General features: G+C 60.6%; 51 protein-coding genes and 2 pseudogenes (1 of these 53 only partly in view). 23 read left to right on the forward strand and 30 right to left on the reverse strand.

Annotated features, from left to right (window positions below; translation table 11 throughout):
• A partial coding sequence (ligD, locus tag AC1DYF_RS04325; RefSeq protein WP_477875451.1) for a non-homologous end-joining DNA ligase occupies positions 1–1,377 on the reverse strand: 1,377 nt, incomplete at its 3' end.
• Between the two features lie 237 nt (positions 1,378–1,614).
• On the opposite strand from ligD, the gene AC1DYF_RS04330 reads away from it, so the two are divergent.
• Both AC1DYF_RS04330 and AC1DYF_RS04335 read left to right on the forward strand, forming a co-directional pair.
• Positions 1,615–2,208: a hypothetical protein gene (locus AC1DYF_RS04330; RefSeq protein WP_477875452.1), complete on the forward strand. Its 594-nt coding sequence runs from the start codon at positions 1,615–1,617 to the stop codon at positions 2,206–2,208.
• 26 nt (positions 2,209–2,234) lie between these two features.
• A complete protein-coding gene (locus AC1DYF_RS04335) occupies positions 2,235–2,723 on the forward strand; it encodes a BON domain-containing protein (RefSeq protein ID WP_477875453.1) in 489 nt (162 codons plus the stop codon).
• 145 nt (positions 2,724–2,868) lie between these two features.
• Here the strand turns inward: AC1DYF_RS04335 and AC1DYF_RS04340 are convergent, their stop codons facing one another.
• Positions 2,869–3,885 carry a PRC-barrel domain-containing protein gene (locus tag AC1DYF_RS04340; protein ID WP_477875454.1) on the reverse strand — a complete coding sequence of 339 codons (1,017 nt, stop codon included), beginning with the start codon at positions 3,883–3,885 and terminating at the stop codon, positions 2,869–2,871.
• 347 nt (positions 3,886–4,232) lie between these two features.
• Between AC1DYF_RS04340 and AC1DYF_RS04345 the strand changes: the two genes are divergently transcribed.
• Complete coding sequence (locus AC1DYF_RS04345) at positions 4,233–4,733, forward strand: YciE/YciF ferroxidase family protein (protein WP_477875455.1); 501 nt, start codon at positions 4,233–4,235, stop codon at positions 4,731–4,733.
• A gap of 62 nt (positions 4,734–4,795) precedes the next feature.
• Here the strand turns inward: AC1DYF_RS04345 and AC1DYF_RS04350 are convergent, their stop codons facing one another.
• Both AC1DYF_RS04350 and AC1DYF_RS04355 read right to left on the reverse strand, forming a co-directional pair.
• Positions 4,796–5,344, reverse strand: a complete 549-nt coding sequence (locus AC1DYF_RS04350; RefSeq protein WP_477875456.1) for a gluconokinase — start codon at positions 5,342–5,344, stop codon at positions 4,796–4,798.
• A pseudogene (locus AC1DYF_RS04355) lies at positions 5,313–5,446 on the reverse strand (gluconate 5-dehydrogenase); the annotation flags it as partial. The gene AC1DYF_RS04350 and the pseudogene AC1DYF_RS04355, both read right to left, overlap by 32 nt.
• A 266-nt stretch (positions 5,447–5,712) precedes the next feature.
• Here AC1DYF_RS04355 and AC1DYF_RS04360 point away from each other — a divergent pair.
• Both AC1DYF_RS04360 and AC1DYF_RS04365 read left to right on the forward strand, forming a co-directional pair.
• Positions 5,713–8,019: an NADP-dependent malic enzyme gene (locus tag AC1DYF_RS04360; RefSeq protein ID WP_477875457.1), complete on the forward strand. Its 2,307-nt coding sequence runs from the start codon at positions 5,713–5,715 to the stop codon at positions 8,017–8,019.
• Positions 8,020–8,114: 95 nt separating this feature from the next.
• Positions 8,115–9,248, forward strand: coding sequence for a 2OG-Fe(II) oxygenase (locus tag AC1DYF_RS04365; RefSeq protein WP_477875458.1), 1,134 nt, complete (start codon positions 8,115–8,117; stop codon positions 9,246–9,248).
• A gap of 3 nt (positions 9,249–9,251) precedes the next feature.
• Here AC1DYF_RS04365 and AC1DYF_RS04370 read toward each other — a convergent pair whose 3' ends face one another.
• From AC1DYF_RS04370 to AC1DYF_RS04390, 5 genes are read right to left on the reverse strand one after another with little or no spacing between them, the layout of a single operon-like run.
• Complete coding sequence (locus tag AC1DYF_RS04370; RefSeq protein ID WP_477875459.1) at positions 9,252–9,668, reverse strand: hypothetical protein; 417 nt, start codon at positions 9,666–9,668, stop codon at positions 9,252–9,254.
• Between the two features lie 5 nt (positions 9,669–9,673).
• On the reverse strand, positions 9,674–9,925 hold the full coding sequence (locus AC1DYF_RS04375) for a type II toxin-antitoxin system prevent-host-death family antitoxin (RefSeq protein ID WP_477875460.1): 252 nt from the start codon (positions 9,923–9,925) through the stop codon (positions 9,674–9,676).
• 57 nt (positions 9,926–9,982) lie between these two features.
• Positions 9,983–10,780 (reverse strand): transglutaminase family protein, encoded by a 798-nt coding sequence (locus AC1DYF_RS04380; protein WP_477875461.1) that lies wholly within the window; start codon positions 10,778–10,780, stop codon positions 9,983–9,985.
• Between the two features lie 8 nt (positions 10,781–10,788).
• Positions 10,789–11,724, reverse strand: coding sequence for an alpha-E domain-containing protein (locus AC1DYF_RS04385; RefSeq protein WP_477875462.1), 936 nt, complete (start codon positions 11,722–11,724; stop codon positions 10,789–10,791).
• Position 11,725: 1 nt separating this feature from the next.
• Positions 11,726–13,135: a circularly permuted type 2 ATP-grasp protein gene (locus tag AC1DYF_RS04390; RefSeq protein WP_477875463.1), complete on the reverse strand. Its 1,410-nt coding sequence runs from the start codon at positions 13,133–13,135 to the stop codon at positions 11,726–11,728.
• Between the two features lie 299 nt (positions 13,136–13,434).
• On the opposite strand from AC1DYF_RS04390, the gene AC1DYF_RS04395 reads away from it, so the two are divergent.
• Positions 13,435–14,013, forward strand: coding sequence for a sigma-70 family RNA polymerase sigma factor (locus AC1DYF_RS04395; protein ID WP_477875464.1), 579 nt, complete (start codon positions 13,435–13,437; stop codon positions 14,011–14,013).
• A gap of 2 nt (positions 14,014–14,015) precedes the next feature.
• Entirely contained in the window at positions 14,016–14,669 is a 654-nt protein-coding gene (locus AC1DYF_RS04400; protein WP_477875465.1) for a ChrR family anti-sigma-E factor, read from the forward strand.
• Between the two features lie 120 nt (positions 14,670–14,789).
• Here AC1DYF_RS04400 and AC1DYF_RS04405 read toward each other — a convergent pair whose 3' ends face one another.
• Together AC1DYF_RS04405 and cls are read right to left on the reverse strand one after the other, a co-directional pair.
• Positions 14,790–15,548 (reverse strand): endonuclease/exonuclease/phosphatase family protein, encoded by a 759-nt coding sequence (locus AC1DYF_RS04405; RefSeq protein WP_477875466.1) that lies wholly within the window; start codon positions 15,546–15,548, stop codon positions 14,790–14,792.
• A gap of 65 nt (positions 15,549–15,613) precedes the next feature.
• Positions 15,614–17,065 carry a cardiolipin synthase gene (cls, locus tag AC1DYF_RS04410; protein WP_477875467.1) on the reverse strand — a complete coding sequence of 484 codons (1,452 nt, stop codon included), beginning with the start codon at positions 17,063–17,065 and terminating at the stop codon, positions 15,614–15,616.
• Between the two features lie 206 nt (positions 17,066–17,271).
• On the opposite strand from cls, the gene AC1DYF_RS04415 reads away from it, so the two are divergent.
• Positions 17,272–18,615, forward strand: coding sequence for an Nramp family divalent metal transporter (locus tag AC1DYF_RS04415; RefSeq protein ID WP_477875468.1), 1,344 nt, complete (start codon positions 17,272–17,274; stop codon positions 18,613–18,615).
• Positions 18,616–18,635: 20 nt separating this feature from the next.
• Here AC1DYF_RS04415 and AC1DYF_RS04420 read toward each other — a convergent pair whose 3' ends face one another.
• The 5 genes and pseudogenes from AC1DYF_RS04420 to AC1DYF_RS04440 form a co-directional block, all read right to left on the reverse strand.
• Entirely contained in the window at positions 18,636–19,100 is a 465-nt protein-coding gene (locus AC1DYF_RS04420) for a GNAT family N-acetyltransferase (RefSeq protein ID WP_477875469.1), read from the reverse strand.
• 467 nt (positions 19,101–19,567) lie between these two features.
• A pseudogene (locus AC1DYF_RS04425) lies at positions 19,568–21,142 on the reverse strand (DEAD/DEAH box helicase); the annotation flags it as partial.
• Positions 21,143–21,441: 299 nt separating this feature from the next.
• Entirely contained in the window at positions 21,442–21,810 is a 369-nt protein-coding gene (locus tag AC1DYF_RS04430) for a GFA family protein (RefSeq protein WP_477875661.1), read from the reverse strand.
• 72 nt (positions 21,811–21,882) lie between these two features.
• Positions 21,883–22,251 carry a GFA family protein gene (locus AC1DYF_RS04435; RefSeq protein WP_477875470.1) on the reverse strand — a complete coding sequence of 123 codons (369 nt, stop codon included), beginning with the start codon at positions 22,249–22,251 and terminating at the stop codon, positions 21,883–21,885.
• A gap of 65 nt (positions 22,252–22,316) precedes the next feature.
• Entirely contained in the window at positions 22,317–23,903 is a 1,587-nt protein-coding gene (locus AC1DYF_RS04440; RefSeq protein WP_477875471.1) for a trimethylamine methyltransferase family protein, read from the reverse strand.
• 252 nt (positions 23,904–24,155) lie between these two features.
• Between AC1DYF_RS04440 and AC1DYF_RS04445 the strand changes: the two genes are divergently transcribed.
• The 4 genes from AC1DYF_RS04445 to der all read left to right on the forward strand — a co-directional run bounded on the left by AC1DYF_RS04445 (position 24,156) and on the right by der (position 30,813).
• On the forward strand, positions 24,156–27,923 hold the full coding sequence (locus AC1DYF_RS04445; protein WP_477875472.1) for a PAS domain-containing hybrid sensor histidine kinase/response regulator: 3,768 nt from the start codon (positions 24,156–24,158) through the stop codon (positions 27,921–27,923).
• 72 nt (positions 27,924–27,995) lie between these two features.
• Entirely contained in the window at positions 27,996–28,580 is a 585-nt protein-coding gene (locus tag AC1DYF_RS04450; RefSeq protein ID WP_477875473.1) for an NnrU family protein, read from the forward strand.
• A 93-nt stretch (positions 28,581–28,673) separates the two neighbouring features.
• Complete coding sequence (locus AC1DYF_RS04455) at positions 28,674–29,351, forward strand: tetratricopeptide repeat protein (protein WP_477875662.1); 678 nt, start codon at positions 28,674–28,676, stop codon at positions 29,349–29,351.
• Between the two features lie 34 nt (positions 29,352–29,385).
• Entirely contained in the window at positions 29,386–30,813 is a 1,428-nt protein-coding gene (gene der / locus AC1DYF_RS04460; RefSeq protein WP_477875474.1) for a ribosome biogenesis GTPase Der, read from the forward strand.
• A 71-nt stretch (positions 30,814–30,884) separates the two neighbouring features.
• Here der and AC1DYF_RS04465 read toward each other — a convergent pair whose 3' ends face one another.
• Both AC1DYF_RS04465 and AC1DYF_RS04470 read right to left on the reverse strand, forming a co-directional pair.
• Complete coding sequence (locus AC1DYF_RS04465; protein ID WP_477875475.1) at positions 30,885–31,916, reverse strand: glycosyltransferase family 4 protein; 1,032 nt, start codon at positions 31,914–31,916, stop codon at positions 30,885–30,887.
• An 82-nt stretch (positions 31,917–31,998) separates the two neighbouring features.
• Complete coding sequence (locus tag AC1DYF_RS04470) at positions 31,999–32,907, reverse strand: sugar kinase (protein ID WP_477875476.1); 909 nt, start codon at positions 32,905–32,907, stop codon at positions 31,999–32,001.
• Positions 32,908–33,016: 109 nt separating this feature from the next.
• Here AC1DYF_RS04470 and bglA point away from each other — a divergent pair, with 109 nt between their 5' ends.
• Both bglA and AC1DYF_RS04480 read left to right on the forward strand, forming a co-directional pair.
• Entirely contained in the window at positions 33,017–34,663 is a 1,647-nt protein-coding gene (gene bglA, locus AC1DYF_RS04475; protein ID WP_477875477.1) for a beta-galactosidase BglA, read from the forward strand.
• A gap of 169 nt (positions 34,664–34,832) precedes the next feature.
• Positions 34,833–35,813, forward strand: coding sequence for a polysaccharide deacetylase family protein (locus tag AC1DYF_RS04480; protein ID WP_477875663.1), 981 nt, complete (start codon positions 34,833–34,835; stop codon positions 35,811–35,813).
• A gap of 19 nt (positions 35,814–35,832) precedes the next feature.
• Here AC1DYF_RS04480 and sbmA read toward each other — a convergent pair whose 3' ends face one another.
• The 5 genes from sbmA to AC1DYF_RS04505 all read right to left on the reverse strand — a co-directional run bounded on the left by sbmA (position 35,833) and on the right by AC1DYF_RS04505 (position 40,302).
• Positions 35,833–37,122: a peptide antibiotic transporter SbmA gene (gene sbmA, locus AC1DYF_RS04485; protein ID WP_477875478.1), complete on the reverse strand. Its 1,290-nt coding sequence runs from the start codon at positions 37,120–37,122 to the stop codon at positions 35,833–35,835.
• A 193-nt stretch (positions 37,123–37,315) separates the two neighbouring features.
• A complete protein-coding gene (locus AC1DYF_RS04490; protein WP_477875479.1) occupies positions 37,316–37,948 on the reverse strand; it encodes a general stress protein in 633 nt (210 codons plus the stop codon).
• A gap of 32 nt (positions 37,949–37,980) precedes the next feature.
• Positions 37,981–38,355: a PepSY domain-containing protein gene (locus AC1DYF_RS04495; RefSeq protein WP_477875480.1), complete on the reverse strand. Its 375-nt coding sequence runs from the start codon at positions 38,353–38,355 to the stop codon at positions 37,981–37,983.
• Between the two features lie 82 nt (positions 38,356–38,437).
• Positions 38,438–39,187, reverse strand: a complete 750-nt coding sequence (gene map, locus AC1DYF_RS04500) for a type I methionyl aminopeptidase (RefSeq protein ID WP_477875481.1) — start codon at positions 39,185–39,187, stop codon at positions 38,438–38,440.
• Positions 39,188–39,234: 47 nt separating this feature from the next.
• Entirely contained in the window at positions 39,235–40,302 is a 1,068-nt protein-coding gene (locus AC1DYF_RS04505; RefSeq protein WP_477875482.1) for an LLM class flavin-dependent oxidoreductase, read from the reverse strand.
• Between the two features lie 161 nt (positions 40,303–40,463).
• Between AC1DYF_RS04505 and AC1DYF_RS04510 the strand changes: the two genes are divergently transcribed.
• Positions 40,464–41,096 carry a LysE family translocator gene (locus AC1DYF_RS04510; protein WP_477875483.1) on the forward strand — a complete coding sequence of 211 codons (633 nt, stop codon included), beginning with the start codon at positions 40,464–40,466 and terminating at the stop codon, positions 41,094–41,096.
• Here AC1DYF_RS04510 and AC1DYF_RS04515 read toward each other — a convergent pair.
• The 5 genes from AC1DYF_RS04515 to AC1DYF_RS04535 all read right to left on the reverse strand — a co-directional run bounded on the left by AC1DYF_RS04515 (position 41,093) and on the right by AC1DYF_RS04535 (position 45,415).
• A complete protein-coding gene (locus AC1DYF_RS04515) occupies positions 41,093–41,515 on the reverse strand; it encodes a PIN domain-containing protein (protein ID WP_477875484.1) in 423 nt (140 codons plus the stop codon). The two genes, AC1DYF_RS04510 and AC1DYF_RS04515, sit on opposite strands and share 4 nt — an antisense overlap.
• On the reverse strand, positions 41,515–41,772 hold the full coding sequence (locus AC1DYF_RS04520) for a type II toxin-antitoxin system Phd/YefM family antitoxin (protein WP_477875485.1): 258 nt from the start codon (positions 41,770–41,772) through the stop codon (positions 41,515–41,517). The genes AC1DYF_RS04515 and AC1DYF_RS04520 overlap by 1 nt, the downstream gene beginning before the upstream one ends.
• Positions 41,773–41,862: 90 nt before the next feature.
• Entirely contained in the window at positions 41,863–43,599 is a 1,737-nt protein-coding gene (locus AC1DYF_RS04525) for a sensor domain-containing diguanylate cyclase (protein ID WP_477875486.1), read from the reverse strand.
• A gap of 134 nt (positions 43,600–43,733) precedes the next feature.
• Positions 43,734–45,041, reverse strand: coding sequence for an RNA polymerase sigma factor (locus AC1DYF_RS04530; RefSeq protein WP_477875487.1), 1,308 nt, complete (start codon positions 45,039–45,041; stop codon positions 43,734–43,736).
• Entirely contained in the window at positions 45,038–45,415 is a 378-nt protein-coding gene (locus AC1DYF_RS04535) for a YciI family protein (RefSeq protein ID WP_477875488.1), read from the reverse strand. The genes AC1DYF_RS04530 and AC1DYF_RS04535 overlap by 4 nt, the downstream gene beginning before the upstream one ends.
• A 142-nt stretch (positions 45,416–45,557) precedes the next feature.
• Between AC1DYF_RS04535 and AC1DYF_RS04540 the strand changes: the two genes are divergently transcribed.
• Both AC1DYF_RS04540 and AC1DYF_RS04545 read left to right on the forward strand, forming a co-directional pair.
• Complete coding sequence (locus tag AC1DYF_RS04540; protein WP_477875489.1) at positions 45,558–45,788, forward strand: AbrB/MazE/SpoVT family DNA-binding domain-containing protein; 231 nt, start codon at positions 45,558–45,560, stop codon at positions 45,786–45,788.
• Complete coding sequence (locus AC1DYF_RS04545; protein WP_477875490.1) at positions 45,778–46,176, forward strand: PIN domain-containing protein; 399 nt, start codon at positions 45,778–45,780, stop codon at positions 46,174–46,176. Before AC1DYF_RS04540 ends, AC1DYF_RS04545 begins: the two co-directional genes overlap by 11 nt.
• 5 nt (positions 46,177–46,181) lie before the next feature.
• Here AC1DYF_RS04545 and glpK read toward each other — a convergent pair whose 3' ends face one another.
• Complete coding sequence (gene glpK / locus AC1DYF_RS04550; RefSeq protein ID WP_477875491.1) at positions 46,182–47,675, reverse strand: glycerol kinase GlpK; 1,494 nt, start codon at positions 47,673–47,675, stop codon at positions 46,182–46,184.
• A gap of 194 nt (positions 47,676–47,869) precedes the next feature.
• Between glpK and xdhA the strand changes: the two genes are divergently transcribed.
• The 4 genes from xdhA (at position 47,870) to AC1DYF_RS04570 (ending at position 54,283) form a co-directional block, all read left to right on the forward strand.
• Positions 47,870–49,354, forward strand: a complete 1,485-nt coding sequence (gene xdhA / locus AC1DYF_RS04555; RefSeq protein WP_477875492.1) for a xanthine dehydrogenase small subunit — start codon at positions 47,870–47,872, stop codon at positions 49,352–49,354.
• Complete coding sequence (gene xdhB, locus AC1DYF_RS04560; protein WP_477875493.1) at positions 49,351–51,687, forward strand: xanthine dehydrogenase molybdopterin binding subunit; 2,337 nt, start codon at positions 49,351–49,353, stop codon at positions 51,685–51,687. Before xdhA ends, xdhB begins: the two co-directional genes overlap by 4 nt.
• Positions 51,688–51,730: 43 nt before the next feature.
• Positions 51,731–52,522 (forward strand): xanthine dehydrogenase accessory protein XdhC, encoded by a 792-nt coding sequence (gene xdhC, locus AC1DYF_RS04565; RefSeq protein ID WP_477875494.1) that lies wholly within the window; start codon positions 51,731–51,733, stop codon positions 52,520–52,522.
• A 75-nt stretch (positions 52,523–52,597) separates the two neighbouring features.
• Entirely contained in the window at positions 52,598–54,283 is a 1,686-nt protein-coding gene (locus tag AC1DYF_RS04570) for a tetratricopeptide repeat-containing sulfotransferase family protein (protein ID WP_477875495.1), read from the forward strand.
• A gap of 5 nt (positions 54,284–54,288) precedes the next feature.
• Here AC1DYF_RS04570 and AC1DYF_RS04575 read toward each other — a convergent pair whose 3' ends face one another.
• Positions 54,289–54,702: a GFA family protein gene (locus tag AC1DYF_RS04575; protein ID WP_477875496.1), complete on the reverse strand. Its 414-nt coding sequence runs from the start codon at positions 54,700–54,702 to the stop codon at positions 54,289–54,291.
• A 199-nt stretch (positions 54,703–54,901) separates the two neighbouring features.
• Here AC1DYF_RS04575 and AC1DYF_RS04580 point away from each other — a divergent pair, with 199 nt between their 5' ends.
• Both AC1DYF_RS04580 and guaD read left to right on the forward strand, forming a co-directional pair.
• Positions 54,902–56,140: a urate hydroxylase PuuD gene (locus tag AC1DYF_RS04580; RefSeq protein ID WP_477875497.1), complete on the forward strand. Its 1,239-nt coding sequence runs from the start codon at positions 54,902–54,904 to the stop codon at positions 56,138–56,140.
• Positions 56,137–56,952, forward strand: partial view of a guanine deaminase gene (gene guaD / locus AC1DYF_RS04585; RefSeq protein ID WP_477875498.1) — the 5' portion only. The gene runs 492 nt beyond the window's last position; only the first 816 of its 1,308 coding nucleotides appear in the window; the start codon lies at positions 56,137–56,139; the stop codon falls past the right edge of the window. Before AC1DYF_RS04580 ends, guaD begins: the two co-directional genes overlap by 4 nt.

Below are 56,952 nucleotides of genomic sequence, written 5' to 3' on the forward strand. Positions count from 1 at the left end.
GCACCAATGACCCGATGGCGTTGGCACCAATGACCCGATGGCGTTGCGGCTGGCGGTCGACGGCACATAGCCGGCGATGACGAATTCCTGCCGCAAGGAGCATTTCGATTTCAGCCAGTCGCGGCCGCGACCGGGGCGGTAGGGTGCGTCGCGCAGCTTGGAGACGATACCTTCCAGGCTGAGCCGGCAGGCATGCTGCAGCACGACATCGCCTTCCTCGCCGAAATGATCGCTGTAGCGGATGACATCCTGCCCGGCCAATAGCGTTTGCAGCGCGGCTTTTCGGTCGACCAACGGTGTTGCGGTCAAGTCGGCGCCGTCGAGATGCAGGAGGTCGAAGGCGTAGAATTTGAATTTGCCCGTTTTGTTTTCGCTCAGTGCCTGCTGCAGCGCGGAGAAATCCGAGCTGCCGGCGCTGTTTTCGACCACCAGTTCACCATCGATCAGCGCGGCGCTGAGCGGAAGTCCGGCAAAGCCGGCGATCAGGTCCTTGCCGAATTTCTTGGTCCAGTCCAACCCGCTGCGGGTGAAAAGTTTGACCCGGCCGGCCTCGATGCGGACCTGCAGCCGGTAGCCGTCGAATTTCACTTCGTGCAGCCAGCGTTTTCCCGTGGGCGGCTTCGGCACCAGCGTGGCGAGCTCCGGCTCGATGAAATCCGGCAGGTCGCCCTTCCTGGCCTTCCTGATCTTGGCGGGATCGTCGACAGGCCGCAGGTTATCCGTCGGTGCGGTTTGCTTGAGGGTGACAGCTCTCTTGCCGTCCGGTTTCGCTTGTTTGTCGATCCGGCCGGTCTTCGAAGACCAGCCCGGCGCCTCGCCTTCGAGTTCCTCAATGGCGCGGCCCGTCAGGGCCGAGTCTGGCTCCTCTTCCAGGATGTCAGGCTCATCCTCGGTACGGGCATAGTCGTCATCGCCCTTGATCAGCAGCCAGTTGTCATGTTTCTCGCCGGTGCGGTGCGCCATGCGGATCAGGTGCCAGCGGCCGTGCAGCTTCTCGCCGTCGAGCTCGAATTCCATATGGCCCTTCTTGTAGGCCTTGTGCGGATCCCCGACCGGCTGCCATCTGCCGCGATCCCAGACGATCACCGAGCCGCCGCCATATTCGCCCTTGGGAATATTGCCCTCGAAACCGCCGTAGTCGAGCGGATGGTCTTCGACATGCACGGCAAGCCGCTTCTCGCCAGGCACGAAGCTCGGGCCGCGCGTCACCGCCCAACTCTTCAGCACGCCGTCCATTTCAAGCCGGAAATCATAATGCAGCCGGGTGGCGGCATGTTTCTGGATGACGAAGCTGTGGCCCTCGGTCTCGGCGAGTGCGCCTTTCGGCTCGGCGGTGCGCTCGAAATTGCGCTTGGCGTTATAGGTCTCGAGCCCCATGGTCGACCTGCCTTTCACATCGAAGCTTCAAACTGGATTCTGTTTCAAAACGATGGTTGTCCCCCGGATGTTCCGCGCCCGCAGGAACTCTGCAATGCCGAGGGCGTTTCAATCTTGATCCGGATCAAGCGTGATTTTGCGCGATCCTATATCCAAGAGATAGCTGTGCCGAGGACGAGGGATGGCTATCGGGAAGTCTGGATGTCGCAGATGAGGCACGATGTACAGGAGATATCCATGAAAACCATAATCGGCCTGTTCGATGACCACGCTGAAGCCATCGCCGTTGTGCAGGAACTACGTGAGCGACGCATTCCGCCGCACGATATCAGTCTCGTCGCCAACAATACCGATGGATGGTATGCCGAAGGGTCCATGCCGGAAGCCGATGCCGAAAAGGGTGCGGGGTTGGGCGCCGTGGTCGGTGCGCTTGGCGGGCTGATGATCGGGCTGGGCGTCGTAACGTTGCCGGGCATCGGCCCCGTGGTTTCTGCCGGCTGGCTGCTCGCGACCCTTGCTGGCTCCGCGACCGGCGCGGTGCTCGGCGGCGCGGCCGGCAGCCTGATTGGCGTCCTGCAGCAACAAGGCATCGACGATCCGGATGCACAAGTCTATGCTGAAAGCCTGAGGCGCGGCGGATCGGTGGTGATTGCCCATGTCGAGGACAAAGTCGTCTCCGCCGCCGAGTCGATCATGATCCGGCATCGCGTCGATATCGCCGCCCGCCGCGACGAATTGAGAGCTGAGGGCTGGATCCGCTTCGACGATCACGCGCAGCCTTTCCCACCGCTCGCCAAAGACGGCAACAACAGCGCCAGGCTTTCTGCCTGATCAGCATAAACCGAGAGGAGATCGGAATGCCCGCACCCACCAAACCGACGACTGACCAGGGCCGCGAAGAGGATTTCCGCGATTATGAAGCGCGCGATATCGATGAAGGCTGGCCCTATGCCGATGGCGCCCCGATCCGCAAGAAGCGCAATGCCGCCTATGGCGACCAGTCCGATGAACTCGACCCGGACAATGTGGAAGTCGCCCGCGACACGGCCATCCAGAGCCAGGGCGGCCCTTCGCCGTTTCCAGAAGAAGAGGGTGGCACGATCGATGATGACGCCATCGAGGAGGAAATCRCCACCAAGCTTTCCGACAGCGGCCGCTGGGACGATAACCAGATCGAGCTCAGCGTTGCAGATGGTGTTGTTACCATCGAGGGTGAGGTCGAGACGGAGCATGAGCGGCAGCTGATCAACCAGGTGGTGCTCCGCACCGCCGGCGTCAAGCGCGCTGTCAACCGCTTGGAACTGATCGGGGTCGATAGCCACATTCCGACAGATGCAGACGAGTAGCTTCGACTGAGCTGCAAACCTCGCATGAAGAAAGGCCACTGCAGCAATGCCGGTGGCCTTTTCACTTCCCATCTGCCCGAACGATGCAAAGAAGGGGCCGCCAGGTCGGGCGSCCCCTTCTCTGTACAGTGGGCGGGGGAGCGCCTCACTGCACCTTGTATTCGGGCTGGGCCTTCAGTGCCTGCTTGTTGGAGTCGATATAGATGCGAACGTCGTCGCCCTTGGCATTGCGGACGATGTTGAGTTCCTCTGGGGTTACCGCGATCGTGTGGGCGCCGATGCCGAGGAAGCCGCCGACGTCGAGGACGAAGAATTTGACGCCCTTGCCGTTGTCGTTCATCACCAGCCGGTTGATCTTGCCGATATTCTCGTCCTTGGGGCCATAGACGGTGGCGCCTTCGAGCTTGTCGGCCGTCAATTCGTCGGCCTTGGCGGTCTGATAGCCTTCGCGGGTGACCGTCGGCGGCGTCAGGCGCGTGCGGTTCTCGTTCATGGTCGACTGCACGCTGGTGTCGTTGTTGGTCGTCGACGCCGTTGTGGTCGTGTCGGTGTTGGTCGCACTATTGTCCGCCGGCTTCATTGTCGTGTCGGCAGCCGTGTCATTGGTCATCTTCGGCTTCGACATGTCGTTCGTCGTCGCGGTGTTCGACGCGGTGGTGTCGGCCGGCGTGGTCAGGCCCGTATTGGCTGCCGTCGTCGTGGTGTCGGTGGCGGGCGGCGTGTTGCTGGCTTCGCGAACCTCGTCCGGGGTCTTGAAGGCCGGCGCCGCGTTCAGCGCTTCCTTGGTTGAGTTGACCACCAGGAAGAAGTCGTTGGCGCCGTTGCCGTTGCGGACGAATTTAATGTCGTTCAATGACACCGCAACATTTTTTTCGCCCATGCCGAGGAAGCCGCCGACGCCGATGACGACGGCCTTCACTGAGCCATTGCGATCGAACACGACCTCATTGATGTCGCCGATATTGTCCCAGTCCTTACTCGCGCCGGCCACTTTCTGGTCGGGCTGGACGTCGGTCTTGCTCGCATAGACGGTCTGGCCGATGAACTTGGAGGCGTCGATGTCGGTGGCCTGCGCCTGATAGGCGTCCAGCTTGGCGGAGGCGGCATAGGCCGAACCGCCCATCAGCAATACGATCGCCGTGGTTGCCAGGAAGCTTTTCATTGGGGTTCTCCTTACGTTGTTGAAAACAATACGTTTTCGATCTGTCGTGTGCGACGCTCGTTGAAAAAGGGCGGGGTGTGTTTCGGCCCGCCGTACCTTTGCAACTGTCCGCATCGCAAAAGGTTCCGGCTCGGATCACGGGTTCCCCAAAACGATTTCGCGCCTGGATTTAGGAAAAGCACCGATGGTCAGGAACCTTCGCCGATCGTTCCCGTTGAACGGTCAGATCAGACGATATGGGGGCGGGATAGTTTGTCGTGACTTTCGCTCTCTTCTGTCGGCTGCATCGCGACCGCCTGTCCCTTGGCCGGACCGGCGCTTCTTCATCTCAACCACGGGAGAGTTCAATGGCTCAGAAAATGCTTGAAGACCTGTTCTATGACACGCTCAAGGACATTTATTATGCCGAACGCCAGATCGTGAAGGCGCTGCCGAAGATGGCGCGTGCTGCCAGTAATGCGAAGCTCAAGGCGGCATTCGAAAAGCACAAGGAACAGACGGAAGTTCATATTGAACGCCTGCAGCAGGTATTCGAATCGATTGGCAAGCGCGCGCAGGGCAAGACTTGTGAGGCGATCCAGGGCATCCTGGCCGAAGGCGAGGAGATCATTGAGGAATTCAAGGGTACAGTCACGCTTGATGCGGGTCTGATCTCCTCGGCACAAGCGGTCGAGCACTATGAGATCACCCGTTACGGCACGCTGCGGACTTGGGCGAACGAGCTTGGCCACAAGGATGCGGCCAAGCTCCTCGAAGCGACGCTTGCGGAGGAAAGCCAGACTGACGAGGCCCTGACGCAACTCGCGGAGTCGGCGGTCAATCTTGCAGCACAGAAGAAGGTCGCCTGAGCCGGCGCACCCAGTGGGGAGGCCGGCGGCGATGCTGCCGGCCTCATCGTATATGATGTTCTCTACGACACGCGCATCGTGGCTCGCGCCTTTCGGATCGTTTCAGTCGTAACCTCGTCGGTGGTGCCGGAAATCTCGATGGTGAGCACGCCCGGTTCGCCGGACGGATCTTCGAGGGTCGCAAGCTGGCTTTTGAGCAACGAGGCCGGCATGAAATGGCCCTTTCTCGCGGCCATGCGCGGCGCAAGCACTGCTTCCGAACCCCTTAGGAAAATGAAAATAAGCCTGCCCGTAGCGGCGGCGCGCAGGCGGTCGCGGTAAATCCTCTTCAGCGCCGAGCAGGACACGACAATTCCGCCGCCTGCCGCGAGCTTTGCCGCAACTTCGGCGCCAATCTTGTCCAGCCACGGAAAACGATCGTCGTCGGTCAGCGGAATGCCCTTCGACATCTTGTCTATATTGGCTTTCGGATGCAGGCTATCGCCTTCCAGGAAGGGCAGGCCAAGATCACGGGCTATCGCTTCGCCGACCATGGTCTTGCCGCTGCCGGAAACACCCATGACCACGAAGGCCGTTGGCTCAAAAGGATGTGCTGATACCGCCGTCGACATAGGGCATGTGTCCATTCACAAAGGAAGAGGCGGCGCTCGCCTGCAAGATCGCAGCGCCTGTCAGTTCGACACGTTGCCCCAGGAGCTTGCCGGGTTGCGCTTGTGATCGAAAAGCGGACACATGCCCAGGTGTCTCCCAAGATTGTTTTGCTCCGGCATGTAAGCTTATCGGGCTGGAGTCAAGCGCCGATGATAGCGCTACCATCAATTCAGCGGAGAGCTAAACCGTGCGCTTTGTCATTTGACGACGGGGATATTCCGATCTGCGTCACTTTCCTCGGCCAACTCAAGACTTTGTTCCGGCGCGAAACTGGATTTGGCATGCGAATCCGGTAAAGCTTCCAGGCTTCAGGAAGGAATGTGAAGCCATGAGTGACGATACGGGCAAGAATGCGCCGCATAGCGGCGACCTCGACGAACAGGCGCTGTTTTTCCACCGCTATCCGCGGCCGGGCAAGCTGGAAATCTCCGCAACCAAGCCTCTGGGCAACCAGCGGGATCTGGCGCTTGCCTATTCGCCCGGCGTCGCCGCACCCTGTCTCGCAATCAAGGATGCGCCCGAGCGCGCCGCCGACTATACGTCGCGCGCCAATCTCGTCGCCGTCGTCTCCAACGGTACAGCCGTACTCGGTCTCGGCAATATCGGCCCGCTCGCCTCCAAGCCGGTGATGGAAGGCAAGGCGGTGCTGTTCAAGAAATTCGCCAATGTCGACGTGTTCGACATCGAGATCGATGCGCCCGGGATCGACGACATGGTCAAGGTCGTGTCGGCGCTGGAGCCGACCTTTGGCGGTATCAATCTCGAAGACATCAAGGCGCCGGAATGTTTCGAGGTCGAGCGCCAGCTGCGCGAGAAGATGAATATCCCGGTCTTCCATGACGACCAGCATGGTACGGCAATCATCGTCGCCGCGGCGATTCTGAATGGTCTCGACCTTGCCGGCAAAGAGCTATCCGAGGTCAAGATCGTCGCCTCCGGGGCAGGGGCGGCGGCACTTGCCTGCCTCAACCTGCTCGTCGTGCTCGGTGCGAAGCGCGAGAACATCTGGGTGCACGACCTGGAGGGCCTGGTCTACAAGGGGCGGCCCGTGCTGATGGACCCCTGGAAGGACGTCTATGCCCAGGAAAGCGACAAGCGCGTGCTGGCCGATTCGATCGGCGGTGCCGACGTCTTCCTCGGCCTTTCCGCTGCCGGCGTGCTGAAGCCGGAACTGTTGAAGGCCATGGCCGACAAGCCGCTGATTATGGCGCTTGCCAACCCCAATCCGGAGATCATGCCGGAAGCGGCGCGGGCCGTCCGCCCGGACGCGATGATCTGCACCGGCCGCTCGGACTTCCCCAACCAGGTCAACAATGTGCTGTGCTTCCCCTATATCTTCCGCGGCGCGCTCGATTGCGGCGCCCGGACGATCAACGAAGCGATGAAGATGGCGGCGGTGAGGGCGATTGCCGGGCTGGCGCGCGAGGAAGTTAATGAAGTGGCGGCCAAGGCGATCGGTGGTGAAACGCCGATCTTCGGGCCTGATTACCTCATCCCGTCGCCCTTCGACCAGCGCCTTATCCTCCGGATCGCGCCGGCGGTGGCGCGCGCGGCGGCGGAGACCGGGGTCGCCACAAGGCCGATCCAGGATTTCGATGCCTATCTCGACCAGCTCAACCGCTTCGTCTTCCGCTCCGGCTTCATCATGAAGCCGATTTTCACCGCTGCCAAGATCGCCCACAAGAAGCGGGTGATTTTCGGCGAAGGCGAGGACGAGCGCGTGCTGCGCGCCGCCCAGGTGCTGCTCGAAGAAGAGATCGCCAAGCCGATCCTGATCGGCCGGCCGTCGATTATCGAAACGCGGCTGAAGCGTTATGGCCTCCGCATCCGGCCAGGCGTCGATTTCGAATTGATCAATCCGCAGGATGACCCGCGCTACAAAGGCTATGTCGACGAATATTTCGCACTGGTCGGCCGCAAGGGCGTGATTCCCGAAGCAGCGCGCACCATCGTGCGTACCAACACCACGGTTATCGCGGCTTTGGCGCTGCGGCGCGGTGATGCGGATGCGCTGATCTGCGGCGTCGAAGGCCGCTATGCTCGGCACTTGCGCGATGTCTCGCAAATCATCGGCAAGCGCAAGGACGTGCTCGACCTCTATGGCCTCAGCCTGGTGATCTCGCAGCGCGGCGCGACCTTCTTCGTCGATACTTATGTGAAGATCACGCCGACCGCCGAGGAGATCGCCGAGATGACGATCGAGGCGGCGCAGGCGATTCGTCGCTTTGGCATAACGCCGCGTGTCGCCCTCTTGTCGCATTCCAATTTCGGCAGCCGCGATTCCGAAAGCGCGCAGAAAATGCGCAAGGCGATCGCGCTGGTGAGGGAGATGGCGCCGGATCTTCAGGCCGACGGTGAAATGCACGGAGAATCGGCAATTTCCGAACAGTTGCGCATGCATGTCATGCCGAATTCGACGCTGAACGGCGAAGCCAATCTGCTGGTCTTCCCGAATATCGATGCCGCCAACATTTCGATGGGCTTGGTTCGGACGATGACGGATTCCTTGCATGTCGGGCCGATCCTGCTCGGCGCGGCGCAGCCGGCACATATCCTGTCGCCCTCGGTGACATCGCGCGGCGTCGTCAACATGGCTGCTCTGGCGGTGGTCGAGGCATCGACGCCTGCGGCATAGCGGCGGCTGGACAAAGTGGATGTTTCCGCTCTAATTCAACCGGATGGTGGCGAGCCGGTGTCGGCTCGTCCGGACATGCGGGTGAGAGGCATACCATGGCGGGATTTGAGTTGCTGAGCGCCGGCGATCCGGCGCCCTGGTTCAAGCAGCGGTCATTCGCCAATCCGGATTACAGTTTCGACACCGCGGCCGGGCGCTATGTCGTGCTTTGCTATTTCGCTTCGGCCGCCGATCCGCATGCGCAGGCAGCCATCGAGGCGGTCAGGGCGCGGCCGGATATCTTCACCGACGACTTCGCCAGTTTCTTTGGCATCAGTCTCGATCAAGGTGACGAAGCGGAGAAACGGGTGGCCGACAGCTATCCCGGCTACCGCTTCTTCTGGGATTTCGACGCCAAGATCGGCAAGCTCTATGGCACTGTCAGTGCCTCAGCGGACAGCGGGCAGAATGCGGTCGAGGTGCGCCGTACCTGGTTCGTGCTCGATCCTACTCTCCGCGTCATGCGCACCATTCTGTTCCGGCCGGATCGCGGCGACATCGCCGAACTCGTCGATTTCATGAGCCGGCTGCCGCCGCCGGTGCGCTTTGCCGGTTTCGAGGTCAGCGCGCCGATCCTGATCCTGCCGCAGGTGTTCGAGGCGGAATTCTGCGAGCATCTGATCGGTCTCTATAACGAGCATGGGGGCGAGGAATCCGGCTTCATGCGTGAGAGGGATGGCAAGACGGTCGGCATCAAGGATTATTCCCACAAGCGCCGCAAGGATTACCATCTCTCCGACGAAGGATTGATCAAGCAGACGCAGCAGCGCGTTCTGCGCCGCGTCGTGCCGGAAATCCTCAAAGTGCACCAGTTCCGGGTGACCCGCATGGAGCGCTATCTGGTCGGCTGCTATTCGGCCGAGGATGGCGGACATTTCAATTCGCATCGCGACAACACGACAAGCGGCACGGCGCATCGGCGCTTCGCCGTGTCGATCAACCTCAACGACGATTTCGACGGCGGCGAGGTCGGCTTTCCCGAATATGGCCCGAAACGCTACAAGGCTCCGCCCGGCGGCGCCGTGGTGTTCTCCTGCTCGCTCCTGCATTCGGTGTCGCGGGTGACGCGCGGCAGCCGCTATGCGTTCCTGCCATTCCTCTATGACGATGCTGCGGCGAAGATCCGTGAGGAGAACAACAAGTTTCTGGCGGAAGGTGTCGGCAAATATGCAGCGGAGAAGGCAGGATAGGGCTCAGCGGGTGCGGTCGACTTTCATGATCGCCCGGAAATGCCGAGCGAATTCCCTGACGATCGGCAGGAAATAAGGCTTGCTGAATTGGCCGAGCGGTTCCTGGTCCGCCAGATAATAGGACTTGCCGAGCACATCCGTGTTGGCTTCATCAAGCATGAGCCACAGCCTCATCGCCGGATCGAGGCCGGCGCGGCGCTTTTCGATTTCCGGGATTTCGGCTGCATGGCGTGCTGCTTCCGGCATCTTTGACGTGATCGGAATGATGACGATCGTTTCGAGGCCATCTATGCGGCCGATACGAAGCGCAACGGCCACCGGCCGATCCTTCCGCCCCTCTGTTTCTCCTCTATCTGCCTGCTGTTTCCAGAGATAGGGATAGCGGAATACGGCACCAGTGATCAGAGATTCGAAGGCCATCCGCGTCAGTCTTCACTGTTTGCATAGGCTTCGACGGCCTCTTCGATCTTCGCCATCAATTCGTCGTCAATGGTTTCCGGCGTTAGCACTTGCCGATGATCCGCATATTCCTTGAGCCGCTCGTAGTCCTCGACATTCAGCAGCACGAAGCGCGGTTTGTTGCGCTGCGTGATGGTGACAGGATGGCGCATGGCTTCGGCGATGATGTCGCCGGATTTGCGGGACAGGTCGCTGGTGGTGAAAACGGGCTTGCGCATGAGGGAAACTCCAGGAATGCTGTAATATACAGCATTCCCAGATTTCCTGCAATCGACCTACTGCTCCTGTTCGACGCTGACGCTGACCAGGATCATTTCCGGCGCCGTGCCGAGCCGCATGCCGGAGACGGGTGAGGCGTCGGTGTAGTCGAGACCTGAGGCAATGCGGACATATCGGCCATCTGGGCAGATTTCATTGGTCGGATCGAAGCCGACCCAGCCGAGACCCGGCACATGCGCCTCCGCCCAGGCATGGCTTGCGGCGCCCATCTCATTGCCGTCGAGCATGTAGCCGGAGACATAGCGGGCGGCGAGGCCGAGCTGTCGTGCTGCCGAGACGAAAATATGGGCATGATCCTGGCAGACGCCCACCTTTTGCTCCAGCGCCTGTTCGGCGGTGGTTTCCGGTGTCGTGACGTCCTTGCGGTATTCGACCGTTTCGTGAATGGCGCTCATCAGCGCATGCATCCGGGCGAGTTCGCCGTCGCCTTCGACGGATTTCGCCAGTTCCTTGATGAGCTTGCCCGCCTTTGTCAGCGGCGTTTCGCGATGATAGAGCCACAGCGGCACATGGCCGAGATGGGGGCCGAAGACGCCGTTGCGCTCCTCGGTCTCGACCTCGCCCGAAGCCATGATGCGGATGCTGGTTTCGCCGCCGGAAATGCTGACCAGTTCGACGCGATTGCCGAAATGGTCGTCATAGCTCGCCTCCTGGCTGGCGCCGTTGACCAGCGTCTGCCATTGCAACACCTTCTGCCCTGGCCAATCCTTGGGGGTCAGCCTGAGGCGTTGAAGCGCGAACTCCACCGGTTCCTCGTAGCTGTATTCTGTCATATGGCTGATTTTCAAACGCATGTGTCAACTCACGTGTAGAACCGGTAGCCATCGGTGATTTCGGTGGCGAGCTTGTCGTTCAACAGCATGAAATCCTCGAGGAATTCATGCAGGCCGCGTTCCATGATCGCGTCGATCGAGGTCGTCAGCAGCATGTTGCGCGTGCGCGCCGCCGTGTCATGCGCGGCGATCTGGCCGCCATAGTCGCGGGCGAGATGAGCGAGATTGCTGTTGAGGGTTTCGTAGCAGAAGGCCAGCGAACGTGGCATGCGCCGGTTCAGGATGAGAAAATGGGCAATGTTGGCCGGTTTGTATTCGCCGTCATAGACCCAGGAATAAGAACGATGCGCCGACACCGAGCGCAGGATCGACTGCCAGTGGAAGTTGTCCATGGAGGCGCCGACATGCAAGAGCGACGGTAGCAGCACATAGTATTTGACGTCGAGAATGCGGGCGGTGTTGTCGGCGCGCTCCATGAACGAGCCGAGCATGGCGAAATTATAAAGCTCGTCGCGCAGCTGCGTGCCGGAAAAGGTGCCGCGCATCAGCGCTGTGCGGCGCTTGATCGCCTCGATCACATCCACCACGGTCGCATGCGTGACGCGCTTGGCCAGCAATTGCCTGATTTCCAGCCAGCTTTCGTTGATCGTCTCCCAGCTCTCACGGGTCAGAGCCGTGCGCACCATCCGGGCATTGTTGCGCCCATATTCCATGCAGTTGATGATCGAGGACGGGTTGGACTTGTCGCGCAGCAGGAAATCGAGTGCTTCCGTGCTGGTGACGGCTCTCTCGCCATAGAGTTCGCGGACGCCGGCGCTCTGCAGCACGCCGTCCCAGTCTTCGTCGGTCGCCACCGAGCGGATCAGCGACATGCGGAAGCCGGCATCGATCAGGCGCGCGGTGTTTTCGGTGCGCTCCAGGTAGCGCGACATCCAGAATAGGCCTTGGGCTGTTCTTCCGAGCATATCAGTCCTCCAGCACCCAGGTGTCCTTGGTGCCGCCGCCCTGGCTGGAATTGACCACCAGCGAGCCCTCCTTCAGCGCCACGCGGGTCAACCCGCCGGGAATGATATGCACCTTGTCGGAGACCAGCACATAGGGACGCAGGTCGACATGCCGGGGCGCGATGCCCTTCTTGACCATGATCGGCACGGTCGACAGCGACAGCGTCGGCTGGGCGATGTAGTTGGCCGGCTTAGCCTTCAGTTTTTCGGCGAAATCGGCGATCTCCTTCTTCGTCGAGGTCGGGCCGACCAGCATGCCGTAACCGCCAGAGCCGTGCACCTCTTTGACCACAAGATCGGGCAGATTGTCGAGCACGTAGCGGAGGCTGCCAGATTCCGAGCAGCGCCAAGTCGGCACGTTTTCCAGGATCGCCTTGCGGCCGGTATAGAATTCGACGATCTCAGGCATATAGGAATAGATCGCCTTGTCGTCGGAAATACCGGTTCCGGGCGCGTTGGCGATGGTGATGTTGCCGGCGCGGTAGACATCCATGATGCCGGCGATGCCAAGTGCTGAATCCGGCCGGAAGGTGAGTGGATCAAGGAAATCGTCATCGACGCGGCGATAGAGCACGTCGATCGGCTCGTAGCCGAGCGTGGTGCGCATGCAGACCTTGCCGTTCATCACACGCAGGTCGGAGCCCTCGACGAGCTCGGCGCCCATCTGATCAGCGAGGAAGGCGTGTTCATAGAAGGCCGAATTGAAGATGCCGGGGGTCAGCACGGCGACGCGCGGCTTGCCCTTGCAGCCGGGCGGGGCGAGATGGTCGAGGCTCTTGCGCAACTGCTTCGGATAATCCTCGACCGGCCGCACACGGACGCGATGGAAGAGTTCCGGAAACATCTGCATCATCGTCTCCCGGTCTTCCAGCATGTAGGAGACGCCGGACGGGGTGCGGGCATTGTCTTCCAGAACGTAGAACTGGTCTTCGCCGGTGCGGACGATATCGGTGCCGATAATGTGGGTGTAGACGCCGCCGGGCGGCTTCATGCCGATCATCTGCGGCAGGAAGGCGGAATTCTTTTCGATCAGTTCACGGGGGACGCGGCCGGCACGGATGATTTCCTGCTTGTGATAGATGTCTTCGAGGAAGGCGTTGAGCGCCAGCACGCGCTGTTCGATGCCCTGCGCGAGTTTTCGCCATTCCGAACCGGAAATGATGCGGGGGATGAGGTCGAAGGGAATGATCTTTTCGGCTGCATCCTCGTGGCCGTAGACGGCGAAGGTGATGCCTGTCTTGCGGAAAATATTCTCCGCGTCCCGCGCCTTCCCCGTGAGATAGCTGGGCTCCTGTTCGTTAAACCACTCGTAATATTTCCTGTAAGGCTCCCGCGGACTGCCATCCACGTTGATCATTTCGTCAAATGCCAAATCACCGTTCCCCATTTTTATGAAAACATTTGAAACCAATGTTCGCTGCAATGCAAGAAGCATGCTCGATGGCATAAGAGGAAATTTGCTTAGGTCGATTCACTGCCATGGGGCGAAATAGAGCGTTGACTCCAAGGCATGTGCGCCGATGCTATTTGATCGGATGCTAAATCGTGAAATAATCGTGGCGCGGCAGTCATGCTGATCCAGTCCGGACGGCATGGCGTAGAAGGGGTATGAATGGTCCAGAAAGGCGGCAGCCGCACAGTCCCGGATTTCGCAGCGCCCAGGCGTCCTATATGGTAAACGCGGGGGAGCGTAGTCTCGTACTGTTGCCAGAGGAGCTTCTGCTTCTCCTGCGTCGAGTTGCGGAACTCCGCGACCGGCAGGCTTTCGCATCGCTGTTCCGCTTTTATGCCCCGCGACTGAAATCTTTCCTGCTCAAACAGGGCTTTTCCGATACTGAGAGCGAGGACCTCGTTCAGGAGACCATGCTCAATCTATGGCGCAAGGCGGAGAGTTTCGATGCCGCGAGAGCCGGTGTGTCGACCTGGATTTTTACCATTGCCCGCAACTGCGGTATCGATCGGCGCAGGCGCACGGGCAAGGTTGTCGCTGTTCCAGTCGAAGGCGATCTCGATGAACCCGATCCGGATCCGTCTGTCGAACAACAGATCATCGTGCGCGAAAATGAGGCGGCGGTGCGTGCGGCGCTCGGTCGCTTGCCCGAAGAGCAGGCAGCGGTTATCCGGCTTTCCTACTTTTCCGATAATCCGCAGGTGGAAATCGCCCGGGTGCTGAATATTCCGCTCGGCACGGTGAAATCGCGCGTCAGGCTCGCTTTGCAGCGGCTGCGCCAGATGATGGAAGACGGTTAGTCATGGCCATCACCCATCTCGCAAGCGACACGCTGCTTCTGGACTACGCGACCGGCCGCTTAAGCCCGGCGCCGGCGCTTGTCGTCGCTACCCACCTGGCGATGACGGAAGAGAGTGCTGACCGTCTCTCTSATCTAGAAGCCGTCGGCGGCGCATTGCTCGATGCAGAGAGTATGGCCGATGTCACTCCCGACCTGTTCGAGCGGATGTTGGCGCGGCTGGAAGAGCCGGGGCCGGCGTCAGAACGCCTCGTGCCGCGCGACCATTCAGGCCTCGATATGGGCGTCGAACTGCCGGCGCCCTTGGCTACACGCAAGATCGGCAAATGGCGGACGGTGGCGCCTGGCGTGCGGTTTGCCACTGTCGATGTCTCGGAGGATCAGGCCTACAAGGTCGTTCTGCTGCGTGTCGGGCCGAACAGAGGCCTGCCGCAGCACGGACATGACGGCAGCGAACTGACCGTGATTCTCAAAGGCCATTTCAGCGATGAAGGCGGCGTCTATGGCCCTGGCGATATCCAGGAAGAGGATGGAGACTCCAGCCACCAGCCGATGGTCGGTCCCGAAGGTGAATGCATCTGCGTCACCGCCATCGAGGGTCATCTGGTGCCGGAAGGTTGGATTGCGCGGATATTGATGCGGGCGTTTGGGTTCTGAGCGAATTCGGTCGCTGGCAGTCTGAGTTAGATAGCGAATAGTTAGTTGTCGGTGGTCTCCACCGTGTGGACATGCGATTATTGCAAACTCCAAAAAACTATTCGCTATCCGCGCTTCCGATTACCCGCCACTTGCCGTCCCCAATACTTTCGTCTTGATCGGCAAATGGTCCGACGCAACCCGCGCCAGCGACGAGTCATGCACGACTACGCTGTCGATCAGTCCGGCGCGGTCAGCGATGATCCGGTCCAGTGCCAGGAAAGGCAGGCGGGAGGGGAAACTGGCCACGGCGGCCGGCAGGCCGCCGAAGGCGGTGCGGAAGGAGTTGAGCGGCGATTGTTCTCCCATTCGCCATTCGTTGAAATCGCCGAGCAGCAGTGTCGGCCGTGCAGTGTGCTTCTTCATGATGTCGAGCAGCCGTTCGGCTTGTTGCTGACGGGATCTGCGCAACAGGCCGAGATGGGCGGCGATGATACGCAGCGCGGGGCCGCCGTCGAGGTCGATATCGGCGAGCAGCGCGCCGCGCGGCTCGAGCCCCGGCAGTTGGAATTCATGCGTGGCACTGACCATGTCCTTGCGCACCATGACGATATTGCCATGCCAGCCATGGGCGGCCGAGGTTTTGGAGAGCGGTACGGGCACGAGGCCGCACTCATGGTCGAGCCGCGAAAGGTTGAGCAGGCCCTTGCGTTCACCGAAGCGGGTGTCGACCTCCTGCAGCGCGATAATGTCAGGGCCGATCTCGCGGATCACCTCGACGATGCGGTCCGGATCACGCTTGCCGTCGGTGCCAACGCATTTGTGGATGTTGTAGGAGGCGACGATCAGGTCGCCGTGCGCCTTCTGCATCTGGCTGGGTGCCGAGGGCCGCGAACGCATGTTTCGGATCGCCGTGAGGATCATGGTGCCACCTCTTTCCTCTAACTTATGACGTGGCTTTCGGTTCACAAATAGGGTGAGCCGAGCCAGATGAATTTTTCGAGCAGCCTGAGCGGAAAGGGCCGCTTGTGGATATCGATCAACGTCACCTCCCGGCTGGCGGCGATCGCATGATCTATGCGCTCTGCGACCGCCGCGGCAAAGCTGCAGTCGAGGATCTCGAGGTCGACTTCGAAATTCAGTCGCAGCGAGCGCGGGTCGAGATTGCTGGAGCCGACATAGGACCATTGTCCATCGATGGTCAAAAGTTTGGAATGGTTGAATGTGCCGGCCACCCGCCAGATATGGCAGCCGTGCCTGAGCACCTGGTCGAACTGGGCGGTCATGGCGAAATCGACGAGCCTAAGGTTGTTTTCGAGCGGCACGACGATGTCGATGCGGACGCCGCGTTGCGCCGCTGTCACAATGGCGCTCACCAGTTCGCGGTCCGGCAGGAAATAGGGCGACATGATGCGGATGGAATGATGGGCAACCGAAAAAGCACCCATCAGCATCTTGTGGTTTGTCTCCAGGCTGGCATCGGGGCCGGAGGAAACGACCCGGATATAGGTCGGCTCAGGCTTGTCGGCCTTCGGCAACTGGCAGACAGCCGGCTCGATCTGCTCGCCGGAGGCAAAATGCCAGTCCTCGGCCGCCACCGCGTGGAGATCGGCAACCGCCGGGCCGATCACCTTGAAATGCGTGTCGACGGCGGTGTGGTCTCCGGTGAATTCGCGGGCGAAGCCTTTGCGGATATTCATGCCGCCGGTGAAGGCGATCGTGCCATCGATGACGATGATCTTGCGGTGTGTGCGAAGATTGGCATAGGGCAGTCTCAACCCGACGATGACATTGCCGTTGAAGGTTCGGGCGTTCAGACCGTGGTCGCGAAAATAGCGCACGATGCTGGGGACGGTATAGCGGGCGCCGACAGCGTCGATCAGCACCCGCACGGCCACGCCCCGATCGCGGGCGCTTAGCAGACGGTCGGCGACGCGCTGCCCCAGTTCGTCGGAATCGAAGATATAGCTTTCGAGGATGATGCTCTCTTTGGCGGCGTCGATGGCGGCGCAAATCTCAGCATAGGCTTCGTCGCCGGTTTCGAGCAGCGTCACCGCGTTGCCGGTGGTCATTAAAAAGCGGGCGACGGTATCGCCCAGCACGTTGAGTGCGCGAAAATGACGACCGAATTCAGCAGCGACGGTTTCGCGGTCGAGCGCGTGCCTGCTCGACTGTTTTTCCAGCGTGCGCCATCCGGCGCGGCGCGTGGCGAGCGCGGTGTGGCGGATGCGGTTGATGCCGGCGACCATGTAAACGAATGCGCCGATCAGCGGCGAGAAGACGATGACGCCCACCCAACCGGTCGCGGCGCGCACGTCTTCCTTGGTCATCACCGCATGCGATGCCGCGACAGCACCGACGGCCACGGAGAGCGGCAAGAAAATATAAGGCCAATATTGCCTGATGACGTCAAACATACGCGCCCCGGGCGACTCGGAAATCTCCGGGAATGGTGAGACATGGCAGCGTCAGTTGCAACCTCGCAATTCTCCGATGCGGGCGACCCCGTCTGATCACCGACCGATGAAAACGCAAAACCGCAACGAAAGTTACATTGGAGACTTGTCAATTGATATTCCGCAGCTATATTGAGAATAATTCTCAATAGCAGAATGGAAACCGGATGGACGCGAATACGAACTGGAGTGCGCAAGGATGGAGGACGGATCGCGGCGACGCGCCGCTCGCCGACGTTCACCGCACAATCGTGGTCGCGAAGGGAAAATCCCGGCTCCGCCGCATGCTCGCCTTCATGGGTCCAGGCTACATGGTCGCGGTCGGCTATATGGATCCGGGCAACTGGGCGACCTCGCTGGCCGGCGGCTCCAAGTTCGGCTATACGCTGCTTTCCGTTGCGATGATTTCCAATATCATCGCGGTCATCCTGCAGTCGCTGACGGCGCGGCTTGCCATCGCTTCGGGCCGCGATCTGGCACAGGCCTGCCGCGACGCCTTCCCGAAGCCCGTGTCCTATGTGCTCTGGGCGATGGCGGAACTGGCGATCATCGCCACCGACATTGCCGAGGTGATCGGTACAGCGATCGGCCTCAACCTGATTTTCGGTATTCCGCTCGAAATCGGCGTGATCATCACCGCTCTCGATGTCTTCCTGATTCTTTACCTGCAGAAGCTTGGTTTTCGTTGGATCGAAGCCTTCGTCATGACGCTTCTGGGTGTCATTGCGGTCTGTTTTAGCGTGCAGATTGCCATGGCCGATCCTGCCTGGGGCGAGGTCATCCGCGGGTTCGCACCGACGACTGAGATCCTGAAGAATCCCGAGATGCTCTATCTGGCGCTGGGTATCCTCGGCGCCACTGTCATGCCGCACAATCTCTATCTCCATTCCGGCATCGTGCTGACGCGTGATTTCGGCGAAACGGCCGAGGAGAAGAAGAGCGCGCTCACCTATGCGACAATCGACTCCACCATAGCGCTGACGTTCGCGCTGGTGATCAATGCCGCAATCCTCATCCTCGCTGCTGCTGCCTTCCACACGACGGGGCGGACGGATGTGGCCGAACTCGGCCAGGCGCATTCGCTGCTGTCGCCGCTGCTCGGTTTTGCCGTGGCGCCGGTGCTGTTCGGCATTGCGCTGCTCGCCTGCGGCGTCAATTCGACTGTGACCGCGACGCTTGCCGGCCAGATCGTCATGGAAGGTTTCCTGCAGTTCAAGCTGGCGCCCTGGATAAGACGGCTGATTACCCGCGCCATCGCCATCGTGCCTGCGGCGGTCGTCACCATCTGGTATGGCGAGAGCGGCACCGGCAAGCTGCTCATCCTGTCGCAGGTGGTGCTGAGCCTGCAGCTCTCCTTCGCCGTGTTCCCGTTGGTAATGTTCACCGCAAGCAAGGCGAAGATGGGTGAACTGGTGTCGCCGCGCTGGTTGACCGCGGTTTCCTATGTGATCGCGGTGTTCATCGCAGGGCTGAACATCAAGCTGCTCTATGACGTGATGATGGGTGCGTAAGCATCCCGTCCATGGAGCGCCTAAAGCATCTTGTGCATGTGGACGATGACGCCGCCTTTATAGGCTTCCTGCCGATCGATCGTATAGCCGAGGTGGGAATACAGCTGGATGTTTTCGGCGAATGCCTTGTTGGTATAGAGCCGAATTTCCCGATAGCCGAGGGCGGTCGCGCATTCTTCGGCGTGACCGGCGAGCAGGCGGCCATAGCCTCTGCCCTGGAAGCCAGGCGCCACCGCCAGGTTTTCGATCATCAGGTGATCGACATTCTCGATCATTTCGACGAGAGCCACGTATTCGTCGCCGACCATGAGAAGGTCGATCAGATGTTCCCGGACGGCACTGTCATAGTCGGCGAGCATCGGGATCGGCTCCCGGCCGATAACCGGCACCCATTTCGCATAGGCCAGCCGCGTCAATTCCCGAACCGTACCCGCGTCTGCCGGTCTGGCTCGAGTGATTTGCGGTTCGGTGTCGATGATATGCATCTGTTGCACTCTTCGTCGCTCCGGCTTCGTCGCCTCATTCAACGAAAAACCCAGAAGCAAGCTTCCGGGTTTTTTTGAGGCGTCAGGCCGGATTGATCCGGGTCGCAACATTCAGTCGGGCACGGTCGGGCCGATCAGCCCTTTCGGGCGGCGCGGCGCTGGCCGCCATTGCCGCCGGAACGGTTGTCGTTGCGATTGCCGCCGTGGAACGGCTTATTGCCGCTGGCGGGGCGCGCATTGGCATTCGGCTGGCCGTTCGCATTCGGCTTACGGGCCGGGCGTGCTTCGGCCGAGCTTTCCCCGCCCAGATTGCGGTCGTCGGCAAAGCCTGCGTGACGCGCGGGCGAATGGCGGTTTGCATCGTTTCGCTTGGCGTCGGCATGGTTACGGTTGCCGCGATGGTCGGCATGGGCCGGACGGTCATTGCGTTGCGGACGATCGCCACGTGGCCGCTCTTCGCCGCGCGCCGGGCGATCGGCTTGCAAGGAATGATCCGGACGGGCGGTGCGTTCGGCCTGGGCATGCGCCGGACGATCGGTATGCTCGGGACGCGGGCCACGTGCGGGCCGTTCGCCACGAGGCTGCTGTTCGCCGCGTGCGGGACGATTGCCCTGGTGCTGATGACGTTGGCCGCCATTGCCGCGGTGGTCTCGCCGTTCGTCATCACGGCGCTCACTGCGAACCGGCCGGAACTCGCCGCCGGACAATTCCTCGACCTCGGCAAAGCTCGATTGCAGGCGTGGGCGTCGGTCTTCGCCGCGTTGGCGATTTTCCTGTTCCTGGCGCACGTTTTCCTGCTTGTCGGCGACGCGCTGTTGCTGTTGCTCGCGCTCTTCGCGCGGGCCGCGGCTGTCGGGACGACGGCCGCGATGGCCTTCGCCGCCGACGGCTTTCTGCTTGCCCTGCCAACCCGGCCGTTCGCCGGAGGCCACGGGGATCGGCATGCCCAAAAGCTTCTCGATGTCATAGAGCAGCTTGATATCCTCAGGACCGCAGAAGGCGATGGCGACACCGTCGCGGCCGGCGCGGGCGGTGCGGCCGATGCGGTGGACATAGGTGTCCGGCACGTGCGGCAGGTCGTAGTTATAGACATAGCTGATACCGGGAACGTCGATGCCGCGCGCGGCGACGTCGGTCGCGACGAGGATTTGGATATCACCGTCACGGAAACCTTTGAGCGCGCGGTCGCGCTGACCCTGGCTCTTGTTGCCGTGGATGGAGGCGACGTTGAGGCCGGTGTGGTCGAGATGCTTCATCAGTTTCTCGGCGCCATGCTTGGTCTTGCAGAACACCAGCGACAGGCCGTCGGCATTCTTCTTGAGCTCGTCCTTGAGGAGTTGCGACTTGTGGTCGCGGCCGAGCACGAAGTGGACGCGCTGCTCGACCTTGTCGGCGGTCTTGCCCGGGGGGGTGACGGCGACTTCGACCGGATCGGTCAGGTAATCCTGAGCCAGTTCGGCGATCGCCTGCGGCATGGTGGCGGAGAAGAGCATGGTCTGGCGACGCTTCGGCACCATTTTCACGATCTTCTTCAGGTCGTGAATGAAGCCGAGGTCGAGCATCTGGTCGGCCTCATCGAGCACGAGATAACGGGTGGCGGTGAGGTTGAGTGCCCTGCGGTCGCAGAGGTCGAGCAGGCGACCCGGCGTGGCGACGAGGATGTCGATGCCCTTTTCGAGTATTTTCGACTGGACATTGATCGACGCCCCACCCACCACTGTGGTGATCTTGAGCGGCGATTTGCGCGTGAAGACCTTCAGGCTTTCAGCGATCTGGTTTACCAGTTCGCGGGTAGGGGCAAGGATAAGGGCGCGGCAGGATTTCGGATCGGGGCTCGCGCCTTCCTTGATCAGGCGGGCGATGATCGGCAGGCCGAAGCCGAGTGTCTTGCCGGTGCCGGTCTGGGCGAGACCGATCAGGTCGCGGCCTTCGAGGAGATGCGGGATGGCTTGCGCCTGGATGGGGGTTGGCGTCTCGAAGCTATTGGCTGAGAGCGTGTTCAACAGATATTGAGAGAGGCCGAGCGTTTCAAAGCTGGTCACTATTGGACTACCTTTCGGGGTGCCAAACGGGTCCGCCGGAAGAGCATCATTGCCTTCCGGTTCGTCTGGCCCAAGAACCCCGCGTGAAATGGGAACTTGCATGTTTCTGGATTAAGCTTTCCGGCGCATTCGCACTCTGTATAAGGGTGCTCACAAACCGCGCTTCGACCTCTTCAACTGGCGACGTCCATCATCGCACGGGCAGCTCACGCGGCGCCCTTCGAGGGGAAAGCTGCCGCTCATGTCGTTTATTTGCCTTGAAAAGTCAAGGGGCTCTGTTCGCAGTTGCGAAATAAACCTTACCAGAGATTCTTGCCGTCGATGACGGTGACCGGCACCGCGTCGAGGTCGAAATCGTCGAAGATGCGGGCGTTGACCGCAACCCGCAGGTTTTCGAAGTTCGGCTCGCCGGTAGACCAATCCGGCGACTCGGTAAAGGTCGTGCAGCCGCAGTTCGGGCAGAAGTTATGGGCGACGAGCTTGGTCTGCCAACGATAGGTGACGACCTCGTCGCGTGAGGTCAGAAGGTTGAACTGATCGGTTGGATAATAAGCCCAGAGCGCGCCGCGCTTGGAGCAGATGCTGCAGGTGCAGCGGGTCACAGAGGAGGGCGCTTCCGTGACTTCGAACTTGGTGGCGCCGCAATGGCAGCTTCCCTTGAGCATTATACCAGCCTCCATGTTATTTCGTGCAATGCAGTCTTCTGACCGCCGGCTCGATCATCCGGCGCTCAAATCAACTTACCACAGGCTCTTGCCATCAATAACGGTGACCGGCACGCGATCAATGTCGAAAGCATCGAAAAGCCGCGCATTGACCGCAATCCGCGGATGGTCGAAATCCGGCTCGCCGTCCACCCAGTCCGGCATCTCGGTATAAGCGCCGCAGCCACATTTCGGGCACGAGTTGAGCCGGATGGCCTCCGTTCGCCGGCGGTCGGGGGCCGAATTTTCCGTCGGCGTCAGCAGGGAGAACTGCTCCGGCGTATAGTACGCCCAGAGCGTTCCGCGCTTTGTGCAGATGCTGCAGGTGCAGCGGGTCAGGGTTCGCGGCACTTCGGTGACTTCGAATCGCGTCGCGCCGCAATGGCAACTGCCTCTCAGTCTCATCACGTCTCTCCTCTATGGCTGATGTAACCATAGCGCCAGATGGTGACAAAAACTGGCAGTGGCGATCAGAAGTCGGTCGGCACGCCACCTTCAGCTTTGCGCTTGGCGACGAAGGCGTCGAGTTCTTCCTCAACCGCGGGATCGATCGGCGGGCGCTCGTAATGGGCAAGCGTTTCCTTATAGACCTTGTTGGCGCGTTCGAAGGCGGTCGGGCTGCCGGCTTCGACCCAGGTCTCATTGTTGCGCCAGTCGGAGATGATCGGCGAATAGAAAGCGTTCTCGTAGCGCGCCAGCGTGTGCGCCGTGCCGAAGAAATGGCCGCCGGGGCCAACGTCGCGGATGGCGTCCAGCGCCAGCGCATCGTCGGAGACGTCGAGCGGGCGGAGGAACTCGGCAATCATCTGCAAGAGGTCGATGTCGAGGATGAATTTTTCGAAAGAGGCAGTCAGGCCGCCTTCGGTCCAGCCGGCCGAATGCATGATGAAATTGCCGCCGCCTTCGATCACGCCCCAGAGCGAGAAGACGGATTCATAGGCCGCCTGGGCATCGACCGTGTTGGCGGCATTGGTGTTGGAGGTGCGGTAGGGGAAGCCGTAGCGGCGGGCGAGTTGGCCGCCGGCGATCACCGCTTTCATATATTCCGGCGTACCGAAGGCCGGGGCGCCGGTCTTCATGTCGACATTGGAGGTGAAGCCGCCATAGCCGGCCGGCGCGCCCTTGCGCACCATCTGGGTGAAGGCGATGCCGCAGAGCGCCTCGGCATTCTGCTGCACCAGCGCGCCTGCCACGGTCACCGGAGCCATGGCGCCGGCCAGCGTGAAGGGTGTGAGGATGACGGCCTGGCCTGTCGAGGACATTTCGATAATGCCCTGCAGCATCGGGCCGTCGAGGCGCAGCGGCGAAGAAGAATTGATAATGGTGAACAGCGACGGTTCGCGTTCCATCTGCTCCATGCTGATGCCGCGGCCGATGCGGGCCATTTCGATGGCGTCGGTGTTGCGTTGCTTACCCAGCGAATAGGCGTGGAACGGCTTGTCCGTCAGTTTGATCAGGTCAGAGATGCAGTCGAGATGGCGCACGGAGGCGTGAATGTCGACCGGCTCGACCGGATAACCCCCGGTGGCGTGAATGACATCATAGGCCTGCGACAGGCGCAGCAGGTCGCGATAGTCCTTCTGGTTGCCGGTGCGGCGTCCGCCCTGCAGGTCGGAGACGAAGGGGGCTGAGGCGACCGAGGCGAAGGCGAGATTGTTGCCGCCCATCTCGATATTGCGAGCCGGGTTGCGCGAGTGCAGGGTGAACTGCTTCGGCACCGAGGCGATCATTTCCATGATCAGGCCACGGTCGAAGCGGACGCGCTCCTTGCCGGGCGTGACATCGGCGCCGGCGGCCTTCATACGGTCGCGGGCTTCCGGCAACATGATGTCCATGCCGATCTCTTCGAGCACGGTCAGAGAGGCATTGTGGATCGCCTCGATCTGGTCGGCGGAGAGCAATTCTGTCTTCGGGCGGCTATTGGTGAGGTTGACGTAGGAGGAGCCACCCGCCTTGCGCACGCGCTCGGCGCCACGACCGCCCGAGCGGCGGCGACGGCCGCCATCGCCAACATTCTCTTCATGGATGGTCGCGGCCTGTGTACCCTCAGTGCTCATCTGCTGCTCGCCTGATCTCGATTTGTATAGACATAATCATAGCAAAATCGGCATTTGTCCAGGCCGATCAAAAGCGACACACGAGCTAAAATCATTGCCGCGAAAAGACAAGGTTCTATCCTGCCTGCGTCAACCTCGGATTCGCGGCTCTGAGCTATTTTCGAGCAAGCTTTGTATGGTTAACCGCTGGTTAAGTGAGCAATGCTAAGTTCGGTAGACCGACCACGCGCGCCTGCATTGCGGGAGAGTTTCTTGATTTACTACCGCGATCCTTTGCTGGATAAGATCTGCGATCGAATTTCCGATCTCAGCATGCCTGCCTTCATCAAGAACAGCGAACTGGTCTATGTCGCAGTCAATGACGCCTTTGCCCAGCTCTTCAATCTCCAGCCTTCCGACCTGATCGGTACGACCGGCGAAAGCACGGAACTCGAAGCCCTGCTCGATATCGAGGACAAGGAGCGCGCCTGCCTGGTGTTTGGCGAGGACCAGAAGACCGGTTTCGTCGACCCGTTCGGCAAGGGCCGTTTCCGGGTCGAGATGGAGCGCTTCACGCTCTCAGACGGCCAGACATTTCTCTATTGCATCTTTGGTGAGATGCGCATGCCTGACGGCCAGGGTCCCGGCCTGCCGCGCGAGGCCATGCGCTTAACCGAGCGGGCGGAGGCCGGCAACGGCAAGCCCGCAGCCATATCGTCGAACAGGATGAATGGCGCGAGCAAAATGAGCGGCGAGCTGGCCGAACATCTCATCGAGAGCCTGGTCGTCGGTGTCTGCATCTATGACGAAAATGACAGGCTCATTTATTTCAATGAGAAGCTTCGGGAATTCTATGTGCCGCTGATCGGCGAGCTTCAGTTGGGCATGTCGCTGCGCGACGTCCTGACAAGGCTTGCCGAGGATTGGCGCCGTGCCCACCCAGATGATGCTGAGATAAATGGCCAGACCTGGGACCGATGGGTCGATGAACGGATCGAAGCCCAGCGACTGCCGCATAGCGTCGATCTCATGCCGCTCTCCGATGGCAGGTGGGTTCAGTGCATCAACCGGCGCCTTCCGGACGGCACATTCATCGGCCTGCGCGTCGATGTCACGGACTTCAAACGCCAGGAGAATCTGCTCAAGCAGCGTATCGAGGAAGCGAGCCTGTATCGCGAACTTCTCGACCGGTTGCCGGTCGCAGCCTTTGCGCGCGGACCCGACCAAATACTAGCCTTCATCAACCGAGCCTATGTCAATCTGTTCGGCCGCTCGTTCGACCAGTTGATCGGCACGACCGAGGCTGAATTGCTAGGCGATTATGCCGAGGAGGTGTGGCTGGCCAATAACAACACGCTGGTCAATGGCAAGGAATATGAGCGGGAAGAGGAGACACCGGTTGCGGGCGGCCGGATCATCAGAACGATCGTCAAGACCGGCCGCCTGATCACCGAAAACAACACGCCCTATGTCGTGGGCACGTTGACGGATATATCGCCGATCCGGCAGCGCGAAATCCTGTTGCAGGAGGCCAACAGCAAGGCCGAAGCCGTTCGCCAGGATTTCGAGAACATCGTGTCGAGCGTCGATGTCGGGTTGATCGTACTCGACAAGGATTTGAACATTCTGCTGGTCAATGAAGCCTATCGCAAGCAGATATGGGGCAGGAATGAAGAGCATTGGGACGGCGACCTCGTCGGGCGCTCCTTCGCGGACCTCCTGACGAATTATTATCGTCACGCGGACAACCAGCCCATGGGATTCGAGGAACTCGAGAGCTATTGCCGGAGCCGCTTGGATGAAATCCGCTCCGGGACCGTCCTGGCGCGGGAGGTCGTTTCTCCTGACGGTACCGTGACACTCTATTCGGGCATCCAGCTTTCCGGCGGCAAGTTCTTGCTGTGCTACGTAGACGTGACCGAACTCCGCAGGCGCGACGTCGAGGTCGCGAAGACACGGGAGATGGCCGATCGTGCCCATCGCCTCGTGCGCAGCGCCACCGACACCATGCCGGAAGGCCTGATGGTGATTGAAGGCGAGGACATCGTCTTTGCCAATCCCGGCCTTGCCAATGTCCTCAACGTTCCGATCGAGCTTCTCGTTTCAGGTGGCCGCTGGGAAGATGTTTTCCGCGCCACGTCGCTGCAGAACGTGCAGAATGACGAGCCGACGATCGCCGACGGCGTTGCCCGCTTCCGCGAGGCGATAGCGGCAAGGAAGGACGTCTCCTATAATTTCCCGCTCAACGACGAACGCTGGGTGCATCTCGAAATGCGCACGCGCGAGGACGGCCAGAGCGTCATTCTCTGCAGCGACCAGACGACGACGATGCGCCGTGAGGCCGAACTCAAGCGGCTGATTGCCCGGGCAGAGGCGGCCGACCGGGCGAAATCGGAATTCCTCGCCAATATGAGCCTGGAAATCCGCACGCCGATGAACGGCATTCTCGGCATGGCCGAATTGCTGGCGAAGTCGCAACTCGACACGAGACAGAAGGCCTTCCTCGAAATCATCATGAAGTCGGGGCATGCGCTGCTCACCATCATCAACGACATCCTCGACTTTTCCAAGCTCGATGCCGGGCACATGCAGCTTCGTTATGCGCCGTTCGATCCTGCCGAGGCGCTGGAGGATGTCGCCTCGCTCTACGCGCCGAAGGCATCCGAGAAGGATGTCGAGCTTTTGGTTAAGCGCTCCGGCGACACCCCCGACATGATCATGGGAGATGCAGGCCGCTTCCGGCAGATCCTCACCAACCTGATCGGCAATGCGGTGAAATTCACCGAACAGGGTTTTATCTCCGTCAGCATCGGTGCGACCCTCGATCAGGCGGGCCAGGCTATCCTCACTGTGGTGGTCGAGGACACAGGCGTTGGTATCCCGGCGGAGAAACTGAAATCGATCTTCGAAAAATTCTCGCAACTGGAAATGTCGGGCAATCGCCGGGAAGGGTCGGGACTGGGCCTGGCGATCGCGCAGCGGCTTGCGGCCATCCAGGGCGGCGCCATTTCAGTGCACAGTTCCGAAGGCAGGGGCTCCATCTTCACCTTTACGATTCCGGTCCAGGTCGCCGCCGAACACAGCCGGCCGAGATCGCTGCCGGCGAATTTGGAAGGTGCCCGCGTGCTCTTCGTCGACGATCACACGATCGCGCGTGAGCATCTGATCAGCCATGCCGGCGAGTGGGGTTTCGAATGCGTGGGCGCCGCCGATGCGGCGACGGCGCTCTCCATTCTCGATGAGGCTGCTGCCAATGGCGTGCAGGTCGACGCTCTGGTGATCGATTGCCAGATGCCGCATGTGTCCGGTGCCGAGATGGCGCATCGCATCCGCAATGACCCGCGCTTCGAGGCGATCGCCGTCATCCTGATGACCGCGCAGGACATAGCGGCCTGCGAGAAGACGGTCGCCGGTATCCGGATCGAGGCCTATCTCGCCAAGCCAATTCGCATCCATTTGCTCAGGAACACTTTGGTCGACGTCATCCGCTCGGCCCGCGCCGATGCCGCACTGCCAAAGCAGACTGTCGTCAGCCTGCCGTTGCAGGCGATGAGCGACGTGATGGAACGCGAGCCGGCTGTGGCATCGGCCGAAGCACCAGCATCGCGGCCGGGCAAGGCGGCAATTGCCGACCGGCCCTATGTGCTGCTCGCCGAGGATAACGAGGTCAACCAGATCTTCTTCTCGCAGATCCTGGAAACCGCCGGGATGCCCTATCTATTGGTCAATAATGGCGAGGCGGCGGTCAGCGCCTGGCAGCGCGCAACGCCGGCGATCATACTCATGGATACCCGCATGCCGGTGCTCGACGGTTTCGAGGCGACGCGGATGATCCGGGCGATCGAGGCGATGACCGGCCAGCACACGCCAATCGTCGGGATTGTCAGCCATTCACAGGAAGGCGACGCCGGCCAGTGCATTGAGGCCGGCATGAATGACCATATCGCCAAGCCGGTCACGCCTGAACGGTTGGAACAGAAGATCCACCAATGGGCCGCGCATGATTTTCATGCGCCGGGCGCCACCCTCTATCTCGCCTGAGGTATCGCGGCGCCGCTGGAATTCCAGTCTGCTTCACGATAGAAGTCAGGTCTGATCGGCAGGGGGCACAGCATGGCGCTTTTCATCATCGGACTGGTTCTTTTTCTCGGCATCCATCTCGTTCGGGTCGTGGCGCCTGGCATGCGCCTGCGCATGATCGCCGCCCTGGGCGATGGCCCCTATCGCGGCGTCTATTCGGTGGCGGTCATTCTGTCGCTCTGTCTCTTGATCTACGGTTTTGGCATCGCCCGTCAGGAGACGGGCATGCTCTATGATCCGCCGATCTTCCTGCGCCATATCACGCTGCTGCTGATGCTGATCGCATTCATCGTCTTCGCCGCCGGCTTCCTGCCGTCGGGCTATATCGGCACCTATGCGAAGCATCCTCAGGTGTTGGGCGTGAAGATCTGGGCATTTGCCCATCTGCTCGCCAATGGCGGGACAGCCGAGGTGATCCTGTTTGCATCCTTCCTCGCTTGGGGTGTGATCATGCGGATTTCCTACAAACGCCGCGCCCGCAATGGCGAGATTGCCGAACGTCGCTATCAGTCCTGGACCTATGACCTCGCGGCGATTGCCATCGGCGTCATGCTTTACGGACTGTTCTTCTGGAAGCTGCATCAATGGCTGATCGGGCTGCCGATCATGGTCATGTGAGATTCTGGGATTTCCCCCTTACATTGACCACAAAATCGGGTAGAAGCGGCAATTCCACTCGGTGCCCGCGTTGCGACGGAACATGCCATGACAATGATGAATGACAATGACAGCTTCATCCGCGAGGTGAACGAAGAACTGCGTTCCGAGCAGATGAAGAACATCTGGAAGCGGTTTGGGCCGATCATCATCGGCGCCGCCGTCGTCGTCGTGCTTGGCGTGGCGGGCTCTTCGCTTTATCAGTGGTGGCAGGGTTCGCAGGCTTCGGCCTCGGGCGACCGGTTCCTCTCGGCGCTCAAGGATGCCGACCAGAACCGTAAGGATCAGGCGACCAAGGAACTGGAACTGCTCACCAAGGACGGTTTCGGCTCTTATCCGGTGCTCGCCCGCCTGCGGCTGGCGGCGTTGAAGGCCGAAAAGGGCGATACCGCTGCGGCGGTCTCCGACTTCTCCGCCCTCGGTGGCGATGAGGCCGTTCCGACCGCGGTGCGCAACGCCGCGCGGTTGCGCGCGGCCTGGCTGCTGGTCGATACCGGCAACTATGACCAGGTCGCCAAGCAGGTCGAGGAACTCGCCGTGCCGTCGTCGGCTGTGCGCCACAGCGCTCGCGAAGTGCTCGGCCTCGCCGCCTGGAAGGCTGGCGACTACGCCAAGGCGCGCGACTGGTTCCAACTGATCGTCGACGATGCGGAGGCGCCGAACGGTGCCGCGCAGCGTGCCCGCATCATGCTCGCCCTCATCACAGCCAGCGGCAAGCTGTCGACCACTTGACGGCCGCAGCCCTTTTGACGACCCGGAGCGCTTCATGACCTTTACCGTGGCTATTGTCGGGCGCCCCAATGTCGGCAAGTCGACGCTGTTCAACCGGCTGGTCGGCAAGAAGCTGGCGCTCGTCGACGACACGCCGGGCGTGACCCGCGATCGTCGGCCGGGCGACGCCAAGCTCGTCGACCTGAAATTCCGCATCATCGACACCGCCGGCCTCGAAGAGGCGCACGAGGATACGCTCGAAGGCCGCATGCGGGCGCAGACGGAAGCGGCGATCGACGAAGCGGACCTCTCGCTTTTCGTTGTCGACGCCAAGATGGGGCTGACGCCGCTCGACAACACGCTCGGCGAAATGCTGCGGCGGCGCGGCAAGCCCGTCGTGCTGGTCGCCAACAAATCCGAAGCACGCGGCTCCGATGCCGGCTTCTACGATGCCTATTCGCTGGGGCTTGGCGAGCCTTGCCCGATCTCCGCCGAGCACGGTGAAGGCATGCTCGACCTGCGCGACGCGATCGTCGCGGCGATCGGCGAAGACAAGGCCTTCGAGGACGAGGACGTCGCCGAAACCAACGTGGCGCTGGCGCCCGAACCGGAACTCGACGAGAATGGCGAAGAGATCGAGCCGGTCTATGATGAGACCAAGCCGCTGCGCATTGCCGTCGTCGGCCGTCCGAATGCCGGCAAGTCGACGCTGATCAACCGTTTCCTCGGCGAGGACCGTCTGCTGACCGGCCCGGAGGCCGGCATCACCCGCGACTCCATCTCCGTTGAATGGGACTGGCGTGGTCGCACGGTGAAAATGTTCGATACCGCCGGCATGCGCCGTCGCGCCAAGGTGACGGAAAAGCTTGAGAAGCTTTCGGTTGCCGATGCGCTGCGCGCCGTGCGTTTCGCCGAAACGGTGATCATCGTCTTCGACGCCACCATTCCTTTCGAAAAGCAGGATCTGCATATCGTCGATTTCGCTGTCCGAGAAGGCCGTGCCGTGGTGCTCGCCTTCAACAAGTGGGACCTGATCGAGGACCGGCAGAAGGTGCTTGCCGATCTGCGCGAAAAGACCGACCGGCTGCTGCCGCAGATCCGCGGCGTGCGCGCGGTGACCGTTTCCGGCCAGACTGGCGAGGGGCTCGACCGGCTGATGCAGGCCGTGGTCGACACCGACAAGATCTGGAACAAGCGCGTCTCCACCGCCAAGCTCAACCGTTGGCTCGAATTCCAGACCCAGGGCCATCCGCCACCGGCCGTCTCCGGCCGCCGGGTCAAGCTCAAATACATGACACAGGTGAAGGCGCGTCCGCCGGGTTTCATCATTTCCTGCTCACGGCCGGAAGCGTTGCCGGAGAGCTATACGCGCTATCTGATCAATGGCTTGCGCGATGATTTCGGGCTGATCGGCGTGCCGATCCGGATTTCCTACCGCGGGACGGTCAATCCGTTCGAGCACAAGGCGAAGAAGCATCGGTAGTCTTTGCGGTGCGATCAGTCGCCAGAATAGCCCGACAAGAACGCTTGTCGAAGCTTGAACGATAGAAAACGCTATTCAGCCGCCATCTGCACGCCATTGGCGAGCATGATGTTTTTCAGGAACTGATGGGTGGCGGCTTCCCATGTAAAGGTCTCGGCCAGCTCGCGCGCAGCGATGCGCGAGCAGGTGAGAGCCGTCAGGCAGGCTTGCCGCAGGTCTTCGTGCAATGCGCCGGCGTCGGCATGACCGCCGAGAATGTCGGCCGGGCCGGTCACCGGATAGGCGGCCACCGGCACGCCGCAGGCGAGCGCTTCCAGGATGACATTGCCGAACGTGTCGGTCTTCGACGGAAAGACGAAGACATCGGCCTGGGCATAGTGCGCTGCCAGTTCCTCGCCGAACTTCGCGCCGGTGAAATGCACGTCCGGATAGGCTTTTTGCAGCTTCTCGCGGTCAGGACCATCGCCGACCATGACCTTGCTGCCGGGCAGTTGCAGATCGAAGAAAGCGGGAATGTTCTTCTCGACCGCGACGCGCCCGACCTGCATGAAAATCGGCCGGGGCAGGCCGAATGGCCGTTCGATCAGCGGCTGCGGCGCATAAAGGCTGTGATCGATGCCGCGTGACCAGCGTTTCAGGTTGCGGAAGCCGCGGTTCGACAGTTCGCTCTCAAGGCTCTGGGTTGCGACCATGCAGACATTGCCGGCATTGTGGAAGCGGCGCACGATGCCGTAGAGCATGCTCTGCGGCAGCGGCAGGCGCGCGGACACATATTCCGGGAAACGGGTGTGATAGCTGGTCGAGAACGGCATGCGCCGCTTCAGGCACCACTTGCGTGCATAATAGCCAAGCGGCCCCTCGGTGGCGATATGCACGAAGGAAGGCTGGAACTTGTCGATTTCGCGTTCCACCGTGCCGTAGCGTGTCAGCGCGATGCGGATTTCGGGATAGGAGGGCAGCGGAACGTTATAGAAGCGGTCCGGAGTTACCAGCATGATCTCGTGGTTGAGACGACGCATTTCGTCGATCGTGCTTTCGAGGGAGCGCACGACTCCATTCACCTGCGGATGCCACGCATCCGTGACAATCGTAATTCTGGCCATCTCGCCCCGCAACGTGGCCCGAGTCAGCTGGCGGGCCGGTCTGGCGATGCTTTTCTAATGATTTTGTTACAGGCGTATGACGTCAAAGGCCGAGATTTTCACGGGCGATCAGCGCACCGGGATGGCCAATGACGGCGGCGGCGACACGCGCGGCAAAAGCCGCTGCGACTTCGGGCGCATCGCCCGCTGCGAGCCGGGCGAGATAGCCGCCATTAAAGCTGTCGCCGGCCGATGTCGTATCGACGACGTCAATGACCGGGAAGGCCGGGACGTGGGTGAACCCGCTTTCGGTGGCGATCGTGGCACCCTTGGCGCCATCCTTGACCACGACCGTGCCGGCGCCGAGTGCGCGATAGCGGTGAGCCGTCGCCTTGACCGAGGCATCGCCGAAATGCACGGCCTCGTCGTCGAAGCCGGGCATGACGATCGAGGCGGCACGGGCGCCGTCGGAGATCGCGGCCAGCATCTCCTCCTTGCTGGCCCAGAGCCGCGGCCGGATGTTCGGGTCGAAGGCGACGATCTTGCCTTTGGCCTTGTGTTCGGCGGCGACAGAGAGCAGCGTCTGGCGCGCTTCGGGCGCGAGGATTGCCAGCGTGATGCCGGAGAAATAAATGATCTCAGCGTCATCCATTGCCCTCGTCAGCGCCATCCGGTCGTCGGCGAGACTTTTGGCCGCAGAGGCGCTGCGCCAATAGCTGAACGAGCGCTCGCCCTTGTCGAGATGGATCATGTAGAGGCCGGGGCTCAGGCCGGGAATGCGGCGGATATAGCCGCTGTCGATGCCGGCGCCGGCCATGAATTCAAGCATTTCACCGGAGGCCCGGTCGTCGCCCAACGCGGTGAAATAGGCCGTTTTCCAGCCCTCCGACAGGAAGGCATGCGCATACCAGGCGGTGTTGAACGTGTCGCCGGCAAAGCCTTTTCGCATCGTATCACCGCCGAGACTGGCAAGCTCGATCATGCATTCGCCGATGGACAGGAAAACGGGCATGGAAAACTCCGGGGCGAGACGGCTGGCAATTCGGTTTCGCCGGTTTACGGAATCGCTTCGGCCCGGTAAAGGGTTGGAACAGCATTCCTCAGCCTGATGGGAGAGAAATATGAGCAAGGCGAGCCGCGCGCAGAAATCCAATCCCGATTGGTGGCGTGGCGCGGTGATCTACCAGATCTACCCTCGCTCCTTCCAGGACTCCAACGGAACCGGCAGCGGCACGCTCAAGGGTATCGCAGAGCGCCTGCCGCATGTCGCCTCGTTGGGTGTCGATGCCATCTGGCTGTCGCCGTTCTTCAAGTCGCCGATGGCCGACATGGGCTATGACGTGTCGGATTATTGCGACGTCGATCCGATGTTCGGCACGCTCGAAGATTTCGACGCCGTGGTCGCCGAGGCGCATCGCCTGGGCCTGAAGGTGATGATCGACCAGGTCATCTCGCATACCTCAGACCAGCATCCCTGGTTCAAGGAAAGCCGCAAGAGCCGCGACAACGAGAAGGCCGACTGGTATGTCTGGGCCGATCCGAAGCCGGACGGCACGGCGCCGAACAACTGGCTGTCGATCTTCGGCGGACCGGGCTGGGAATGGGACGGCGTGCGCCGGCAATATTACCAGCACAATTTCCTCACCTCGCAGCCGGATCTCAATTTCCACAGCAAGGAAGTCCAGGACGCGGTGCTCGCGACGGTGAAATTCTGGCTCGATCGGGATGTCGACGGTTTCCGGCTCGATACGGTCAACTACTATTTCTGCGACAAGGACTTGCGCGACAATCCGCCGGTGCCACGCATCGAAGGCTCGGCCGATGCGCCTGATACCAACCCCTACAGTTTCCAGGATCACCTCTACGACAAGACACGGCCGGAGAATATCGGCTTCCTCAAGCGCTTCCGCTCGCTACTCGATCAGTATTCCGACCGTGCGGCAGTGGGCGAGGTGGGCGACGGCTATCGCTCGCTGTCGACTGTTGCGGCCTATACGTCGGACGGTGACAAGCTGCAGATGTGCTACACATTCGACCTGCTGTCGCCGGATTTCTCCGCCACGCATATTCGCAAATGCGTGGTCGGGGTCGAGACGCAAGCGCCGACCGGCTGGATCTGCTGGGCATTCTCCAACCATGACGTCGTGCGGCATGTCAGCCGTTTCACCCAGCCGGGCGATGACCCGGTCCATATCGCCAAGATCGCGCTGACCGTGATTGCCTCGCTGCGCGGATCGCTTTGCCTCTATGAAGGTGAGGAACTCGGGCTGACGGAAGCCGAACTCGCCTTCGAAGATCTGCGCGATCCCTATGGCATCCGCTTCTGGCCGGCTTTCAAGGGTCGCGACGGATGCCGTACGCCGATGGTCTGGGAGGCAGACAAGCCGAATGCCGGCTTTACCACTGCCAAGCCCTGGCTGCCGGTGCCGAAGGCGCATCTGCCGCTGGCTGTCGACCGGCAGGAGGGTGTGCCGGACTCGGTACTGACGCACTATCGCGACACGCTCGCCTTCCGCAAAGCACATGCGGCGATAGTGGGCGGTGACTTTGCATTGCTGCAAGTCAACCAGGATCTGCTTGTCTTCACCCGCAAGACGGGCGACGAGGGTCTGCTCTTCGTCTTCAACCTGACGCGACAGCCGCAGACATTCTCGATCCCGACAACGATCACGGTCAAAGAACAGCTCGAAATGCCCGGCTTCAAACCGAAGCTCAGCGGTAGGTCGATCTCGCTGTCGGCGCTGGACGCGTTCTGCGCGCGGATCTGAAGCCGGCTGTTGGCTTCTTTTGGTCCGAACACTTTCCGAGGAGGCGTGACTGCGACGCCTTCTATCTGATCACGCGCGTGAGGATCATGGCAACGAAGATTGAAGGCGCAAACATCAAATCTCCGTAATTTCCCTTGAGAGTCAGCGGCTTCCGCAATCAAGCCGATCGATCATGCGCCTCCTTCTTTCCGCCGTCATCCCGTTTCTCGCCGCATCCGCCGTCATCGTCCAAGCCGAAGAAAAGCCCAAACAGCTTGTCATCATTTCGTTCGACGGCGCCCATGACAACAAGCTCTGGATCCGATCGCAAAAACTCTCGGAAAAGACGGGCGCGAAATTCACCTATTTCCTTTCCTGCACCTATCTGATGAGCCCGGACGAGCGGCATGCCTACCAGGGGCCGCACCAGAAGCGCGGGCGCTCCAACACCGGCTTTGCCCAGACCAAGGAGGAGGTGCGCGAACGGCTCGGCCATATCTGGGCGGCGCATCTGGCGGGCCAGGATATCGGCTCGCATGCCTGCGGCCATTTCGATGGCCGCGACTGGTCGAAGGCGGATTGGACGCAGGAATTCGACGATTTCAACGCGACACTGCTCAACGCCTGGAAGGTCAATGACGATGCCGCCAACGAGCCGAAGGATTGGGCGGCCTTCGTCAATCACGACATTATCGGTTTTCGCGTGCCCTACCTCTCTTATGGGATGAGCCTGGTGCCGGCGCTGAAAGCGCATGGTTTTCGCTATGATGCCAGCCTCGTCTCCAAGGGGCCGGCCGAACCCGTCGTCGAAGATGGTCTGACGCGCTTCGCGCTGCCACGCATTCCCGAGGGGCCGGAAGGCAAGTTGATTATTGGCATGGATTATAACATGTTCGCCCGCCATTCTCAGGCGAAAGAGGACGCCGCCCACGAGAAGGAATTCGAGGCGCGTGCGCTGGCGGCATTCCGCAATGCGTTTAACGAGCAGTACGCCGGTTCGCGCGTTCCGCTGCAGCTCGGCTTTCATTTCGTCGAGATGAATGGTGGTGCTTACTGGAATGCGCTCGATACGTTTCTGACGGAGACCTGCGGCAAGCCTGATGTCGCCTGCGTGAACTACGCGCAGGCGATGCAGATGATGGGTCAGAAGGCGGAAGGGTCCGCCTTCTAGTGTCACCTCTTGTTTCCGCTTAGGTTGCCTTTGCGGTTGACGCATCTGGATTGATATCGGCTTGCTGTGCCTCAATAAATTTCTGGTCGAGACTCGGCAGGGGCTCGTCCCGAATTTGCGCTTCGAATGCCTTTAGGCGCTTCTGAACTGAGATTAGCTTGATAATATCCGTCCAGGAATTCACCAGGTATTGGAAGGAGTTGGACACATCTCCAAATGCGGCCGTGATCTGCTGCATGACCCCTAAGCCGAATGCAGCCGCAGAGATTGATGGAACCAAGAGGAAGGAAATAAATATCGCGTCCGTTTGGAGGTAGAGATATCTGGCGACGTTGAAATATAGATAGTTCGCGTACAGACGAAAGTAGCTTCTTCTAACGTTGTCGTACAATTCTTTAACTGTCGGCGGCCGCGCGCGGTCGTGATGATCTTCACCGTAAACCAACTCCTTTCGAAATGCGGCTTCGACTCGTTGATTTTTGAACTCCAAGCCGGGCAAGCGAATGCCAAAAATCCAAAGGAGGAGAGTGCCAAATCCCGACCAGAGAATTGACGCAAGAATAAGAGGATGCCAGACTTGACCAACGAATGGCCATTCTTTGACGTACTTCTCCAACTGATAAAGTAATGGCAGGAATGCGACCAGCGTCATAAACGAGGTTATGAAGCTGGTTCCGAGGTCCTCCAAATAGCTGGCGAAGTCGCGCGTATCTTCCTGAACGCGTTGGCTTGCACCTTCGATGTGGCGAACCCGAGGCCACAAACTAACATAGTAGTTGCTCATCGCCGTGCGCCATCTGAAGACGTAATGGCTGACAAAGAAAAGTAATATTACAATAACGACAATATATACGCTGGCTATCTGGAAGAAAATCGCCAGAAGGTTATAAAACTCCCACGGATTAACTGTACTCACTCCGGCCTTGCTAATTGCCTTTTGCACTAGATCGTAAAACGGGCCGCGCCAACGATTTAGCGCAAGAGACACGTCCACGTTAAAATTCATGGTCATAAGGATAAAAGCTGTTCCCCAGAGCGACCATCCTCGCCATTCGCATTCCCGCCCATAAAACTGCCAGAACACACAAAAAGCAGCGATAGAAAACACAAAATACGAATAATACCACCGCGCATCTGGAGTGATGAAATAGCTCAAGCCTATCGGTTTGCTTTCCTCGTCCATTGGTGGGAAGCCCATCTGAGCACCAAGCCACTTCCAATAGATGTACCAAAACGCGATGACGACCGCTGCCCAGACGATTGCACTCAAAAGGAGAAGTTTAGGCTTCGGGAAAAAAGTGTGAAACAAGACGCGACGTCTCCGCTATCGCTTCGCCGAACGGTGCGAAACAGTTATTTTGCGGGGACCCTATTGCAGAATATGGGCTGTCGCAATGGCTGCGCGGAAACCTAACAGCATTGTAATGCCACGGTAACGCGATGGTTATCCGCGCAAACCAACAGGCCGGAGTTTCCCCCGGCCCTTCCCGTCAAACCACCGCTCACCGACCGGCGCGCCTGCGGTAGCGCTCCTCGTCCAGTTCGGCGATATCGCCGGGGGAGACGGCCGGCGTCACCACGAATGGCGGAGCGTTGATGTCGTCGTCAAAACGTTCCCAGCCGGTTTCGGCATAGGTCTTGCGGCGGCCTTCGAGGTCGACCGGGGTCTGGCGGTCGAGGATCGCCTCGGCTTCGGGCACGCGGTCGTCATGGACGCGGACCGACACCAGCGTGCCGCCGCGGCGGAGGCTTTCGGCATAAACATGCGCGTCGTCCTCGCTGATATCGGAACCCTTCAGCGCGCCGATCAGGCCGCCCGCTGCGCCGCCGACCACGGTGCCAGCGGCAGCGCCTGCCACCAGCGACACCAGCCAGCCGGCCGCGACGACCGGGCCGATGCCGGGAATGGCGATCACGCCGAGCCCGGCCAGCAGGCCGGCGCTGCCTCCGGCGATCAAACCGAGCCCGGAGCCTACGCCCATGCCCTCCGCCGCGGGTTTCTCGCTGCCGTCGATATAGGTCGGGTCGCGTGACACGATGGTGATATCATCGGAGGCGACGCCGGATTCCTTGAGTGCCGCCACCGCATCTTCTGCCTGGCGGTAGGTGTCGAAAAGTCCTGTCACAACTTTCATATCCGTATCCTCTCCGTCTGAGCGTTGGATTATCACTGAGCCTTGGTGACTTTCGCGGCGACATTGCCGCGAAAATCGAGACCGACGGCGACGCGTATCGCGCCCCGATTGGCCGTGCCGCGCCAGATGCCCTGGGCGTCCTGCTTGAGCGGGCCGATATTGGTGAAGCCTGCGCTCTCTATCCGGGACCGTGCCTGGCCTTCGGTGAAACTGTTGGCGCCTGGTATGAGCTTGTTTTCGGGGATCGCACCCGTTTCCTCGCCGGAGACTGCAGGCTGCTCGATGATCCGTTGGATCGGCTGCTGTGCAGGCTTGGAGGCGTCAGAATTTGTATCCGCCTGCTGCGCAGAGGCTGATGATGCCGCAGTGCATGCGCCGATCATCAGGGCAAGAGCTATCGTCTTCATCTGGGGGCCTCCTCTCCTGGTCCTCACATTTGGAGCGAAAGCTAAACTCGGCAGGCGCAGATAGGTTCCGATATTTCGTGAGCTACTCGGCAAGCGTGAGGATGATCGGGCCGTTTTTCGTCGCCACGACCGTGTGCTCGAATTGCACGGTCAGCGCCTTGGGTTCGGCCAGCAGGGTCCAGGGATCGTCGCTGGCTTCCGCCCATTGGGCGCCGAGCGACAGGAAAGGTTCGACGGTAAACACCTGTCCGTCCTCGATGATCCTTCGTTCCGCGGGGTCGGGCCAGGTGGCGAGTTCGGTCGGCTCCTCATGCAGTGAAAGACCGACGCCGTGGCTGGCGAGGTTCTGGATCAGCGTATAGCGGTTCTTGGCGGCGAAGGCGCCGATCGCCTGGCCGATTTTTGCATAGGGCTGGCCGGAGCGGACCTGGTTGAGGCCGGTCCAAAGTGCCCGCTTTCCGTCGCGGCAGAGTTTTTCGGCCTTGCCCTGCGAGGGCGGCAGGACGAAGGAAGCGCCGGTATCGCCGAAATAGCCGTCCTTCACCGCCGAGACGTCGATATTGATGAGATCGCCGGGCTGCAGCACGCGCGGGCCGGGGATGCCATGGGCCACTTCCTCATTGACGCTGATGCAGGTCGCGCCTGGAAAGCTGTAGCAGGTTTCCGGCGCCGATTGCGCGCCGGCATCTTCCATCAGTTTGCGGCCGATCCGGTCGAGTTCGGCCGTGGTCATGCCCGGCTCCATCGCGGCAGCCATTTTCTGCAGCGTGATCGCGCAGATGCGGCCGATATCCCTGAGTTTCTGCAGTTCGGTATCGTTGGAAACAACCATATTGCACTTTGTCCTGAGCCTTCAGGCTCTATCGCCTGCTTCGGCTTTCAGGTCAATGTAAGCAATTCCGGGGTCGATTTCGAGCCAAGCGCATCGCGAACGATGGGTGCCACCTTGGTGCCGTAGAGTTCGATGCCGCGCATGATCTGGTCATGCGGCATCTGCCCGATCGCCATCTGCAACAGGAAGCGGCTGTTCTTGAAGATCTCGTGGTGGGCGATGATCTTTCTGGCGACCGTCTCGGGATCGCCGATGAAGAGATTGCCGTCCGGGCCGGTGGAGCGATCATATTGCGCCCGGCTCGACGGACCCCAGCCCCGCTCGCGGCCGATGCGGTTCATCACGGAGGATGATGGACCATAGAACTGATCGATAGCCAGTTGATCGGTGTCGGCGATGAAGCCATGAACATTGATCGAGCTTTGCAACCTTGCAGGATCGTGTCCGCCCTGTTGGGCGGCGCGGCGATAGAGATCGAAGAGCGGCGCAAACCGTGCCGGCTCGCCGCCGATGATGGCGACCGCCAGCGGCAGGCCCATGATACCGGCGCGGGCGACCGATTGCGGGGTGCCGCCGACGGCGATCCAGACCGGCAGTTGGTCCTGAAGCGCGCGGGGATAAACGCCGCGATCGCCGATCGGTGCCCGCGTTTCGCCGGACCACGAAACCTTCTCGCTTTCGCGGATCGCCAGCAGCAGGTCGAGCTTTTCGGCAAACAGCTTGTCATAGTCGTCGAGGTCATAGCCGAACAGCGGGAAACTCTCGATGAACGAGCCGCGGCCGGCCATGATCTCGGCGCGGCCATTGGAGACCAGGTCAAGTGTCGCATATTGCTGGTAGACGCGAACCGGATCGTCGGAGCTGAGAACGGTGACGGCACTGGTCAGGCGGATAGTCTTCGTCCGCGCGGCGGCGGCTGAGAGCAGCATGCTCGGCGCAGAGGCGACATAATCCGGCCGGTGATGTTCGCCGAGGCCGAAGACATCGAGGCCGACCTGATCGGCCAGTTCGATTTCCTCCAGCAATTCTCTGACGCGGCGCGCGCCTTCGATGCCGCGCTGGCCCGCCTCGGGCTCGGGATTGACGTCCGCAAATGTGTAAAGGCCGAGTTCCATTCCGCTCTCCAGATGTGTCGGCGCCAACATGGCGGCGGAGCGTCTTTGTTTAAAGAGCGGGACGGCGAAACAGAGCGTTCGGCTTTTGAAAAAGTTGTGAAATTGCCCGTTGCCAAACAGCCGGGCCTATGGATTAGTCTGGTTTTTAACGGGAGAATCTCATGTCCATCGAACATTGGCTGGCCTTTTGCGCGGCATCCGCCATCTTGCTTGCGATTCCAGGACCGACGATCCTGCTCGTCATTTCCTATGCGCTGGGTCATGGCCGCAAGGTCGCTGGCGCGACCGTCGCCGGCGTCACGCTTGGCGATTTCACGGCGATGACGGCGTCGATGCTCGGGCTTGGTGCGCTGCTCGCGGCATCGGCGGCGATCTTCACCGCGCTGAAGTGGATCGGCGCGGCCTATCTGATCTATCTCGGCATAAAACTCTGGCGCGCGCCGGTGGCAACAAAGCAGGGCGAAGCCGAGGACGCGCCGGTGAAGGCGGAAAATCCGCTCCGCATCTTCCTGCATGCCTATCTGGTGACGGCGCTGAACCCGAAGAGCATCATCTTCTTCGTCGCCTTCCTGCCGCAGTTCATCGACGCTGCAAGGCCGGTGGTGGGGCAATTGGTGATTTTCGAGATCACGTTCCTTATTCTGGCGACGACCAATGCCACCCTCTACGCATTGCTGGCCGCCATGGCCCGAAAGCAGATCCGCAAACCGCGTGTGCAGCAGGTTGTCAATCGGACCGGCGGTACGCTGATGATCGGGGCGGGACTGCTGGCTGTGGGGTGGAAGCGGGTTTAGCTGGGTTCCCAAGGATTGATCACCCGCACCGGAAGCGCCTCGAAGTCGCGGACGTTGCGGGTGACGACGGCATAGCCATGATGTTGCGCCGTGGCTGCAATGATTGCATCGCGATAGGGATGGGTCCTGAGTGCCATCATTTCGGCAAGCAGCAGCGCGACCTGCTCATCAAGCGGTAGAATGCGTCCAGGAAACGAGGGCACGATTGTTTGCGACAGCCATGTGTGAAGGCGCTGCGACTCCTCCGGGTTCCGGCTTGCCAATTTGAGGATGCCGATTTTTATTTCGTAAACGGTGATTGCCGACAGGAAGACATCGCTGCTGGGGATCGACAGGGCCCATTGAACAACCGCCTTGTCGGCCCGGCCAGAGCTTATTTTGCGAAGTTCGGAAATAACATTCGTGTCGAAAATGTACATCAATCGAATTCCGCGGGCTTGAAGCCCCAGTCGGCGTCCTCGATCTTTGGCGGATCGAACTCGATATCGTCGTCCGCGTCCATCGACAGCAGTTCTGCAATGCTCTTACCCTGCCTCGCAAGTTTGATATATTCGTCATATGCGAGGAGCACGTGGCTCGGTTTGCCTCGATCGGTAATGATGACCGGACCTGATTCCGAAAGCTTTTTGGCCTTGCCAGTATCCTGGTTGAATTCCCTGCTGGACATCACGGACATGTTCGATCTCCAAATGTAGGGATGTTCCTACATCATTCTGCATACTGAAGCAAGCAAGTCGTGCAGAATGAAGATCGCTGCAGGTGTCGACTATCCCTGAGCCTCGCGCGGGTCCTGCTCTACTCGGTCGTCCAGCAGGCCCGATCCGTCGACGACACAGTTGCGGCCCTGGCCTTTCGCCTTATAGAGCGCGCGGTCCGCCTGGTGCAGGATCGTTTCTGGTTCAATCGAGCCCATCGCATGCCAGGATACGGCGCCGATGCTGACCGTGGCGATGTGGTTCGGGCTGCCGCCATGTTCGATCATCAGTTCGAGCACTGCTTTGCGAATCTGCTCGGCAACGAACATCGCGCCCGCTTCGTTCGTGTCGGGCAGAAGGACGGAAAACTCCTCGCCGCCATAGCGGGCAACCACATCGCCCGGCCGCCGCACCGAATTCCTGATCGCCTCGGCAATCTGCTTCAGGCACTTGTCGCCGGCCGGGTGGCCATATTCGTCATTATAGGCCTTGAACCAATCGACATCGATCATCAGCAGTCCAAGGAATGTCTTGTCGCGGCGCGCGCGCCTCAATTCCCTGAGCAGGGCGTCGTCGAAATGGCGACGATTGGAAAGGCCCGTCAGGCCGTCCTGTTCGGCCAGCGCCTGCAGCCGGCGGTTTGCCTCTTGCAGCTGCTGTTCTATCGCGATCCGCGCCGATACGTCGCGCAATGTGCCGATAATGCCGTCCGGCTGGCCTGTTTCCTTGTCAATGAGGGCTTTAAGCTGGGCTTCGATCCAGATCCAATGTCCGCTCCGGTGCCGGAAGCGGTTCATGATGGTTCTGCGATCGACACTGCCATTGAGCAGCGACTGGAACGCCAAGGTGACGTAAGGCTCATCCTCCGGATGAACCAGGCTGGCCGGCCTGGCGCCGACGAGCTCTTCCGGCGCGTAGCCGAGAATTTCCCACGAGGCCGGCGAAACATAGGTCCGAACCAGAGCGCTATCGAGTTGAAACACCATGTCCGTGCTATGGTCGGCCAGCAGGCGGTAACGGGTCTCGCTTTCCTGGAGGCGACGTTCGGCCATGACGCGTTCATGGATGTCGCGTCCAACCGAGTGGATCGCAATGACATTTCCATCGGCACTGATCAGGGGCTTGTTCGCCCATGCCATCCAGCGGACGTCGCCATTGGGCAGCACGACCTGGTTCTGATTATCGAGGCCATGCTCTGCGCTGCAGACGTCCTGCAAGTGTCTTTTCACGCCGGCTCGCTCTGCCTCCGGTATGAAGTCGAAAAGGCTTCGTCCGATCATATCCTCAGGCTGCTTGCCGTAGTGGCGCGCATAGGCATGATTGACGAATTGCAGCTCGCCCGCGGGCGTGGCCAGCGAGACGAGTTCCGACTGGCTTTCCACAAGTTCGCGATAGCGGGTCTCGCTCAGCGCCAATTGCTGCTTGGCGGCTTTCAGGGCGGTGATATCGGTGAGGACGGCCAATGAGACCGAGCCGTCCAGCACGCCCGACAGCAGGATGTCGATCGTGCTGCTGTCCTTGCGTACCATCTGGTATTCGACATCGTCGCAACGGCCGGTGCGGAAAAATGCCGGCAGGACCTCGCTCACGGCATAGGCGCGCGATTGAGGGGTCAGGAATTCAGAAGATTTGCGGCCGATGACCTCGTCGCGCTCATAGCCGAGTTTTGCAAGCCAGGCGTCGCTGACGGAGATCAACCGGCCCTCGCGGTCGATCGAATGCAGCATTGCGGGGGTGACCTTCATGCGGTGATCGAGGTCGCCTTGAGAGGGCGAAATGGCGGCAGTTTCGATTTTGTTGTCTGGCATTTACGCACCGTCGACCAAGGCTGGTTTTTTCTGGATTCGAATGCCTCGTCTTTTAAAGTAGTGTCCGTTGAAGAATGCTTATTTTGAACCGATTGCTGCTGTTATTGTTAGTAAATTGGAAACATTGACAATAATCATTTGAGCGGGTGGTCAACAACCACGGGCGAAAAATCCCGGCTTTCTTCGCTTGCCATGTAAGACAGTGCCTCGGCCTCCAATTGATCGAGATGCTCGCGGATATGGGCGGCCTCGGCCGGCGAATTGGCGAGTGCTATGGCGCGGTCGAAGGCTTCGCGCGCTTCGCGACTGGCGCCTATTTGTTTCAACAGGCCGCCGCGAACGCCGTGATAATAGAAATAGCCGGAGAGCTGTTCGCCGAGCGGTTCGATAAGCGCCAGCGCCGCAGAAGGACCGTCGGCCTTGCAGACGGCGACCGCGCGGTTGAGCGTCACGACAGGGGAGGGCTGGAGGCGCTCCAGCAGGCGATAGAGCAGTTCGATCTCGCGCCAGTCCGTGTCCTCAGCCTTTGCGGCACGGGCATGCAGTGCGGCAATCGCCGCCTGGATTTGATATGGGCCGGGCTGGCGGTGGCGGATTGCCTTGTCGATCAGCGCCAGCGCCTCGCCGATCAGAACACGGTCCCATTTCGTCCGGTCCTGGTTTTCGAGCAGCACGATCTGGCCATTGCCGTCGAAGCGGGTACGGCGCCGCGAATATTGCAACAGCATCAGCGCCAACAGGCCCATGATCTCAGGTTCGGCCGGGAAGAGTTTCAACAGGATGCGGACAAGCCGGATGGCCTCGTCACAGAACTGGCCTGCATCCGGATTGGAGGCGGCAGAGGAATAGCCTTCGTTGAAGACGAGATAAAGCATCGATGCGACCAGCCCAAGCCGCTCGGCCCGTTCGGCGGCGCCTGGAGTCTCGAAGGCGACGCCCGCGGCAGCGACCTTAGCCTTGGCCCGGGTGATGCGCTGCTCCATCGCCACGTCCTTGACCAGGAAGGCTTTGGCGATCTGTTTCACCGACAGGCCGGCAACGATCCTGAGCGCCAGCGCCACCTGTTGCGTCGCCGGCAGGTCCGGATGGCAGCAGATGAACATCAGCCGCAGGATATCGTCGCGATAATGTGCGCCGTCGAGCCGGTCGGCCATATCGCCCTCGGCGTCGCCGAGTTCGGAAATGGCTTCCTCATCGGGCATTTCGGTGAATTTCGAGCCGCGGCGGATCTGGTCGACGCCGGCATTGCGGCCGACGAAGATCAGCCAGGCCGTGGGATCGCCGGGCGGGCCGTTCCTGGGCCAGCTTTTGAGCGCGCGCAGGCATGCTTCCTGGAAGGCTTCCTCGGCCAGATCGAGATTGCGGAAATAGCGCAGCAGCGCGCCAAGCGCCTGGGGACGGGCAGCGGTGAAGGCAGCGTCGATCCAGGCGATATCGGTCATGACGAAAAATTCCTCGGTGGATTATAGAGGGCCAGTGGCCGGATTTCATAGGAGCCGGGGCCGGGATGGGCTTCGGCCAGTTCCTTCGACATGGCGATCGCCTCTTCGAGGTTCTCGCACTCGACGACGAAGAAGCCGAGAAACTGTTCCTTCGTCTCGGCAAAGGGGCCGTCGGTGACGAAGTTTTCCTTGCCCGTCTTGCGCAGCGTCGCTGCCGCTGTGGTCGGCATCAACCGCGCCACGGGGCCGAGTCTGCCCTGGGCAGAGAATTTCTCGTTGACGGCCTGAAGACGCGCCATCACCGCGTCGTCCTCTTCCTTGGACCAGTTCCAGACCACCTCTTCGTTGTCGTAGCAAAGAATGGCGTACAGCATCGCGCGCTCCTATCGTGACAGAGGACGCATGATTAGCGGGAATGCCGACAAAGCGGCAGAGAAATTTTCGAATTGGTGGGGCGGCTTGCGAGCGGCGGTGCCGTGATATACATTTAAGGAAACGTATATCAAGGAGACCGACATGAAAGTTGCAAAATGGGGAAACAGTCTTGCGGTGCGTTTGCCCGCCTCGCTGATCGAACGCTTGAATCTCAAAGAGGGGGACGAAGTAACGGTGTCTGCCGCGCCCGAGGGCGAGCTGCAATTTTATCGCAAGCCGACCCGGAAGGAACTGTTGGACAGCCTAGACGAGTTCCGTGGGCGCCTGCCCGCTGATTTTAAGTTCGATCGAGATGAAGCGAATGCCAGGTAAGTTCCTGGACAGCAATATTCTCTTATATTTAATGACCCCCGACGATCGAAAGGCCGATATTTCAAAGCGGCTGTTGGATGAGGGTTGCATCATCAGCGTCCAAGTCTTGAACGAAGTGGCAAATGTGCTGCGCAGAAAGTACAGGCTGCCCTGGGACGACATCCGCAAATTTCTCGACACAGTGAAACAGCTCGCGGATGTCGTGGATGTCAATCTCGACATCCATCTTCAGGGCATAAGTATCGCGGAGCGCTATGGCTTCGCGATCTATGACGCCATGATCGTTGCGGCGGCTATCAAAACAGGCTGTGAATTCGTTGTGACTGAGGACCTTCAGCATGGCCAACTGATCGATGGGGTGGTCACTGTGTTCGACCCGTATAAATAATTGGCTCACCGCTCGCTCAGCGTCCGCTTCACCGCCTCACTCCAGCCCTTGAGCTTGCCCTTCCGCACCTTCTCATCCATCGCCGGCTCAAAGCTGCGGTCCAGCGCCCAGGCCTTAGAGAAACCTTCGGCATCCGGCCAGACGCCGGCGCGGGAGCCGGCGAGCCAGGCGGCGCCGAGGGCTGTGGTTTCCAATATCTTCGGCCGGTCGACCGGAGCGTCGAGTATGTCGGCGAGCGCCTGCATGGTCCAGTTGGAGGCGACCATGCCGCCGTCGACGCGCAGCACGGTTTCGTGTTCGTCGCTCTTCCAGTCCTTGTGCATGGCGTCGACCAAGTCGCGGGTCTGGTAGCAGACGGATTCGAGTGCCGCACGGGCGATTTCGGCCGGGCCGGAATTGCGGGTCAGGCCGTAGATGGCGCCGCGCGCATCCGGGTCCCACCAAGGCGCGCCGAGGCCGGTGAAGGCGGGCACGAGATAGACGGCCTGGCCGGGATCGGCGGCGGCGGCCAGCTTTTCGGCCTCGTCGGCGGATTTGATGATCTTCAGACCGTCCCGCAGCCATTGCACCGAGGCGCCGGCGATGAAAATCGAGCCCTCCAGCGCATAGGTCGTCTTGCCATTGAAACGATAGGCGATGGTGGTCAGCAGTCGGTTCCTGGACTTGATCATGTCCTCGCCGGTGTTGAGCAGCGCGAAGCAGCCGGTGCCGTAGGTGGATTTCACCATGCCCGGCTTGAAACAGGCCTGGCCGATGGTCGCAGCCTGCTGGTCGCCGGCGACACCGAGGATGGGGATTGCGGCGCCGAACAGCGAAGCATCCGTGACGCCGAAATCGGCGGCGCAATCGCGGACTTCCGGCAGCATATTGGCCGGGATTTCGAGGATTTTCAGCAATTCCTCGTCCCATTTGTTGTCGCCGATATTGTAGATCAGCGTGCGTGAGGCATTGGTGGCGTCGGTCAGGAAGGATTTGCCTCCGGTCAGCTGCCAGAGCAGGAAGGTGTCGATTGTGCCGAAGCAGAGTTCGCCTCTTTCCGCGCGGGCGCGCAGGCCTTTAACCTTGGACAGCAGCCAGGACAGCTTGGTGCCGGAGAAATAGGGGTCGAGAAGCAGGCCGGTCTTGCGGGTGAATTTCGCCTCCACCCCCTTGATCTTCAAAGCGTCGCAGAGACGGGCGGTGCGGCGGTCCTGCCAGACGATGGCATTGTGCACCGGCTTGCCGGTCGCCCGTTCCCAGACCACCACCGTTTCGCGCTGGTTGGTGATGCCGAGTGCAGCGATATCCGTCGGTTTGATGCCGGCCTTGTCGATCGCGGCCTTGACGGCCCAGAGTACGCTTTCCCAGATGTCTTCAGGATCGTGCTCGACCCAGCCGGATTGCGGGAAGATCTGGCGGAATTCCTTCTGGCCGGTGCCGACGGATTGCATCTTGCTGTCGAATACGATCGCCCGCGTCGATGTCGTGCCCTGGTCAATCGCCAAAACATAGCCTGCCATCGGATCCTCCCCAATACCGCTGTTCTCCGATTTTCAATCTGAACTCAAAACGAAAGTCAAAGGAAAATAAACGCGCATGCACAGTCGGCACGCCGCGAAATTTGACCATCGGGTAAAAAATTGCCTCTTGCGCTTTTTTCCGACTGCGCACAGGCTGTGCCAAATAAGAAGGAATAAGAAAAAGAGCAGCTCGTATGACCGGAAGCCTACGCAACACCATAAACTTCATCCTGAACGGCGAGGATGTCGAACTCGGGGCAATTTCGCCGCGGCTGACTTTGCTCGATTGGCTGAGATTGGACAAACGCCTGACGGGTTCGAAGGAAGGTTGCGCCGAGGGCGATTGCGGCGCCTGCACGGTTCTGATCGGGCGGCTCACCGGCGACCGGCTGGTCTATGAATCGGTCAATTCCTGTATCCGTTTTGTCGGCTCGCTGAACGCCACGCATGTGGTGACCGTCGAGCACCTAAAGGGCGAGGACGGCATTCTGCATCCGGTGCAGCAGGCCATGGTCGACTGTCACGGCTCGCAGTGCGGCTTCTGCACACCCGGTTTCGTCATGTCGCTCTATGGTTTGTGGCTCTCCGAGGACAATCCGTCGCGGGAGCGGATCGAGCAGGCGCTACAGGGCAATCTCTGTCGATGCACCGGCTATGAGCCGATCGTCAAAGCGGCGGAGCGTGCCGCCGAATTGCGCCCCTCGGCGATCTTCGATCCGATCGAACGCGTGCGCAATGCCGTCATTGAGAAGCTCAGGGCGATCTCAGAAGGTCCGACCGTGCATATCGCCCACGAGGGTGACGATCTCTACGTGCCGGCCTCGGTCGGCGATCTTACTGACATCCTCGTGCGGCACCCGCATGCCACTGTCGTCGCCGGATCGACCGATGTCGGGCTCTGGGTCACCAAACAGATGCGTGCGATCAACCCTGTGATCTTCATCGGCGGTTTGGAGGCCTTGCAGACGATCAGCGTCGAAGAGGACGAAGTCTTTATCGGTGCCGGCGTCACCTATGCGCAGGCGCTGAAGACACTCGCCGGCACGCATCCGGCGCTTGGCAAGCTCATCCCCCGCATCGGCGGCGAGCAGGTGCGTAATATGGGCACGATCGGCGGAAACATCGCCAATGGCTCGCCGATCGGCGACATGCCGCCGGCGTTGATCGCGCTTGGCGCAAGCCTGGTACTGCGCTCGAGGGAGGGATGTCGCGAATTGTCGCTGGAGGATTTCTTCATCGACTATGGCAAGCAGGATCGGCAGCGGCACGAATTCGTCGAAAGCATTTCCGTGCCGATGCTTCCCAAGGATGCCGAATTTTCGGTCTATAAGATTTCCAAGCGCCGCGACGAGGACATCACTGCGGTGCTTGGCGCCTTCTATCTGCGTCGGGACGCTGGCAACAGGGTGGTCGAGATCCGGCTTGGCTATGGCGGCATGGCCGGCATTCCGAAGCGGGCGGCAAATGTCGAGGCCGCTCTGCTCGGTAAGACCTGGACGGAACTCAACGTCAAGGCGGCTGCCGCCGAACTCGGTATGGATTTCTCACCGCTCACAGACTGGCGCGCCACCGCCGATTATCGCCTGCTGACAGCGAAGAACCTGCTCACCCGGTTCTATCTCGAAACGCAGGGGGAGGAAGCCGAACTCGTTCGCTTTGCTGCAGGAGCAGGCCGATGAACAAGATCGATCTCGTCTTCAAAGCCGAAATCTCAGGCCAGGTGCACAAGGACCTGCGCCACGACTCCGCCCACAAGCATGTGAGCGGCGAGGCAGACTATATCGACGATATGGTGGTGCCTGAGGGTACGCTGCATATGGCGGCGGGGCTTTCGGACCGGGCGCATGCCGACATCCTGTCGCTTGATTTGTCCGAGGTTGAAGCCACGCCCGGTGTCGTGCTGGTGATGACTTACGTGGACATTCCCGGCCACAACGACGTTGGCCCGAATCATAAGGACGATGAACCGCTACTGGCCGAAACCCGCATCGAATTCCATGGCCAGATGGTGTTCGTCGTCGTCGCTGAAACGCGCGAGATTGCTCGCGCTGCTGCCCGCAAGGCGAAATTCACTTACCACGACCTGCCGCATGCGACCGACATACTCGACGCCCGCCGGCTCGGCTATAAGCTGGTGACAGATCCGCTGACATTGAAGCGCGGCGATGCGGTCGCAGCGCTGGAAAAATCGCCGCGGCGGATCAAGGGTGCGATGCGCATCGGCGGCCAGGAGCATTTCTATCTCGAAAGCCATATCGCGCTTGCCATTCCCGGCGAAGATGACGAGGTGACCGTCTGGTCTTCGACGCAGCATCCGAGCGAAGTGCAGCATATGGTCGCCAACATCCTGCAGATCCCGGTGCATGCTGTGACGGTCAACACAAGGCGCATGGGTGGCGGCTTTGGCGGCAAGGAAACGCAGGGTAACCAGTTCGCCGCACTGGCGGCGATGGCGGCAAAGCGGCTGAAGCGGGCGATCAAATTCCGACCCGACCGCGACGAAGACATGAGCTTGACCGGCAAGCGCCACGACTTCCTGGCGGAATACGAGGTCGGCTTCGATGACGACGGCCATATCCTGGCGGTGAAGACCAATTATGCGGCGCGTTGCGGCTTCTCCTCCGACCTTTCCGGGCCAGTGACCGATCGGGCGCTGTTCCATGCTGACAATGCCTATTTCTATCCCGACGTCCTCCTGACCTCGGAGCCGATCAAGACCAATACGGTGTCCAACACCGCCTTCCGCGGTTTCGGTGGGCCGCAGGGGCTGGTGGGCGCCGAGCGGATCATCGAGGAGATCGGCTATGCGCTGGGCGTCGATCCGCTCGAAATCCGCAAGCGCAATTTCTATGCGATCGATGGCGACGAGCGCTGCCTGACCCCCTATCACCAGAAGGTCGAGGACAACATCATCCACCGCATCGTCGCGGAATTGGAAGAGAGCTCCGATTACCAGGCGCGGCGAAAGGCGATCATCGACTTCAACAAGACGTCGAAGGTGATCCGCAGGGGCATCGCGATGACGCCGGTGAAGTTCGGCATTTCCTTCACCTTCACGCCGTTCAACCAGGCAGGGGCGCTCGTGCATGTCTATCAGGACGGCTCGATCCATCTCAACCACGGCGGCACGGAGATGGGGCAGGGGCTCTACACCAAGGTGGCGCAGGTTCTGGCCGATGAATTCCAGATCGATGTCGACCGAGTGAAGATCACCGCGACGACGACAGCCAAGGTGCCGAATACGTCGGCGACCGCCGCGTCCTCCGGTTCGGACCTCAACGGCATGGCGGCTTATGACGCGGCGCGGCAGATCAAGGAACGATTGCTGGCCTTCGCCGCCGAGAAATGGAGCGTGCCGGTTTCCGACATCGCCTTCCTGCCCAATCGGGTGCGGGTCGGCGACGAGGAAATTCCGTTCCCGAGTTTTATCAAGCAGGCCTATATGGCTCGCGTGCATCTCTCGGCCGCCGGCTTCTACAAGACGCCGAAGATCCATTGGGATCGTGCCAAGGGCATGGGCCGGCCGTTCTTTTATTATGCCTATGGCGCATCCTGCTCGGAAGTGTCGATCGATACTTTGACGGGCGAATACCAGATCGAACGGACCGATATTCTTCACGATGTTGGCAAGTCGCTCAATCCGGCAATCGACAAGGGGCAGGTGGAAGGCGCTTTCGTGCAGGGTGTCGGCTGGCTGACCACGGAGGAACTCTGGTGGGATGACAAGGGGCGGCTCCGGACTCATGCGCCCTCGACCTATAAGATTCCGCTGGCCTCCGATCGGCCGCGCATCTTCAATGTCGATCTGGCTGAATGGTCGGTCAACAAGGAGATGACCATCGGTCGGTCCAAGGCCGTTGGTGAGCCGCCGTTCATGCTCGGCGTGTCGGTGCTGGAGGCGCTGTCGATGGCGGTGGCTTCGGTGGCGGATTATCGCGTCTGCCCGCGGCTCGATGCGCCGGCGACGCCAGAGCGGGTGCTGATGGCGGTGGAGCGGATGCGGTTGGCGTGACAGCTGTGCTCGCGGTTTACCCTACGGCGAAGGACATTTCTTCATGACCTTCGAAACCTTTCTCTCCCGTCCCGGCGAAAAAGTCCTTATCGACATCACCCGCACGCGTGGCTCGACCCCGCGTGAGACCGGTACGTTCATGCTGATCAACCGCGACAGCCAATGGGGCACGATCGGCGGCGGGCATATGGAATTCGAAGCGGTCGACACCGCCCGCGCCATGCTGGCCGGCGGCCGGCGTGACGCCTTTCTCGACATCACGCTTGGGCCGGATAGCGGCCAGTGCTGTGGCGGCCGGGTCGAGCTTTTGCTCAAGTGGGTCGACGAGGCGGTGATTGCCGCACTCAAGGCGCGGCTTGACAAGCAGGTTAAAGACTATCCGGACGTTTATCTCTTCGGCGCCGGCCATGTCGGCCGGGCGCTGGCGATTGCCTTGCAGGCTTTGCCATTGCATCTCACCATCATCGAGACCCGGCAGGAAGAACTGGACCAGTTGACCATCGACGTGCCGCGGCGGCTGTCGGCGATGCCGGAGGTGGCGATCCACGACATTCGTCCAGGCGGCGCGGTGGTGATCATGACGCATGATCATGCGCTGGATTTCCTCATCGGCGCCGAGGCATTGAAACGCAGTGACCTAGCCTATGTCGGCATGATCGGTTCGAAGACCAAGCGCGGCGTGTTTGCCAGTTGGCTCAAGCGAAACGACGAGGACGAAGCGGCGATCGAGCGGCTTGTGCTGCCGATCGGCGGCACGGCGATCAAGGACAAGCGACCGGCGGTGATCGCTGCACTCGTTGCAGCGGAATTGCTCGTGGCGCTGTTCAGGGATTGACCGATATCGGGCGGCAGGCCGGGACAAGCTCGTACCGATAGCCTTTGCAAAACCCATTTCGACCGGAGAATGCGCGTGACGCTTGCCGCCGCGGAAAGCCAGGCTTCCGCCCTCGCGAAGCTCGAGGAACTGCTCAACAAGACAGCCGTCGCCTATGACACGATGGTGGCGCGAGGCGCCCCGCCGCCGGTGCTGAAGCTGATCCGCGCCAATCTCGTGCAGCTTCATCTCCGCCTTGGCGAGCACTATCTCGCTGCCGGCCAGTGGCAGGCTGCCGTCGACAGCGCCCGGCAGGTCGAGGTCTTTTCGGCAGATGACAGCGATGCCGCAATGCTGGCCGCCCGCGCGCTGCTATCGGCCAACCAGACGGCGCAGGCTCTCGATGTGCTGGAGAAGGCAACTGTCGCGCATCGCGACGATGCGCCGATCCAGTCGCTCATGGCACAAGTCTATGTCAATAGCGGCCGGCCGGCCGACGCGATCGAGCCGTTTCGCCGGGCGCTTGGCGCGCAGCCGAACGATGCGGTTCTGATGGCCGGACTTGCCAATGCGCTGGTGCTTGCCGGTCGGACAGGCGAGGCACTGATCACTTATCGCGGCGTGCTGGCGCTCAAGCCGGATGATATCGACCTGCTTTCCCGCTATGCCTATCTTGCCAATGATGCGGGCGCGTTCGACGAGGCGCGCGAGGCGCTGATACGGCTCACGCAATTGCAGCCTGGCAAGGGCCTGAACCACCGGCTGTTCGGCAAACTGCATCTTTATGTCGCCGATGATCCGCATATCACCCGCATGCAAAGCCTGCTGGTCGGTGCCGTCGGCGATGATGCGCGCGAACTGCACTTCGCGCTGTTCAACGCATATGAGACGCTCGGCGACTTCGATCGGGCTTTTGCCCATCTCAAGGCAGCAAACGATATCCGAAGGAGCCAGGTGAACTACCGGTATGAGTTGTTCGCAGCGCTGTTCACCAATATCCAGTCGGCCTTTGCGACGGTGGACCGATCACGGATTGCGGCGTCTCCATGCCGCGAAAGCCCGATCTTCATCATCGGCATGCCGCGCTCGGGCTCGACGCTGGTCGAACAGATTCTCGACAGCCATCCCCATGCCTCGGCGGCAGGGGAGACATCCGCCTTTGCGGCGCTGGTCGAAAAGCATTTCCTCGAGCGTGACTTGACCTATGATCTGCGCCTGTTGGGTGACACGCGGGCGCTGGCGGCGCTTGGCGAGACGTATTTTGCCGAGATCGGCAAGCATGCGGATCTCGGCCGGCGCACCGTCGACAAATATCTCACCAACTTCATGTCGGTCGGCATCATCAAGGCGGTATTTCCGAAGGCACGGATCGTGCACTGCCGCCGCAATCCGCTGGCCAATTGCTTTTCCGCCTATGCCAGCCATTTCGACACGACGGGCCTGGCCTTCAAGGCCGATATGGAGGAAACGGCGCGTTACTACGTGCGCTATCATCGCCTGATGCAGTTCTGGAAGGCGATGTTCGGTGACGATATCCTCGATCTGTCCTACGAACAATTGACGCTCGACCAGGAGGCTCAGACACGCCGGCTGCTCGACTATTGCGGGCTTGATTGGGACCCGGCCTGCCTCGACTTTCACAAAAACGACAGGGTCGTGAAAACCGCGAGCTACATGCAGGTGCGCCAGCCGATCTATAGCGGCATCGACCGGCGGACGGGCAACTATCTCGCTCATCTCGGGCCGATGGTCCGGGTGCTGCAGGACGCTGGCTTGATGTAACCTGCCTATTTCGACTTCTTCGCCGCGCTGCTTTGCGGGAAGTGCTCGGCGGCGGCCATTTGTACCCAGTCATGCTTCGACTGCTCGAAAATTGATTTGGCGGGAGCCTGGCTCTTGGGATCGGCCAATGCACCGACCGCGACTGCGATCATGGACGGTAGGTTCTCCGCCTGCCAATAGACCGTCGAGCCGCAGTTCGGACAGAAGTAGGAATGCACTTTTCCACCACTTGCTGCCTCTCGCGTGAACGCCTTCGCTGTTCCAGAGACCGTGATGGCCTCGGTGGCATAGAAAGCGCCTACACCGAACGGCGCACCGGTCCTCCTTTGGCAGTCAAGACAGTGACATGCCACGACCATTTTCGCTTGTCCTTGAAGCTCTACCGAGAGAGCGCCGCAAACGCATCGAGCATTACTCATTGGAATCCTCCATTTTGTTGGGTGAGATCGGGTCGAGATTGCAAACCGAGGCACCGCCGGTTCGCAGTCCAGGGTATTGCCGGATGGCAGGGGGTGTTTGAAAGCGGAGGGCAGGGCCGATAAAATCCCTGCGAATCCTTTGCGCCGACCGTCAAAATGTGGTCATGATTTCAGCTGTGGGAGAGAAACGGGGAACGGAATGTATGAATATGCGATAGCCTGGGAATGGCTCGCTTTTGCGGTGCGCTGGCTGCACGTGGTGACCGCGATCGCCTGGATCGGCTCGTCTTTCTACTTTATCGCGCTGGATCTCGGCCTCGTCAAGCGCCCGGGCCTGCCGCCCGGTGCCTATGGCGAGGAATGGCAGGTGCATGGTGGCGGCTTCTACCATATCCAGAAATACCTGGTGGCGCCGGCCAACATGCCCGATCACCTGACCTGGTTCAAATATGAGAGCTACTTCACCTGGCTGTCCGGCTTCGCCATGCTGGCCGTGGTTTATTACGGTGGCGCCGATCTGTTCCTGATCGACCATCACGTGCTCGACATTTCGGTGCCGGTGGCGATCATCATCTCCATCCTGTCGCTATCGATCGGATGGATCTGCTATGACCTGCTGTGCAAATCGCCGGTCGGCAGGAACACCTGGGGGCTGATGGCGATCCTCTTCGTGCTCTTGGTGATCATGGCCTGGGGCTATACCAAGGTGTTCACCGGCCGCGCCGCCTTCCTGCATCTCGGCGCCTTCACCGCGACGATCATGTCGGCAAATGTGTTCTTCATCATCATTCCCAACCAGAAGATCGTCGTTGCCGATCTGATCGCCGGCCGTACGCCCGATCCGAAATATGGCGTGATCGCCAAGCAGCGCTCGCTGCACAACAATTATCTCACCCTGCCGGTGATCTTCTTCATGCTGTCGAACCACTATCCGCTGGCGTTCGGCACTGAGTTCAACTGGGTCATCGCCGGGCTGGTGTTCCTGATGGGCGTCACCATCCGCCACTGGTTCAATACGGTCCATGCGCGAAAGGGCAAGCCGAATTGGACCTGGGCGGTCACGGCCATTCTTTTCGTCCTGATCATGTGGCTGTCGACCGTGCCGAAAGTGCTGACGGGCGAGAAGGATGCGGCACTTTCCCCGACCTTCCAGCGTTTCAAGGACGATGCGCATTTCGCCAAGGTGGTCGATACGATTTCAGGGCGCTGTTCCATGTGCCATGCCGCCGAACCCGCCTATGAAGGCATTGCGCGGGCGCCGAAAGGCGTCATGCTCGATACGCCGGACAATATCGCCACGCATGCGCGCGAAATCTATATCCAGGCCGGCCGCAGCCATGCCATGCCGCCCGGCAATGTCACCGATGTGACGGACCAAGAACGCAAGCTGATCACGRCATGGTATGAAAGTGCTGTCAGCGGAGAGACGACACGATGACATCGACATTACTGCGCGGCCGCCTCCTGTCCTTCCGGCGGGAGCCAAAAGACATGAGCGACGACGGCAGCTATCTCTATATCGAGGATGGCGCGCTGATCGTCGATGACGGCGTGATTTCGGCTGTCGGCGACTATGCCGAAGTGAGGACGTTGGTGCCCGCTGACGTCGAGATAATCGACCATCGCCCGCACCTGATCATGCCGGGTTTCATCGACACGCATATCCATTTTCCGCAGATGCAGGTGGTCGGCTCCTATGCCGGCAGCCTGCTTGAATGGCTGAACACCTATACATTCGTCGAGGAGCAGCGCTTTGCCAATGCAGCGCATTCGGCGCGGATCGCGGCAAAGTTCTATGACGAACTGATCCGCCACGGCACGACGACGGCGGTGGCCTATTGCTCGGTCCACAAAGTGTCGACCGAAATGTTCTTCGCCGAGGCGATGCGGCGCAATATGCGCATGCTGGGCGGCAAGGTGATGATGGATCGCAACGCGCCGGAAGGCCTGCGGGATACGCCTCAGACCGGCTATGATGAGACGAAGCAAGTGATTGCCGACTGGCACGGCAAGGGCCGCAACCATGTCGTCATCTCGCCGCGCTTCGCCATCACCTCGACGCCTGAGCAGATGGAAGCATCGCGGGCGCTGGCGAAGGAATATCCGGACCTGCATATCCAGACGCATCTCTCCGAGAACCACGCCGAGATTGCCTATGCGTGCGAACTCTATCCTGACGCATGCGACTACACCGACATCTACGCTCGATACGACCTGCTCGGGCCGAAAAGCCTGTTCGGCCATTGCATC

This window comes from Rhizobium sp. P2_G9, assembly GCF_056403475.1.

Bases quoted from the DNA above. Each gene is read 5' to 3' on its own strand.
- AC1DYF_RS04330 (WP_477875452.1), top strand. From the start codon at position 1,615: ATGAAAACCATAATCGGCCTGTTCGATGACCACGCTGAAGCCATCGCC.
- AC1DYF_RS04340 (WP_477875454.1), bottom strand. From the start codon at position 3,885: ATGAAAAGCTTCCTGGCAACCACGGCGATCGTATTGCTGATGGGCGGT.
- AC1DYF_RS04345 (WP_477875455.1), top strand. From the start codon at position 4,233: ATGGCTCAGAAAATGCTTGAAGACCTGTTCTATGACACGCTCAAGGAC.
- AC1DYF_RS04350 (WP_477875456.1), bottom strand. From the start codon at position 5,344: ATGTCGACGGCGGTATCAGCACATCCTTTTGAGCCAACGGCCTTCGTG.
- AC1DYF_RS04360 (WP_477875457.1), top strand. From the start codon at position 5,713: ATGAGTGACGATACGGGCAAGAATGCGCCGCATAGCGGCGACCTCGAC.
- AC1DYF_RS04365 (WP_477875458.1), top strand. From the start codon at position 8,115: ATGGCGGGATTTGAGTTGCTGAGCGCCGGCGATCCGGCGCCCTGGTTC.
- AC1DYF_RS04370 (WP_477875459.1), bottom strand. From the start codon at position 9,668: ATGGCCTTCGAATCTCTGATCACTGGTGCCGTATTCCGCTATCCCTAT.
- AC1DYF_RS04375 (WP_477875460.1), bottom strand. From the start codon at position 9,925: ATGCGCAAGCCCGTTTTCACCACCAGCGACCTGTCCCGCAAATCCGGC.
- AC1DYF_RS04380 (WP_477875461.1), bottom strand. From the start codon at position 10,780: ATGCGTTTGAAAATCAGCCATATGACAGAATACAGCTACGAGGAACCG.
- AC1DYF_RS04385 (WP_477875462.1), bottom strand. From the start codon at position 11,724: ATGCTCGGAAGAACAGCCCAAGGCCTATTCTGGATGTCGCGCTACCTG.
- AC1DYF_RS04395 (WP_477875464.1), top strand. From the start codon at position 13,435: ATGGTAAACGCGGGGGAGCGTAGTCTCGTACTGTTGCCAGAGGAGCTT.
- AC1DYF_RS04405 (WP_477875466.1), bottom strand. From the start codon at position 15,548: ATGCGTTCGCGGCCCTCGGCACCCAGCCAGATGCAGAAGGCGCACGGC.
- cls (WP_477875467.1), bottom strand. From the start codon at position 17,065: ATGTTTGACGTCATCAGGCAATATTGGCCTTATATTTTCTTGCCGCTC.
- AC1DYF_RS04415 (WP_477875468.1), top strand. From the start codon at position 17,272: ATGGACGCGAATACGAACTGGAGTGCGCAAGGATGGAGGACGGATCGC.
- AC1DYF_RS04420 (WP_477875469.1), bottom strand. From the start codon at position 19,100: ATGCATATCATCGACACCGAACCGCAAATCACTCGAGCCAGACCGGCA.
- AC1DYF_RS04435 (WP_477875470.1), bottom strand. From the start codon at position 22,251: ATGAGACTGAGAGGCAGTTGCCATTGCGGCGCGACGCGATTCGAAGTC.
- AC1DYF_RS04440 (WP_477875471.1), bottom strand. From the start codon at position 23,903: ATGAGCACTGAGGGTACACAGGCCGCGACCATCCATGAAGAGAATGTT.
- AC1DYF_RS04450 (WP_477875473.1), top strand. From the start codon at position 27,996: ATGGCGCTTTTCATCATCGGACTGGTTCTTTTTCTCGGCATCCATCTC.
- AC1DYF_RS04455 (WP_477875662.1), top strand. From the start codon at position 28,674: ATGATGAATGACAATGACAGCTTCATCCGCGAGGTGAACGAAGAACTG.
- der (WP_477875474.1), top strand. From the start codon at position 29,386: ATGACCTTTACCGTGGCTATTGTCGGGCGCCCCAATGTCGGCAAGTCG.
- AC1DYF_RS04465 (WP_477875475.1), bottom strand. From the start codon at position 31,916: ATGGCCAGAATTACGATTGTCACGGATGCGTGGCATCCGCAGGTGAAT.
- AC1DYF_RS04470 (WP_477875476.1), bottom strand. From the start codon at position 32,907: ATGCCCGTTTTCCTGTCCATCGGCGAATGCATGATCGAGCTTGCCAGT.
- bglA (WP_477875477.1), top strand. From the start codon at position 33,017: ATGAGCAAGGCGAGCCGCGCGCAGAAATCCAATCCCGATTGGTGGCGT.
- AC1DYF_RS04490 (WP_477875479.1), bottom strand. From the start codon at position 37,948: ATGAAAGTTGTGACAGGACTTTTCGACACCTACCGCCAGGCAGAAGAT.
- AC1DYF_RS04495 (WP_477875480.1), bottom strand. From the start codon at position 38,355: ATGAAGACGATAGCTCTTGCCCTGATGATCGGCGCATGCACTGCGGCA.
- map (WP_477875481.1), bottom strand. From the start codon at position 39,187: ATGGTTGTTTCCAACGATACCGAACTGCAGAAACTCAGGGATATCGGC.
- AC1DYF_RS04505 (WP_477875482.1), bottom strand. From the start codon at position 40,302: ATGGAACTCGGCCTTTACACATTTGCGGACGTCAATCCCGAGCCCGAG.
- AC1DYF_RS04510 (WP_477875483.1), top strand. From the start codon at position 40,464: ATGTCCATCGAACATTGGCTGGCCTTTTGCGCGGCATCCGCCATCTTG.
- AC1DYF_RS04515 (WP_477875484.1), bottom strand. From the start codon at position 41,515: ATGTACATTTTCGACACGAATGTTATTTCCGAACTTCGCAAAATAAGC.
- AC1DYF_RS04520 (WP_477875485.1), bottom strand. From the start codon at position 41,772: ATGTCCGTGATGTCCAGCAGGGAATTCAACCAGGATACTGGCAAGGCC.
- AC1DYF_RS04525 (WP_477875486.1), bottom strand. From the start codon at position 43,599: ATGCCAGACAACAAAATCGAAACTGCCGCCATTTCGCCCTCTCAAGGC.
- AC1DYF_RS04530 (WP_477875487.1), bottom strand. From the start codon at position 45,041: ATGACCGATATCGCCTGGATCGACGCTGCCTTCACCGCTGCCCGTCCC.
- AC1DYF_RS04535 (WP_477875488.1), bottom strand. From the start codon at position 45,415: ATGCTGTACGCCATTCTTTGCTACGACAACGAAGAGGTGGTCTGGAAC.
- AC1DYF_RS04540 (WP_477875489.1), top strand. From the start codon at position 45,558: ATGAAAGTTGCAAAATGGGGAAACAGTCTTGCGGTGCGTTTGCCCGCC.
- AC1DYF_RS04545 (WP_477875490.1), top strand. From the start codon at position 45,778: ATGCCAGGTAAGTTCCTGGACAGCAATATTCTCTTATATTTAATGACC.
- glpK (WP_477875491.1), bottom strand. From the start codon at position 47,675: ATGGCAGGCTATGTTTTGGCGATTGACCAGGGCACGACATCGACGCGG.
- xdhA (WP_477875492.1), top strand. From the start codon at position 47,870: ATGACCGGAAGCCTACGCAACACCATAAACTTCATCCTGAACGGCGAG.
- xdhB (WP_477875493.1), top strand. From the start codon at position 49,351: ATGAACAAGATCGATCTCGTCTTCAAAGCCGAAATCTCAGGCCAGGTG.
- xdhC (WP_477875494.1), top strand. From the start codon at position 51,731: ATGACCTTCGAAACCTTTCTCTCCCGTCCCGGCGAAAAAGTCCTTATC.
- AC1DYF_RS04575 (WP_477875496.1), bottom strand. From the start codon at position 54,702: ATGAGTAATGCTCGATGCGTTTGCGGCGCTCTCTCGGTAGAGCTTCAA.